General features: G+C 26.6%; 46 protein-coding genes (1 of these 46 only partly in view). 32 read left to right on the forward strand and 14 right to left on the reverse strand.

Going from position 1 to position 57,671, the window contains the following annotated elements; translation table 11 throughout:
* The 3 genes from BM020_RS01525 to mch all read left to right on the forward strand — a co-directional run.
* A protein-coding gene (locus BM020_RS01525) for a Coenzyme F420 hydrogenase/dehydrogenase, beta subunit C-terminal domain (protein ID WP_067147077.1) crosses the window boundary here: on the forward strand, positions 1-988 show its 3' portion. The gene continues 167 nt to the left of window position 1, outside the view; 988 of the gene's 1,155 nt are visible here — the last part of the coding sequence; its start codon lies beyond the left edge, outside the window; it ends in the stop codon at positions 986-988.
* A gap of 15 nt (positions 989-1,003) precedes the next feature.
* Complete coding sequence (locus BM020_RS01530; protein WP_067147075.1) at positions 1,004-1,405, forward strand: hydrogenase iron-sulfur subunit; 402 nt, start codon at positions 1,004-1,006, stop codon at positions 1,403-1,405.
* Positions 1,406-2,156: 751 nt separating this feature from the next.
* Complete coding sequence (mch, locus tag BM020_RS01535) at positions 2,157-3,122, forward strand: methenyltetrahydromethanopterin cyclohydrolase (RefSeq protein ID WP_067147073.1); 966 nt, start codon at positions 2,157-2,159, stop codon at positions 3,120-3,122.
* A 49-nt stretch (positions 3,123-3,171) separates the two neighbouring features.
* On the opposite strand, the gene BM020_RS01540 is transcribed toward mch, so the two are convergent.
* On the reverse strand, positions 3,172-3,633 hold the full coding sequence (locus BM020_RS01540) for a transposase (protein WP_074797984.1): 462 nt from the start codon (positions 3,631-3,633) through the stop codon (positions 3,172-3,174).
* Positions 3,634-3,753: 120 nt separating this feature from the next.
* Positions 3,754-4,080: a hypothetical protein gene (locus BM020_RS09385; RefSeq protein ID WP_143743930.1), complete on the reverse strand. Its 327-nt coding sequence runs from the start codon at positions 4,078-4,080 to the stop codon at positions 3,754-3,756.
* A gap of 610 nt (positions 4,081-4,690) precedes the next feature.
* Between BM020_RS09385 and BM020_RS01545 the strand changes: the two genes are divergently transcribed.
* Complete coding sequence (locus tag BM020_RS01545) at positions 4,691-6,187, forward strand: transposase (protein ID WP_074797987.1); 1,497 nt, start codon at positions 4,691-4,693, stop codon at positions 6,185-6,187.
* 169 nt (positions 6,188-6,356) lie between these two features.
* Here the strand turns inward: BM020_RS01545 and BM020_RS01550 are convergent, their stop codons facing one another.
* A complete protein-coding gene (locus BM020_RS01550; protein ID WP_067147070.1) occupies positions 6,357-6,917 on the reverse strand; it encodes a GNAT family N-acetyltransferase in 561 nt (186 codons plus the stop codon).
* 3,303 nt (positions 6,918-10,220) lie between these two features.
* On the opposite strand from BM020_RS01550, the gene BM020_RS01555 reads away from it, so the two are divergent.
* From BM020_RS01555 to BM020_RS01585, 8 genes are all read left to right on the forward strand, one after another.
* Positions 10,221-11,537 carry an ABC transporter substrate-binding protein gene (locus BM020_RS01555; protein WP_234970497.1) on the forward strand — a complete coding sequence of 439 codons (1,317 nt, stop codon included), beginning with the start codon at positions 10,221-10,223 and terminating at the stop codon, positions 11,535-11,537.
* A 33-nt stretch (positions 11,538-11,570) separates the two neighbouring features.
* Positions 11,571-11,852 (forward strand): hypothetical protein, encoded by a 282-nt coding sequence (locus tag BM020_RS09770; RefSeq protein WP_234970498.1) that lies wholly within the window; start codon positions 11,571-11,573, stop codon positions 11,850-11,852.
* 183 nt (positions 11,853-12,035) lie between these two features.
* Entirely contained in the window at positions 12,036-13,016 is a 981-nt protein-coding gene (locus BM020_RS01560; protein ID WP_067147066.1) for an ABC transporter permease, read from the forward strand.
* Entirely contained in the window at positions 13,016-13,876 is an 861-nt protein-coding gene (locus BM020_RS01565) for an ABC transporter permease (RefSeq protein ID WP_067149063.1), read from the forward strand. The genes BM020_RS01560 and BM020_RS01565 overlap by 1 nt, the downstream gene beginning before the upstream one ends.
* 8 nt (positions 13,877-13,884) lie before the next feature.
* Positions 13,885-14,835, forward strand: a complete 951-nt coding sequence (locus BM020_RS01570) for an ATP-binding cassette domain-containing protein (protein WP_067147064.1) — start codon at positions 13,885-13,887, stop codon at positions 14,833-14,835.
* Positions 14,825-15,436, forward strand: coding sequence for an ABC transporter ATP-binding protein (locus tag BM020_RS01575; protein ID WP_067149060.1), 612 nt, complete (start codon positions 14,825-14,827; stop codon positions 15,434-15,436). The genes BM020_RS01570 and BM020_RS01575 overlap by 11 nt, the downstream gene beginning before the upstream one ends.
* Before the next feature lie 1,484 nt (positions 15,437-16,920).
* On the forward strand, positions 16,921-17,682 hold the full coding sequence (locus BM020_RS01580) for an ATP-binding protein (protein WP_067147062.1): 762 nt from the start codon (positions 16,921-16,923) through the stop codon (positions 17,680-17,682).
* 94 nt (positions 17,683-17,776) lie between these two features.
* The gene (locus tag BM020_RS01585; protein ID WP_067147060.1) at positions 17,777-18,409 is read left to right on the forward strand and encodes a flavin reductase family protein; all 633 of its coding nucleotides are present in this window, start codon (positions 17,777-17,779) and stop codon (positions 18,407-18,409) included.
* A 253-nt stretch (positions 18,410-18,662) separates the two neighbouring features.
* Here the strand turns inward: BM020_RS01585 and BM020_RS01590 are convergent, their stop codons facing one another.
* Positions 18,663-19,949, reverse strand: coding sequence for a uracil-xanthine permease family protein (locus tag BM020_RS01590; RefSeq protein WP_074797989.1), 1,287 nt, complete (start codon positions 19,947-19,949; stop codon positions 18,663-18,665).
* A gap of 1,206 nt (positions 19,950-21,155) precedes the next feature.
* Between BM020_RS01590 and BM020_RS01595 the strand changes: the two genes are divergently transcribed.
* From BM020_RS01595 to BM020_RS01645, 11 genes are all read left to right on the forward strand, one after another.
* Positions 21,156-22,769: an ABC transporter substrate-binding protein gene (locus BM020_RS01595; RefSeq protein WP_074797990.1), complete on the forward strand. Its 1,614-nt coding sequence runs from the start codon at positions 21,156-21,158 to the stop codon at positions 22,767-22,769.
* Between the two features lie 392 nt (positions 22,770-23,161).
* Complete coding sequence (locus BM020_RS01600) at positions 23,162-24,154, forward strand: ABC transporter permease (RefSeq protein WP_067147054.1); 993 nt, start codon at positions 23,162-23,164, stop codon at positions 24,152-24,154.
* On the forward strand, positions 24,147-25,007 hold the full coding sequence (locus BM020_RS01605; protein WP_067147052.1) for an ABC transporter permease: 861 nt from the start codon (positions 24,147-24,149) through the stop codon (positions 25,005-25,007). The genes BM020_RS01600 and BM020_RS01605 overlap by 8 nt, the downstream gene beginning before the upstream one ends.
* An 8-nt stretch (positions 25,008-25,015) precedes the next feature.
* The gene (locus BM020_RS01610; protein WP_067147051.1) at positions 25,016-25,960 is read left to right on the forward strand and encodes an oligopeptide/dipeptide ABC transporter ATP-binding protein; all 945 of its coding nucleotides are present in this window, start codon (positions 25,016-25,018) and stop codon (positions 25,958-25,960) included.
* Between the two features lie 45 nt (positions 25,961-26,005).
* Positions 26,006-26,617, forward strand: a complete 612-nt coding sequence (locus BM020_RS01615) for an ABC transporter ATP-binding protein (RefSeq protein ID WP_074797991.1) — start codon at positions 26,006-26,008, stop codon at positions 26,615-26,617.
* 263 nt (positions 26,618-26,880) lie between these two features.
* Complete coding sequence (locus BM020_RS01620; protein WP_067147049.1) at positions 26,881-27,492, forward strand: flavodoxin family protein; 612 nt, start codon at positions 26,881-26,883, stop codon at positions 27,490-27,492.
* Positions 27,493-27,675: 183 nt separating this feature from the next.
* On the forward strand, positions 27,676-28,218 hold the full coding sequence (locus BM020_RS01625; protein ID WP_067147047.1) for a hypothetical protein: 543 nt from the start codon (positions 27,676-27,678) through the stop codon (positions 28,216-28,218).
* Positions 28,219-29,117: 899 nt separating this feature from the next.
* Positions 29,118-31,994, forward strand: coding sequence for a transglutaminase domain-containing protein (locus tag BM020_RS01630; protein ID WP_067147046.1), 2,877 nt, complete (start codon positions 29,118-29,120; stop codon positions 31,992-31,994).
* Positions 31,995-32,614: 620 nt separating this feature from the next.
* Positions 32,615-33,478, forward strand: coding sequence for an Mrp/NBP35 family ATP-binding protein (locus BM020_RS01635; protein WP_067147045.1), 864 nt, complete (start codon positions 32,615-32,617; stop codon positions 33,476-33,478).
* A gap of 391 nt (positions 33,479-33,869) precedes the next feature.
* The gene (locus BM020_RS01640; protein ID WP_067147043.1) at positions 33,870-34,397 is read left to right on the forward strand and encodes a beta-class carbonic anhydrase; all 528 of its coding nucleotides are present in this window, start codon (positions 33,870-33,872) and stop codon (positions 34,395-34,397) included.
* Between the two features lie 569 nt (positions 34,398-34,966).
* A complete protein-coding gene (locus BM020_RS01645) occupies positions 34,967-35,986 on the forward strand; it encodes a transcription initiation factor IIB (RefSeq protein ID WP_082762131.1) in 1,020 nt (339 codons plus the stop codon).
* Between the two features lie 164 nt (positions 35,987-36,150).
* On the opposite strand, the gene BM020_RS01650 is transcribed toward BM020_RS01645, so the two are convergent.
* Entirely contained in the window at positions 36,151-37,071 is a 921-nt protein-coding gene (locus BM020_RS01650; protein ID WP_067147041.1) for a DMT family transporter, read from the reverse strand.
* 218 nt (positions 37,072-37,289) lie between these two features.
* Between BM020_RS01650 and BM020_RS01655 the strand changes: the two genes are divergently transcribed.
* Both BM020_RS01655 and BM020_RS01660 read left to right on the forward strand, forming a co-directional pair.
* Positions 37,290-37,808, forward strand: a complete 519-nt coding sequence (locus BM020_RS01655) for a hypothetical protein (RefSeq protein WP_067147039.1) — start codon at positions 37,290-37,292, stop codon at positions 37,806-37,808.
* Positions 37,809-37,898: 90 nt separating this feature from the next.
* Entirely contained in the window at positions 37,899-38,138 is a 240-nt protein-coding gene (locus BM020_RS01660; protein ID WP_067147037.1) for a hypothetical protein, read from the forward strand.
* Between the two features lie 102 nt (positions 38,139-38,240).
* Here the strand turns inward: BM020_RS01660 and BM020_RS01665 are convergent, their stop codons facing one another.
* The 3 genes from BM020_RS01665 to BM020_RS01675 all read right to left on the reverse strand — a co-directional run bounded on the left by BM020_RS01665 (position 38,241) and on the right by BM020_RS01675 (position 40,158).
* Complete coding sequence (locus tag BM020_RS01665; protein WP_200781235.1) at positions 38,241-38,474, reverse strand: DUF1858 domain-containing protein; 234 nt, start codon at positions 38,472-38,474, stop codon at positions 38,241-38,243.
* A gap of 53 nt (positions 38,475-38,527) precedes the next feature.
* Complete coding sequence (locus BM020_RS01670; RefSeq protein WP_067147035.1) at positions 38,528-39,214, reverse strand: DUF2249 domain-containing protein; 687 nt, start codon at positions 39,212-39,214, stop codon at positions 38,528-38,530.
* A 143-nt stretch (positions 39,215-39,357) separates the two neighbouring features.
* Complete coding sequence (locus BM020_RS01675; RefSeq protein ID WP_067147033.1) at positions 39,358-40,158, reverse strand: class I SAM-dependent methyltransferase; 801 nt, start codon at positions 40,156-40,158, stop codon at positions 39,358-39,360.
* Between the two features lie 407 nt (positions 40,159-40,565).
* On the opposite strand from BM020_RS01675, the gene BM020_RS01680 reads away from it, so the two are divergent.
* Positions 40,566-40,994 carry a secondary thiamine-phosphate synthase enzyme YjbQ gene (locus BM020_RS01680; protein WP_067147031.1) on the forward strand — a complete coding sequence of 143 codons (429 nt, stop codon included), beginning with the start codon at positions 40,566-40,568 and terminating at the stop codon, positions 40,992-40,994.
* Between the two features lie 122 nt (positions 40,995-41,116).
* On the forward strand, positions 41,117-41,353 hold the full coding sequence (locus tag BM020_RS01685; protein ID WP_067147029.1) for a DUF3781 domain-containing protein: 237 nt from the start codon (positions 41,117-41,119) through the stop codon (positions 41,351-41,353).
* Between the two features lie 128 nt (positions 41,354-41,481).
* Here the strand turns inward: BM020_RS01685 and pheT are convergent, their stop codons facing one another.
* The 3 genes from pheT to BM020_RS09700 all read right to left on the reverse strand — a co-directional run bounded on the left by pheT (position 41,482) and on the right by BM020_RS09700 (position 44,060).
* Positions 41,482-43,137, reverse strand: a complete 1,656-nt coding sequence (gene pheT, locus BM020_RS01690) for a phenylalanine--tRNA ligase subunit beta (protein ID WP_067147028.1) — start codon at positions 43,135-43,137, stop codon at positions 41,482-41,484.
* 199 nt (positions 43,138-43,336) lie between these two features.
* On the reverse strand, positions 43,337-43,693 hold the full coding sequence (locus BM020_RS01695; protein WP_067147026.1) for a hypothetical protein: 357 nt from the start codon (positions 43,691-43,693) through the stop codon (positions 43,337-43,339).
* Positions 43,694-43,916: 223 nt separating this feature from the next.
* A complete protein-coding gene (locus BM020_RS09700) occupies positions 43,917-44,060 on the reverse strand; it encodes a hypothetical protein (RefSeq protein ID WP_200781236.1) in 144 nt (47 codons plus the stop codon).
* 890 nt (positions 44,061-44,950) lie between these two features.
* Between BM020_RS09700 and BM020_RS01700 the strand changes: the two genes are divergently transcribed.
* From BM020_RS01700 to BM020_RS01720, 5 genes are all read left to right on the forward strand, one after another.
* Positions 44,951-47,911 carry an SGNH/GDSL hydrolase family protein gene (locus tag BM020_RS01700; protein ID WP_143743931.1) on the forward strand — a complete coding sequence of 987 codons (2,961 nt, stop codon included), beginning with the start codon at positions 44,951-44,953 and terminating at the stop codon, positions 47,909-47,911.
* Positions 47,912-48,354: 443 nt separating this feature from the next.
* Positions 48,355-51,117 (forward strand): valine--tRNA ligase, encoded by a 2,763-nt coding sequence (locus BM020_RS01705; RefSeq protein WP_067147021.1) that lies wholly within the window; start codon positions 48,355-48,357, stop codon positions 51,115-51,117.
* A 160-nt stretch (positions 51,118-51,277) separates the two neighbouring features.
* Positions 51,278-52,063, forward strand: coding sequence for an ADP-ribosylglycohydrolase family protein (locus BM020_RS01710; protein WP_143743932.1), 786 nt, complete (start codon positions 51,278-51,280; stop codon positions 52,061-52,063).
* Between the two features lie 233 nt (positions 52,064-52,296).
* Complete coding sequence (gene aroA, locus BM020_RS01715; protein WP_067147019.1) at positions 52,297-53,652, forward strand: 3-phosphoshikimate 1-carboxyvinyltransferase; 1,356 nt, start codon at positions 52,297-52,299, stop codon at positions 53,650-53,652.
* A gap of 195 nt (positions 53,653-53,847) precedes the next feature.
* A complete protein-coding gene (locus tag BM020_RS01720) occupies positions 53,848-54,477 on the forward strand; it encodes an endonuclease III domain-containing protein (RefSeq protein WP_074797994.1) in 630 nt (209 codons plus the stop codon).
* Positions 54,478-54,487: 10 nt separating this feature from the next.
* Here the strand turns inward: BM020_RS01720 and BM020_RS01725 are convergent, their stop codons facing one another.
* The 3 genes from BM020_RS01725 to modA all read right to left on the reverse strand — a co-directional run bounded on the left by BM020_RS01725 (position 54,488) and on the right by modA (position 57,523).
* Positions 54,488-55,525, reverse strand: a complete 1,038-nt coding sequence (locus BM020_RS01725) for a sulfate/molybdate ABC transporter ATP-binding protein (protein WP_074797995.1) — start codon at positions 55,523-55,525, stop codon at positions 54,488-54,490.
* Between the two features lie 461 nt (positions 55,526-55,986).
* Entirely contained in the window at positions 55,987-56,661 is a 675-nt protein-coding gene (gene modB / locus BM020_RS01730) for a molybdate ABC transporter permease subunit (protein ID WP_082762129.1), read from the reverse strand.
* Between the two features lie 55 nt (positions 56,662-56,716).
* Positions 56,717-57,523 (reverse strand): molybdate ABC transporter substrate-binding protein, encoded by an 807-nt coding sequence (gene modA, locus BM020_RS01735; protein ID WP_067147013.1) that lies wholly within the window; start codon positions 57,521-57,523, stop codon positions 56,717-56,719.
* Positions 57,524-57,671: the final 148 nt, after the last annotated feature.

Genomic DNA, 57,671 nt, shown 5'->3' on the forward strand with positions numbered 1-57,671 from the left:
ACTTTTAACTAATCCAGCAGAAGTTATTGAAACCTGCGGTTCCCTACATTGTGCACCTACAATGGTTGGAGATTTAATTTCTGATTATTTAGCAGATGAAAAAATAGCAGTAGCAGTAAAACCTTGTGATGCAAAAGCTATTAATGAATTAGTGAAAAGACACAGAATAGATGCTGATAAAATTTTTACCATTGGCTTAAATTGTGGAGGCACAGTAATCCCTGAAGTAGCACAAGAGATGATAGAAAAATTTTATAATGTTGATCCATCTAAAGTTGTTAAAGAAGAAATCGACAAAGGTAAATTTATCATCGAACTTGATGATGGTGAAGAGATTGGAATCAAAATCGATGATCTGGAAGAAGAAGGCTATGGACGTCGTGCAAACTGTCAAAGATGTGAGCTCAAAGTACCTCGTAACGCAGACATTGCCTGTGGTAACTGGGGTTCAGAGCCTGGTTGGACATTTGTTGAAATCAACAGTGACAAAGGTAGAGAAATAATTGAAGGAGCTGTAAATGAAGGATTTATTGAAACAAAAGAACCTTCAGAAAAAGCTTTAGCAATTAGAGATAAAATTGAAAACATTATGATTAATATGGGTAAAAAATCTCAAGCTAAACAATTAGATGCTGATGCTTTAACCCTTGAAGAATGGGAAAATCAATGGAACAAATGTATTAAATGTTTTGCTTGTCATGATGTTTGTCCTATCTGTTGGTGTAATGAATGTGAACTTGAAAAGCCATACTTTGAAGATGATCAACAAGCACCTCCTGACCCATTAGGATTCCACGGTGTTAGATTGTCTCATATGAGTCCAAGCTGTGTAAACTGTGGTCAATGTGATGATGTTTGTCCAATGGAAATTCCAGTATCTAAATTATTCCATAAATTACAAAAGAAATACGAAGACCAAACTGGATATGTTGCTGGTATTGGTGATGAAAAACCTCCACTATACAGTCCACAAAAAGAAAACTTTTAATAGGAGTTGAATTTTATGGCAGAAGATGTTAAAATAGTAGGTTTTTGTTGTAATTGGTGTTGTTATGGTGGTGCAGATACAGCAGGTACTGCACGTATGCAATATCCCCCTAATGTAAGAATTATAAGAGTTATGTGTTCTGGAAGAATCAATCCTTCTATGGTTTTTAAAGCATTTAAAGAAGGTGCTGATGGAGTATTTGTAGGTGGTTGTCATATTGGTGATTGTCACTATGATGCTGGAAATTACAAATGGAATAGAAGGGCATTGATGACTAAGGATATCATAGAAGAATTTGGAATTGATAAAGATAGATTCAGATTTGAATGGATTTCTGCTTCTGAAGGAGAAAAATTCCAAAGAACTATGAAAGAGTTTTATAATACTATTAGTAAACTCGGACCAAGAAATAAATAATTAGACTGTTGAACAATAATAAATGAAAATTAATTAAATTTTTTTAAAAAAAAAGATTTTGTATTAAGTTATTATTTTAAGAAATTAAAGTAATTATCTATATATACTTCTAAAAGAAGTTTAATGTGCTTCTATAAGAAGTAAAACCATATTATTTTATCTAATTCCAAACAAACAAAACATTAAAAAAAGTTTTTATTCTCGAAATTCAGACAAAATAAGAAGATTTAATTATTCAAATCAAATCAACAAATTATTTAAATTAATTTTACAAATCAAATCAGTTTAATATTATTGGCCTAATAATATTTATTAAATTTAATTTAAATACATTAAATCTTCTTATATATCAATTAAAATTAATTTAGCTCATAATTAAATCTTTCATTTGAATTTATTCATTTATAGATTTAATTATTAATTTTAATTGATTTTTATTAAATAAAATTATTTAATAAAACTAATTTTTTTACCAAATTATTTTTGTATCTATATCTTTCTAATCTCTACTTATTAAGTTTTTCTTTATTTCACTGCTTTTAGTAATACTTTATTTGATATTTTTATTATTTTTATTAAAATTAGCTATTAAAGATATTTTATAAAATTTTAAATAGTTTAATAAGCAAAAATGATATTATAATATTTTATTCATTATTAATAAATAAATTCAATTTAAATCAATTTAATTATTTTTATTTGAATAAATTTAATTATAAATATTTTAAAATATTTTAATTGAGGTTAAAATATGGTTAGTGTCAATTTAGAAGCTAAAAAAACTGTAGATGTAATGATTGAAAAAGCTGATGATTTTAACATTGCTGTTTCCAAATTAAAAAACGGGGCAACTGTTATTGACTGTGGTGTAAATGTCGCTGGTAGTTTTAAGGCAGGTGAATTATATACTAAAGTATGTCTTGGAGGATTAGCTGATGTAGGTATTTCTATTCCTGGAGACTTATCTGAAAAATTCGCTTTACCTTCTGTAAAGATAAAAACTGATTTTCCGGCTATTTCTACTTTAGGTGCACAAAAAGCAGGATGGTCTGTTTCTGTAGGTGACTTTTTTGCATTAGGTTCTGGTCCAGCTAGAGCATTATCCTTAAAACCAGCTGAAACTTATGAAGAAATTGATTACAAAGATGAAGCAGATATTGCAATTTTAACTTTAGAAGCTGATGTATTACCTGGCGAAGATGTTGCAGAAGCTATTGCTAAAGACTGTGATGTAGCAGTTGAAAATGTATTCTTACTTGTAGCTCCTACTGCTTCCTTAGTTGGATCTATACAAATCGCAGGAAGAGTTGTTGAAAACGGTACTTACAAAATGTTAGAATTCCTTAAATTTGACGTTAAAAAGGTTAAACATGCAGCAGGTATTGCACCAATTGCTCCTATCGACCCAGATGGATTGAAAGCTATGGGTAAAACTAATGATGCAGTTCTCTTTGGTGGAAGAACTTACTACTATGTTGAATCTGAAGAAGGAGATGACATTGCAGCAATAGCGGCTCAATTACCATCTTCAGCAGCTGATGGATATGGTAAACCATTTTTCGATGTATTTAAAGATGCAGGATTTGATTTCTACCAAATCGACAAAGGAATGTTTGCACCAGCTGAAGTTGTTATCAACGATTTAAGCACTGGTAAGTTATACAAAGAGGGTTATGTAAACGCAGAATTACTTAAAAAATCCTTTGGTATAGAATAGCTTTAATATACTTTAATACTTAGTTTTTAAGTATTTTTAAATGGCTCTTTTAGCTATTTTCTTTTTCTTTTTTTATTTTTTTAGCCTTGTAGAAATCCTTTTTAAGTATTTGGTCAAAAGCTAAAGTTTCTTCATTAATACATTTTCTTATTTCTTCAGAGTCATAGGCTCTGTCTGCTAAGAAATAATGAGGTTGATATTTCTTTGTTTGCCTAATAGCTGCTAAAGCAAATTGAGTATCGTGTTTAGGGCCTTTAGAAACTCCGTAATTGAGAATCATTCGTGTGTCTACATTGATAGCAATATGATTTTTTGTATATCCTTTTCGCTTTTTAGCTCTTATTTGGGCGTAATATTTGTCAGCATAGTCACTTGTATGTCCAGTACCATCTAAAGCAATCAATTCGCTCTTTTTAGGATAATCTAATAATATGAAACCATTTAAATATCTTATTTGGGTGTCAGAGAGTCTTTCAAAGAATTTTTTTGGGATTGTTGTGTAATGTGGCAAGTTGGAAAGTCTTAAAAATTTAAGGAATGTAAAATTTTATAGGCTTAAATTTATTTTTAATTATTTTATTTATAAATAAATAATAAATTTTTATTTTTAAGCCTAAACTTTTTTACAACCTCAAAATTTAAGTATTTTGGTGCAGGGCTCCAAATAATCGATTATACCACGATAAGTAGCTTTTAAATATATTTTCGTAGCTAAGATAGTGAATAATGGAGGTTGTGTGTACAAATGGTTGCTGTAATCAGATGAATATTTACTAAAAACAATAATAGCACAGTTATATACTTTTTCAATGAAATTTAGGAACATGTTGTCATTTATACTGCTTATAAATTGTTTTTCATTTTGGGTTTTTCCATTGATCTTTAAGCCAAAATCAGAAAGAGTTAAATGTCTTGAATTCAAATAATAATATGAGGAATGAATTTTTTTACTAGTCATATTAATATTTATTCCCCTTTTTATTATAAATAACTTTTTATTTCTTTTTTTAAGTATTGAAAGGTATAATTTCAAGTGTAATAAATTTTAAGTGTTTTATGAGATTTATATTTGAAATGAAGGATTGTTAAATTTTTTTGCACAAAAGTAATTTTTCAACTGTAAAAATTTAACGATTATATGATCATTTTTTGTTAAATAAAGGCATTATAATCAGTATTTTATCAAAATAAGTGATTAAAATCGATAATTTATTATTTTTAATATGGTTTCTACAAGGTTGATAAAATTAATAAAAATAAATAAAAAAACCAACAAAGTTGAAAATAAAAATAGAACTAAAATTTATAAATAAAATTAATGAGTGTCCGCCAAAAATGGATTTTTTAAAAATTCTTAAAAATTTAAATCATTTAAATCAATTATTTTCCTAACATTCTAATGAAAAATTTATTATTTTTCTAAAATTTCGGTGTTCACACCCACAAAAAATTTTTAACCTATAAAAAATTCTTTAAATCAAAAATAAAGCAAGAATATTATAGTAAACTTTATATATTATTTTACACATAAATATAAATATCAATAAGTTAATATTTTGGTGCTATTTATGGTAAAAAGAATTCCTGACAAAGAACAAATAAAATTAGGTATCAAAAGCTTAGATTTCAACATTCCAAACAACCACATCTCCCGATTTCTTGTAGAATTCATTGATGAGTATTTTCCACTTTTGCAAATCAAAGAAAAGAAAAAGAAAAAAGGACGTGACAGCTTTCCAGTAAAAGAAATGCTAAAAATACTTATTTATGCTAAAATCGAACATATCGACAGCATGAGATTCCTAGCAGACATGGTAAAATTCCATGACATATATAAATTTGTAGGTTGTGGAATTCAACCTTCAGAACGATCATTACAACGTTATAGACAAGAATACGGAAAATACTTCAACGAAATCCTAAAAATGACCCTAAAAAAAGCTGTTGATGCTGGTTTCACTGAATTTAATAACGTTTCAATCGACGGAACTATCAAAAAAGCATATAATTCAAAAAACAAAATAATCACAGAAAAAGAAACCGAAATATTAACCCGTTACTTTGAAGGAGACAGTGTTAGTCAAGAAGAGCTTGATAAACTCCACAAACCAGCTCGCGAGATTCTTGAAAATGAAAAAATAAACATGCAAGAAAAATTGTACTTATTAGATGAGATTAAAACTCAATTCACACTCTCTGGTCAAAAATCTGTACCAATAACTGATATAAAATCCCGTTGGATTAAAAGTAAGAAAGGAAACTTACAAATAAGCTATAATATCCAATCAGCAGTCGATTACGATACAAAAATGATTTGTGCAATAAACGTTGTACAAGCTCCAACAGACCATTATCAATTGCCAAAAATAGTGGATAAAGCAATAAACAATACAAATGTGTTGCCAAGATTTGTATTGGCAGATACAATCTATTTAAACGAGATAAGCTTATCATATCTTGCAGATAAGCATATTGATGGAGTGATACCTGATAGAAAGCAATCTAATGAAAAAATAGGTAGATTAAACAAGAATCCATATCACAAGGATTATTTCAAATATTTGTCAGAAATTGATGCATTTGAATGTCCTGAAGGCCAGATAATGTATTTTTTCAACAAATATGTTGAAAAAACTGAAGATCCGGAGAAACAAGATAAAATTAAACGATTATACTGTAATTACAGTGCTTGTAAAGCTTGTAATTGTCGGGAAAACTGTCTTTCATCAACTCAAACTCACAAAACTATTACTGAATATGGAGGAAGTTTGAAGAAAGCCATGTGGGAGAAAATGGAATCTGATGAGTATAAGGAAGTTTATAGCAGAAGATCTTCCGTTGAAGGACCTTTTGGTATTTTAAAGGAACAATTCAATATTGAAAGTGAAGTGGTGATTGGAAAAAGAAAAACAGAAGAAAGGCTATTGTTAGATGCAGTGGCTTATAATTTAATACGTTTATATAACTTAAAACAAGAAAAAGGAAATGATAAAGAAGATATAGTTGATTTCTGTGAAAAAATTTCAGTTCAAGAGAAATTAGAACTCAGAGCAACTATATTTTAGGGGGTGCTGTCTTAAATTTTTATTTTTGGCGGACACCCTAATAAAATAAAAAAAATCCGAATATAAAAATAAATTAATAAAAATAAATTATAGTTGTTTACCAAACTTTTGTTAATTTGTTTTATAAATAATCTATAACAAAAATTAAGTAACTAATTATAAAAAAGGATTATACTGTTAATGGTGAAGATTTTTCATTAGCTAGTTTTATGCTGTTTTTATTTAGATTTTTAATCATATGTACAGTTTGTAACTTGTTATTGGTATCTATAGTTACATTAAAACCTACTTTCTTCCAAAATTTTAATCCAGCTTCTAAGTTTTTATGAGTGTGTAAATATATTTTATCATAGTTTTTTTCATAACAAAATTCTTCTACATATTTAAATAATTTTGTTGCTAGTCCACATCTCCTATAATCTTTATTAACAAATAATCTCCATATGCTTGCAGTAGATTTTTCATTATAAATTCCTTCAAATTCGTTAAAATTTTTATCATAAGCTCTTATAGCTATTGTACCTATTATTTCATCAGTATTGTTGTTTAAGATATAAAATAAATTGTTTCTTTCACAATTGATATAATATTTATTTAAGTTTACTATATCTTTGTGGTACTGAGGTATGTATCCATATCCATACTCTTCTTTTATTTGAGAAAATATAAAATTTCTAACTTTAATCTTTTCATTATTATCATTTGATAGTTTTTTTATTGAAATATTCATATTAATTCTACCTATAAAATTATTACTTTTTATAAAAATTTAAAGAATTATTAATACTTAATTTTACTTATATTAAAAGTATTACTTTTAATACTAAATTTAAATAATTAGTATTATTTATTTTTAATTATAATTGTTTTATTACTTTTTATATTAAATTTAAATAATTAGTATTATTTATTTTTTTTAATAATAACTTTGATATATATTAAACTATAAATTAGTATTTATAATTTGTTATTTAATTTTTTATTATAATCAATTTGTTAGCAATTATTTTTTAAATAATAAATTTTATAAAATTATTTTATGTGATAAAATAAGTTGTTATAAATACTGGGGAAAAATTGATGAAATTGCTAATAAACTTTCAAGTTATGGTGATTTAGATGATTTAGATCTTTTTATATTAGATGATGCAGATATTGATGAAATTACTAATATATTAGATGGAACTGAAATATTTGCACACGATAAAGAAATTGATTTTCACTCTGCTCAACATATTTTAGATGATGAATAAATGAATAGAGACTTGAAATTAATTCGTAAGTTCTATATGTATATTGGTGCAAAGTTAAAAAAGAAAATGCATTAAAAATATTAGAAGCAGATGATTCAAAAGCAGTTTTAGATTCCTTCCATTTTTATGATTGATATATTGGTCTTATTGAAAATGAAAGACAACTTGCTAAATTTGATGAAAATAAAATTTTCTTATTTTTAGGTAGTGAACCTTTACCTTTAATAATGTTTAATTTAGTAACTAAATGAATGTATAGTTATTGAACAAAATCCTGATTTAAATAATAGTATAATAATATAAATAAAAGTAATAAATATTATATTTATATAAATAAGTATTACTTTTTAGTTAAATAATTAAGATTTAATAATATTTGTTAATATTCCCTTTTTAATATCTATTTTATTACAATAAATTTTAAATTTTTTAGAAATCTTTTTTTATGTAATGGGGTTCGCCAAAAATGAAATTTTGGTGATTGTGTTATTTTTTTAGAATATTGTTGCTGTGAGTTGTTTTTGGTTTTTTTATGGATGTGCTTTCGCAGAAATCTTCTAAGTCTTCTGTTGTATTTTTTTTATTTCTTGTTTTATTTTGTGTAATCTGACTAAATTGTATGCTAGTGCATCAAGATTTATTCTTTTTTCTGTTTTTATCATTCCGATTACTATTTCTTTCTCTATGTTGAACTGTTATTTTAATATTCCAAATGGCCCCTCTACACTTGTTCTTTTTGCATATTCGTCTTTTATATTCTTGTTTTTTTCCATTTTTTGGGTTCATTGCTTTTTGCATTTCTGATCAGTATTCTGTGATTGTTTTATGTGTTTATGATGGTGTACAACATTTTTTCGTGCATTACAGTTTTTTACAAGCTTCATAATCGTTATATATTCTTTTTATTTTATCAATTTTATCCGAATCTTTCTGTGGTTCTGTATATTTACCATAAAAATGCAGATATTGGTTTTCTGGACATTTAAACGCATCCAATTTTGGAATATATTCGAAATGGTCTTTGTGGTATGGATTTTTATTTAATGTTCCTATTTTTTTGGATTGTGTTCTAGTTGGTATTTAATCCTTCTATTTTTTTCATCTGCCAAGTATGATAATGATATTTGGTTTAAGTATTATTGTATCTGCACTTATATATTTTGGTTTGGTATTTTATCTTATTTATTGCTTTTTTTGCGATTTCTAGAAGTTCATAATGGTCTGTGGGACTTTGTGTGACCTTTATTGCACGAATTTAATTTTGTATCATAATCGACTGCAGATTGGATTATTATATGCAAGCATGTAAGTTTTCCTTTCTTGCATTTTCATAAAATCTTGCTCCAATATCATTTGCAGTATATTCTATCTTGTCCTGTGAATGTAAAATTGTGTTTCTATACCATATAATAATTCTAATTTATTTTCAGTATACCATGTCCTTTTTGTCCATATATTCATTTAAGTAGGTTTATGTAGTTTTTCGAGGATTTCAGGACTTATTTGGTCGTATTTGTAGTAATCAATTAATATTTGTGTTTTTTTTTGTGATTGTGTTGTTGTTGGAATTGTATGCTTTTTTTGATGGTTCCATCAATAGCAACATGATTAAAATCCGTAAAACCTTCATCATAAGTTTTTTTTTAATGTCGAGTGTCCTCCAAGAGTACAAAAATTCTTTAAAAAGCTTGCAATCTCTTATATTCGTGGTTTAAATGAAGTCATTTATAAATAAATTCATCAATAAAATGTGAAATTATTGCTTTAGATGGTTCTGGATTTACTAATGAACTATTGTAGAGATAATATTATGAAATTATTCGCAAAAAAGAGCGAAAAAGCTACACAAAATGTAACATTGCAATCGATGTTGACACTCGATTAATATTATTTGTACAAGCTCAAAGAGGTCCCAAAACATGATGTATCTTTTACATATTTCGTGTTTACACTAATATAAAGCAGTATAAAACCCAATATTATATTGTTGCAGATAAAAGTATTATGATTTTTAAAAACATACAAATAGTTATTAATGAAGAAATAAATGCTTTTGACATAATATCTAGATAAAAAACGAAACTAAACAAGTTATTTCAGAAATAAAAGTCGTTATGTTTTTCACAAACCAAATACAAAAGACAAAACAACATTAAAAAGTATTTAATCTAATTAAAAGAACTTTCAGTGAAATTAATATAAGTAAAAGTACTGATTTATCAAATAAAGAAACTAGATTCAATGTTTGATGCATAACATCCATAGATCAATTCAATTAATTACGAGATAATGATTTCAACAAAGCCCTTTTTTTAGTAAATATAATTTATTATTTCTTATTTTTGACTTTTAAGTAGTGTTTCTAGTGTAATCTAATTTGAAGTATTTTTAGAGTTTTGTATTCAATTTTAATGAATTTGAAAATTTTTTGGCTGATGTGTAATTTCAAGTGAAAAAGGGTTTCAACAAAGCGAAAATTTAAATAATATCAATTGAATATATTCTATTGTATTAAGTATTAATGAATAAGTATTACTTTTTTAATTTAATTGGTTTATTAAAAAATTGGTAAAATTTATATATTGATTTACTTATATATCTATATATAAAATATATTTTATTTTTTATTAAGATAACTTGATATTTTATTAAGTTTTATAGAAATACTTAAAATAATTTTATATCTAAATAAAAGTAATTTAAATAAAAGTAATTGTTTAATATTACTTATTATTGTTATATTAATATAACTAGAAAATATTTAATGGAGTTTTGAAAATATGGATGCTAAAATTAAATATAGTATTATTACTGTAATTGTTATTGTAATGGCAATTGTTGTGGCTTCATCCATGTTAGGAACATCAAATGATGATGATCCTAGACATGTTGTTGTAACTGTTCCGGCACTGACTGGAGAACCAGAAACAGGTTTTAATCCATTAACTGGATGGGGTTGTGGACATATGAACTTTAATCCATTAGTTCAAAGTACACTATTTAAATCTGATAAAAATGGTAATTTTGTAAATGACTTGGCAACAGGGTATAATATAAGTTCTGATGGACTTAAATGGACAGTTGGAATAAGGGATGATGTTAAGTTTTCAAATAATGAAACTTTAACTGCAAATGATGTCGCTTTTACATTTAATGAGGCAAGAACTAGTAATTCTGAGTTAGATATGTCCAACTTAAAGGAAGCTAAAGCTATAAATAATCATACTGTGGAATTTACTCTAAAATCACCACAATCCACTTTTAATTATGATTTGAGGTATGTTGGTATTGTACCTGAAAAGGATTATAATAATGAAACTTATGGTGAAAATCCTATTGGTACTGGTCCTTATGTGTTAAAGCAATGGGATAAAGGTCAACAAGCTATTTTTGAAGTAAATGATAATTATTATGGTGATAAACCATACTTCACACAAATAACTATGTTATTCCCTAATGAAGATAGTGCTGCAATGCAAATTGCTAAATCTCATCAAGCAGATATTGTTCAAGTACCAATTTCAGGTTTAAATGAAACTATTGAAGGTTATGAGTTATTAGAATTTTACAGTCCTCGTGCACAAGGTATAACTTTCCCATATCAAAATGCTACTGGTGCAAAGACTACTGGTGGGGCTGATGTAGGAAACAATGTAACTGGGGATTCTGCTATAAGAAAAGCTTTAAATGTTGGAATTAATCGTGAAGAAATTGTTGATTCTGTTTATAAAGGACATGCTGTAGTTGAGTATAGTGGTGTAGATCATCAAAAATACGCTAATCCTAATGCAATTGTAAAGGATAATGATCAAGAAGCAGCTAAAAAAATATTAGATGATGCTGGATGGATCGATACTGATGGGGATGGAATAAGGGAGAAGAATGGTACTGTGGCGAACTTCACAGTGTTATACAGTTCTGATGATCAGGCAAGACAGGCTATTGCAACAGTTGTCTCTGAACAAGCTAAAGATTTAGGTATTAATATTGAATTAGAGGGAACTGATTGGGATACAATATATTCTAGAATGTATAAAGATTCTGCAGTATTCCAACAATCTTCTGATAATCCTTACAGAAATATCTACCAACAATAGGATAGTAAAGAAAATTATAGTGAAGATAACTATATGAATCCAAATGCATATGAAAATCCTGAAGTAGATGCTATTTTAGATTCAGCTTTACATGAAACTAATATTAATGCATCATATAAACTATGGCATGATGCTGCTAGTACTGGTTCTGGCTCTGGATTTGGACCAAATGCAGATGCTCCTTGGTTATGGGTTGCAGATTTCAATTACTGTTATTTTGTAAAGAATGATATTGATATGGGTCCAAAACCAGTCATGGGTCAAGATTATATGCAAAATATTTGTGAATGGAAACGTACTAATTCGACTGAATAATATTATATTTTTTTTATTTTTTTTTAAAGAGGTTGGTCACGAATATTTTATATTCGATAAAAAGTTCAAAAATCAATAATTTTTTAAATTTATAAAAATCTATTAAAATTAGACAAATTGAATTTAAAATTAGGACTCATCCTCTTTTAAATATATTTAATTGATTTTTTAAGAGTTGATATTATGGATCAGTATATGATGCGTTTTATTAGGAATAAACTTATTCACTTTATTGTTTTAATGGTTGTTGTTTCGATTTTTAGTTTTTTACTTTTGGATCTTTCACCAATTGATCCTGTTAACGCATATTTAAAACAAACTCCTGTAACTCCTGCTCAAAGAGCATTATTAGAACAATATTGGGGTGTAGGTCAACCTATAACAACTAAAATATTTAATTGGTTTAGTAATTTTATTCAAGGAAATCTTGGAAATTCATTAATTTTTAGAAAACCTGTAGCTGATGTTATATTTGAAAAATTCACTGCTTCTTTAATATTAATGTTTTTATCATGGATTGTTAGTGGAGTATTAGGTTTTATTTTAGGTGTTTTAGCTGGTAAAAATAAAGGGTCATGGATTGATAAATGTGTTAGGGTTTATTGTTATATTTTACAATCTGCACCTTCTTTTTGGATTGGATTACTTGTACTTGTTGTATTTTCGGTAGAATTAGGATGGTTCCCGGTTGGTTTAGGTGTTCCAATTGGTGTATCAAGTGATAATGTAACGATATGGCAATGGATGGCACGACTTGTATTACCAACTCTTACACTTAGTATGGTTGGTGTAGCATCAATTGCATTGTATACTCGTAATGAGTTATTAAATGTACTTTCGTCTGATTATGTTTTATTTGCTAGATCTAGAGGCGAAGATGGATGGGATTTAATTGAAAGACACGGTATAAGAAATATATTATTACCTGCATTAACGTTACAATTTTTGAATTTTAGTGAATTGTTTGGAGGTGCAGTTCTTGTAGAACAAGTATTTTTATATCCAGGTATTGGACAAACTGCCGTTGCTGCAGGGCTTCAAAGTGACGTGCCCTTATTGTTAGGAATTGTTGTAGTAAGTGCAGTATTTGTATTTGTTGGAAATTTAATTGCAGATATATTATACTACTTTGTTGATCCTCGTATTAAGGAGAATGAGATATGATGTTTAAAAGGAAAGTTGATGATAATAAGCCATGGTTTGTATATAATGCTAACTTAAGAACTAAAACATTAGTAATAATTGGAGTATCATCACTATTTTTATTAGCTATTTTAATAAGTAGCATGCTAATTGACACATCTGCTTTATCGACAGATTTTTCACAATTTAATCAGTTTCCTTCATTTGAACATATTTTTGGTACTGATTGGATGGGTCGTGATATGTTTACACGAACAGTTGCAGGGCTAGGATTAAGTATGGGTGTTGGTGCTTTTGCATCTATAATAAGTACCGCTGTAGCTATAATATTAGGTTTATTTTCTGGAGTTAATAGATTACTAGATGAGTTTGTAGCTGGAGTGATTGATCTATTTTCAGCTATTCCTCATATATTACTTATTATTCTTTTATCAATTTCTGTTGGTGGAGGATTTTATGGAGTAATTATAGGTGTTGGTTTAACTCATTGGACACCATTAGCACGTATTTTAAGGGCTGAAGTAAAACAAATACAAACAACTGAGTTTATTAAAATGGCTGAACAACAAGGTAAATCTAAATTATGGATTGCAACAAAACATATGTTTCCGTTGGTAGTTTCACAAATTATTGTTGGGGTTATATTGATGTTTCCTCATGCAATTATGCACGAGGCAGGTATCACTTTCCTTGGATTTGGTTTATCTCCACATGAACCTGCAATTGGTATTATTTTAGCTGAATCAATGCAGTACTTATCAAATGGGGCTTGGTGGCTTGCATTTTTCCCAGGCTTATCTTTATTAATCATTGTATTGTTATTTGATTTGATTGGAGAATATGTTCATATGTTATTAGATCCAGTTGAGGCACAAAAGTAGGTGACATTATGGTTGAATTATTAGATGTTTCAAATTTATCAATATCTTTTACTCAATATGTTCAAGGTTTGCAACAAAGAGAATTAAAAGTAATATCTGATTTATCATTAGATGTTAATGAAGGGGAAGTTGTAGCTATTCTTGGATCTAGTGGTTCGGGTAAAAGTTTACTTGCTCATGCTATATTAGGGATTCTTCCAGAGAATGCGGCATGTTCTGGTGATATTAGTTTTAAAGGAAAGGTTTTAACAGAGGAAGATAAAAAAGAAATTAGAGGTAAGAGTATCTGTCTGATTCCCCAATCTGTTAATTATTTAGATCCATTAATGAAGGTATCACAACAAGCAATTGGAAAAACAAAAGATGAAGAGGATTATAAACATAAAAAATCTCATCAAAGAGAAGTATTTTTAAAATATGGTTTAGATGAATCTGTGGATAATATGTATCCTTTTGAATTATCTGGGGGAATGGCAAGAAAGGTTTTACTTTCAACTGCGTTATTATCTAATCCAGAATTGTTGGTTGCTGATGAACCAACACCTGGATTAGATGATAAAAGTGTAGAAGAAACAATTAATGATATTAAAAAATTAGCAGAAGAAGGTAAAGGTGTGCTTCTTATTACACATGATATAGAAGTTGCTATAAGAACTGCGAATAGAATTGCAATATTTTACTCAGGATATGTAATTGAAATTAATCAAGCAGAAAATTTTAAAAATGCTGATACTTTAATGCACCCATATTCGAAGGCATTAATAGATTCTTTACCTGATAATGGTTTTAAATTAACTGAAGGTACTCAACCCTTAAATGATAATAAAGGTTGTATTTATTATAAAAATTGTTTATTGAGAAAGGATATATGTAAAGACACTAAACCATCATTACATAAAATTGGTGATAGTAAAGTCAGATGTCATTTATACAATGGAGGTTTAGATGATGAAACTTGAAGGGAGAAATATTTCATTTGCTTATAAAAAAGGTTTCCCTATTTTGAATGATATTTCTATAACTATTCCTAATGATAAAGTAATTGGTTTGATTGGAGATAGTGGTAGTGGTAAAAGTACTTTATGTAAAGTACTTTCTGCATACATTAAGAAATATGAAGGAAATGTTCTGATGGATAATAAAACTATAGATTCTAATGGTTATAATCCTGTACAATTGATATTTCAACATCCTGAAAAAACTATGAATCCTAAATGGAAAATGAAAAATATCTTAGAAGAATCATGGATTCCACCAAAAGAATTAAGAGATACATTTGGCATTTCTGATGATTGGTTAAAAAGATGGCCAAATGAATTATCAGGGGGAGAACTACAAAGATTTGCAATATTAAGATCTTTACATCCAAAAACAAGATTTATAATTGCTGATGAAATAAGTACTATGCTTGATGCAGTAACACAAGTTCAAATATGGGATGTTTTATTAGAATATGCTAAAAAACAAAATATTGGGATTTTAGCTGTAAGTCATGATAAAGCCTTACTTGATGTGGTATCTGATGATGTCTTCTATTTTAATGAACTAAATAATAAATAAATATTTTATTATCTAATTCTTAGAGTGACTCATAAATATTTTAAGATAAAATTTTATATATTTTATCTAAAAATAATTTATTTATAAATTATTTATAAATTGGGTTCAGTTGAAATCATTATTTTGTAATTAATTAAATTGATTTGTGGATGTCATACATCAAATATTTGAATTTAGTTTCTTTATTTGATAAATTAGTATTTATTTGTATTAGTTTAGTTTAATATTCTTTTAATTACACTAAACACGCTTTCAACATTGTTATGCCTTGTGTATATTGGGTTGTGGAAAACATAATGACTTTGAGTTCTGAAATAAGTAGTTTTGACTCGTTTTTTTTTATTTGGCTATAATGTCAAAAGCATTTTATTTTCTTCGTTGATTACTATTCTTATGTTTTCAAAAATCATATGCTTTATCTGCAATAATATAATATGGGTTTTTTTGCACTGCTTTATATTAGTGTAAAACATAAAATTATAAAATGATACATCATGTTTTTGAATCCTTTTTGAGGTTTTACAGACAATATTAATCAAGTTTCAACATCCGATTGCAATGTGACATTTTGTGTAGCTTTTTCGCTATTTTTTGCGAATGATTGCATAATATTTGTCTGCATAGTCATTAGTGAATCTAAAACCATCTAAAACAATAATTTCACATTTATTGACGAATTTATTTAAAATTACTTCATTTAAACTACGAATATAAGAGGTTGCAAGCTTTTTAAAGAATATTTTTGTAAAAGTTGACTAATGGGGAACTTTTCTGAATCCTTTAAAATTCTAGGGATTTCACTTGATAAGTTCAATTAGTTCACAAATTTCTCTGGTAAGTATAAAATTTAAATAAAACCTTTTTTATTGTATAATATTGTGAATTTAGCTGCATTTTTTGTAAGTGTGCTTGGAATACTTGCTCGAATAGTCTGGAAATACTATTTTTTAGCATTATTCAAAAGTGAGTAATATGATAAAACGCTCTAATTTTATTCTTCTTAATTTCATTTTCAGGGTCTCTGGTCATTCTTTCAATACAAGATTTTTACTGGATTTTTCTAATTTGAAATCCAAAAGATTTAACTGCAGTGAATGAGCAAAATGAGCTTGGAAATTTAATATTTAACTATACATAATAACATTTATTCCCCTTTTTAGTAAATATAGTTTTATTATTTCTTATTTTTTGACTTTGAAGTATTATTTCAAGTGTAACTAAATTTAAAGCATTTTAAAAGCTTTATATCTCAATTTAGAGCAACTTAAAAATTTTTTTTACTCGATATGCAATTTCAATTGAAAAAGAATTTCAACAAAGTGCTTTTTAAAACAAACAATAAAATTTAATTTTCAAATTATTACTTTTCTTCTTTTTTAATAGAAATAGTAATAAATATATTTAAATAATTATTACTTTATATAATAAATCAAGACATATCAACAGATTTATAGAAATATGTCACAAATTAAGAGGTTTATATAATGCCTAAAGTATTAATTAGCGGAAGAGGAGGTAGTGGCAAAAGTACCGTAGTTTCATTGCTTGCTCAAAGACTAAAACGCAATGGAAATAAGATTTTGGTTGTTGATTCTGATGAATCTAATTTGTGTTTAAATAAAATTTTAGGTATAAACAAATCAAAAGATACATTAATGGGTAATTTGGGAGGTAAAAAACTTATTAGGGATAAATTGATGGAAGTAGTTCAAAAAGGTGAAAGTAATCTTAATATTTTTGATGAAATGTCTTTAGATAATCTTTCTGAAGAATATGTTTCTTGGAATGATAATTTAGGATTTTTAGAAATTGGCAAAATTGAACATTCTATGGAAGGATGTGCATGTCCAATGGGGGCTTTAGCACGTGATTTCTTCAATCATATTAAAGTTAATAAAGATGAATGGATTTTAATTGATACTGAAGCAGGTATTGAACATTTTGGAAGAGGCCTTATAGAAGGTGTAGATTTTATAGTTACTATTGTTGATCCTTCTGAAGATGCAATATTATTAGCAAATAAAGCATTTGATTTATCTTTAGAAGATAATAAAACTTTTGGACTTATTTTAAATAAAGTGGATAGGGCTTCAGAAAAAATAATAAAAAATAAATTAAATCCAAATATTAGTATTATAGGTACTATCGATTATTCTCCTGATATAGCTATGTTGAATCTTAAAGGAGATTCAATAGATTCTATTCTTGTTAATGGATTAAATGATGTTATAAATTATATTAATTAATAGAAGGCAATTTTATATTATTATTTGTATGATAAAATACTTTTATATTATTGCTTATTATGATAAATTACGTTTATATTAAATGGATGAAATTATGAAATTAAAAAATTTTAAAAGAGAAAATATGATTCCTCTTCCTGTAACTTTAATTTCTACAGCTAATAAAGAGGGAATTAGAAATATTGCTCCTTATTCATGTGTAGTAACTATATTAAGACCTACAAATCTTGTCTGTATAGCTTCTGCAATGATGAGAGACACTTTTGTAAATATTGAGGAAACAGGTGAATTTGTTATTAATATGATATCAGTAGATATGCTTGATACTGTTATACCAACTTCATCCCATGTTGCCTTTGATGTAGATGAATATGATTTAGCAAATTTAGAAGCTACTGAATCAAAAGAGATCAATGCTCCAGGTATTAAAGGAGCTTATTCTAGGATGGAATGTAAACTAAAGAAAATTTATAAGGACGAAGATTCAATTGGAATTCCTTATTTATTAATAATCGGTGAAGTAGTTTATCTTGAAGTAGAAGATGACTGTTTAGATAAAGAATATGGAGTTTTAAATTTAAATAAAGTGAAACCTTTGATGATGCTTGAATCAGATAAGGGAATGCATTTCTGTACTATAGAAGACATTAATAAATTTGAAACATTTGGAGCAATGTTTCCAGATGGAAAAGACCCATTAGAATGGATGTATGAATCAGAGGATTAGCTTAAAATTTAAATATAGGTGATTTTTTTTAAAAATTATAATTCCTTGGATAAATGATTTAATTCTAATAGTTATATCTATTCAAATTTACTTATTAGTGGTAAAAAAATTAAAGAATTTTGTATTTTCATAATGTGGAAATACAATTTTGTTTATTTTAAAAATTAATTTAGATTGACATTTTTTTATAAACAAAACTAAGCTTTTTTTAAAATCTTTAAATATCAAACTTTAGTATTTATAAATATTAGAATTAAGATTCAGCATCGAGTTTAGGCTCTTTAAATATTAAATGTTCTAATATAAATACTGTGAGAACTCCCATTACAAAACCATTGGTTAATATTGGCCTGATCATTAATGGAAGCTGGTCTATTAAAGTTTGTGGTAAGAATACTATTAAAGTTGCTATTATTATTGGCAATCCCATAACTATTCCATGATCCATATTATTATAAGCCTTAGTTTCTATTCCTATATTTATACCTGCTCCAATTTGTGCTGTCATTATATATATCAAAACTGCTGCTATTACTGGTGATGGAATTGAACTTATAATACTCACTGTAAGTGGTGAAAAGGCAATAATTATCATTCCAATAGCTGTTATTACCAAAGGATATCTTGAAGCACATTTGGTTGTTGCTATGATACCTGGAGTCATTGAATAGTTAACCGGACCTACAAGACCTAAAATACCAGCTAAAATATTTGTTAGGCCTGTTACAACTATACCTTTCTTTATTCTTTTATCCATATCATTTAATTTAAGTAAATAACCAACACTTTGAATTGAACCTAAATCATTTATTGTAAGTGCTAAAAAACAGATTATAAATGCAAATATCATACCTATATCTGGTATTGCAAGAATAGGATTATTTATGCTTGGTAATGATAAAAATTGAAGATTTAAATCCTGAGAATATCCTTGATTAAAGATAAGATAAAATAATAAACTTCCAAATAACATAATCCAAAGGGGTAAAGTTGATCTCCAAAGTCCTTTAAGTCTTTTATGTGTAAATAATATTATTAAAATCAATCCTAATGAGAATAATAAGTTAGTAAATTTAACTACTCCATTAGTTTCTATCATTAATTTCAATATAGTAGGTGCCAAGGTGAAGGCTATTAAGAGAAGTATAACGATTATAACCCGTGGGGTAAATAATTTCTTAATATACTTTAAAAGTCCAGTAGCAGCTATTATAGTCAATATAGCTCCAGATATTATGATTGAAGAATTTATAGATCCAAATCCCTGATTTAATGTAGCTAAAATAGCTATAAGTAAGACAGTTGCAGGGCCAATAACCATAGGTAGTTTATGTCCAAATTTGACTTGTAGTAGGAGAGCTATTCCCATTAAAATAAGTAAAGTCTGAATATAACTAACTGTATTTCCATTAGTATAAACACTACCTACAATCTTTCCTATAATTAAGATTATAGGAATTGAAACTGCTAACCACTGAATACCAAATAACAGGTTCTCAATTTTCGGTGGCTTTTCATCTAAATTAAAATCCAAATCCATATTATCACATAAGCCATTAATTAAATATTATTCATCTAAATCAAATAATTTAAAGTCTACTATTTTTTAATATATTAATATATTCACAATACTTTTCTTTTAAAGCTATTTAAATGATAACGATACTGAATTGATAGAACATCTTTTTCTTTTATCTTCTAATTTTTTATATTATTTTTATTATTCTTTATTTTTATTATTCTTCTAAAAGAGTTTTAATATAAGCGTTTTGACTTATTATTTCATGGTATATGGATAGGTTTTTAATTGAATTCTAAATTTTATATCTTCCACCCATCCATTTTATCCTTCGTTTTATATGTATTTTATAATTTTTTCTGTTATACTAATAATAAAAAAATATGATTATATTATTATTAAATTTCAATATCCTGATTTATTTATAGTTAATACATTTAAACATGAATTATAAACTAAATTCAGATATTAAAAACCTATATTATACTTTATTAAATGAAATATTTAAAATTATTGATTTTAGGAATTTAAATTTTAAGACAATATTAATCGAGTGTCAACATCAATTGCAATGTGACATTTTGTGTAGCTTTTTTGCTTTTTTTGAGAATAATTGCATAATATTACTGTACTGATCTGAAAATATCATTTTTGCATATTCAAATGCCTAATTGATAAAATACTCTAATTTATTCTTGTTAAATTTACTTTCAGGGTCCTTTTATTATTCTTTCAATGCATGCTTCAACTAGATTTTCTAATTTAAAATCAAAAAGATTTAATTGTAATGGTTTTTATTTTTATACTTGTTTTATTAAAAAATTAGTAAGGTTTATATATTGCTTTACTTATATGTTTATATATAAAATACATTTTATTTTTTATTAAGCTAACTTGATATTTTATTAATTTTATCAAAATACTTAAAATAATTTTATATTTAAATAAAAGTAATTTAAATAAAAGCAATTTAAATAATATTTATTACTTATTTGTTTAACACAAGTTATTTGGTATTACTTTTTTTAGAAATGTTTTTATATAATCAATTAATAATTATTTAATATAAAGTATTAAAATAATAATTTATCCTTTATTAGTATTACTTAGGGGAATTATGTATTAGAAATGTTTTTTGTTATTAATAAACTCTTTTTGATATTTTTGATTAAATTTTATTTTAGTATTTTATTTTAATTTAAATCCTTTTTAAATTTGGTGTGAATTATGGATAAAAAATATATAATTGGTATAATTATTGCAATTATTGTTGTAATTATTGGTGCTGCTATTCTTATGGGTGGAGGTAGCACTGAAAGAGCAGACGGAGAAATTGTAGTTGCAGCTTATAGTCACGGAGGAGAACCAGAATCTGGTTTTGATCCTATTACAGGTTGGAACTATTATGCAGAGCCTTTGATTCAAAGTACCTTATTAAAAATGACTACTAATGGTACTTATAAAAATGATTTGGCTACAGATTATGAAATTAGTGATGATTATAAAACTTATACTGTAAATTTAAGAGATGATGTTAAATTTACTGATGGTACACCATTAACTGCTGAAGATGTGGCATTTACATTTAATGCAGCTAAAGAAACAGGTGCAAGTTTAGATTTATCTGCTTTAGATACTGCTGAAGCTACTGATAATTATACTGTTAAATTTAACTTAAATAAATCAGATTCTACTTTTTTAGATAAATTAGCTTATATTGGTATTGTTCCTTCTGATTCCTATGATAATGAAACTTATGGTGAGAATCCTATTGGTTCTGGACCATATAAATTTGTGCAATGGGATAAAGGTCAACAAGTTATCTTAGAGAAAAACCCTGATTATTATGGTGACATGCCAGAAATTGAAAAAATAACTATTCTCTTTGCTCAAAATGAAGCTGCATTTAACTTGGCTAAAAATGGAGAAGCTGATGTTGTAGCAGTACCTCTTGAATATGGTAGAGAAAAACTTGATGGTTACACAATGTATTTACAAGATACTATTGATGTTCGTGGTATTGCATTACCTAATGTACCAGATAATGGAGAAATTTCCCCAGAAGATAATTATACTATTGGTAATAATGTAACTTCAGATATTGCAATTAGAAAAGCATTGAACTATGGTGTTAACAGAACTGCTTTAACTGAAGGCGCATTAAATGGATTAGGTTATCCTAGCTACGATGGTATTGCACATCAATTACCTTGGGCTAACCCTGATGCAACAATTAAGGATGGAGATGTTGCATATGCTAACAAAACTTTAGAGGAAGCAGGTTGGGTTGACTCTGATGGAGACGGAATAAGAGAAAAAAATGGTCTTAAAGCATCATTCAAAGTATATTACTCTGCAAATGCACCTGAGAGACAAGCATTAGCTATAGGAGTATCTGAACAAGCTAAAGAATTTGGTATTGAAATTGAACCTGTTGGTGCTGAATGGGATGAAATTTATCCAAATAAATACTCTCAAGGAGTACTCTATGGATACGGTTCAACAGATCCTTCTGATATTGCTGGAAAATATTACAGTTCTTCTGATTCCAATGTTGTAAAAATAAATAATAGTGCTGTTGATGCTCACATAGATGCTGCATTTGCTGAATCTCGTGAAGCTTCCTACAAAGATTGGTCTGCAGTTTCCTGGGATGGTACCACTGGTATTTCCCCTAAAGGTGATGCACCATGGTTATGGTTAGGTGAAATTAAATATGGTTACTTTGTAAATGATAGGGTAGATATTTCTAATGATACTGCACTCTTACAACCTCACGGTGGGGATTTATTCAGTAACATATATGACTGGACTATTACTAACTCAACTTCAGAAAAATAAATTAAATAATAAAAGTAGGAATAAGCTTATTAAATAAGTTTTTTCTACTTTTATCTATTTTCTAATTTTTATTAGTTTTTTAAGTTTCAATAAAGGATTAGTTTTTTTTAATAAAGAATTATTTTTTTTGTTTTAATAAATTAGTTTCATTTGCTTTCAATAAAAATTAGTTTTATAGGTATATTTATATTTGGGTTGTAATTATTTAAAAATAATAAAACTCTTTAAATGTTTATTGGGAATGATTTAAATATATAAGAAGATTTTATTTAAAAAAGGGATTATCTAATTTTTTTTAATTCTTATGTTTTGAGTTTTATTATTAAATAATCTTACTGAATTTTATATATTTTTATTATATTCTAAATTTTTAAATTATAGGAGGTTATTTTTTGTTAGATAAACAGAAAATACTTAAATTTTTAGGTTATAAGATTGTTCGTTTTGCTATTTTATTAATAGTTGTAATATTATTAAGTTTTATATTAATTGATATGTCTCCTATTAATCCTGTAAATGCTTATATTTCTAATATGATGGTTAGCCCTGAACAAATTGCTAAATTAGAAGCGTATTGGGGAGTAAATCAACCAATCACTGAAAAATTATTAAATTGGTTAGGAAATATTATTACTGGTGATTTTGGTACTTCTTTAATATACAGAACTCCTGTTTTACATGTTATTTCTGAAAAGTTCACTGCATCTCTTATATTGATGTTAAGTTCTTGGTTAATTTCTGGAATATTAGGATTTGCTTTAGGTGTTCTTGCAGGATTTAAAAGAGACACTTGGATTGATAAAGCAGTAAAAGTCTATTGTTATGTATTACAGTCAGCACCTACATTTTGGATTGCTTTACTTATTGTAATGGTCTTTTCTATTTGGTTAGGTTGGTTCCCAGTAAGTGGTGGTGTTCCTATTGGTGCATTAAGTAATACGGTAACATTTTGGGATTGGTTAAAACATTTAATATTACCAGCATTTACATTGAGTATTTTAGGTGTTGCATCAATTGCATTATATACTCGTGATAAACTTATTGAAGTAATGTCAAGTGATTATTTTCTTTTTGCAAAAGCAAGAGGGGAATCTGGTTGGACTTTAATAAAAAGACATGGTATAAGGAATATCCTTTTACCAGCTATAACATTACAATTCTTAAGTTTTAGTGAATTATTCGGAGGAACAGTTCTTGTTGAACAAGTTTTCATGTATCCCGGTATTGGTCAAGCAGCAGTTTCTGCAGGTTTAAAAAGTGATGTTCCTTTGTTATTAGGTATTGTTATTTTTAGTGCAATATTTGTATATGTAGGTAATTTAATAGCAGATATACTTTATAACTTTGTAGATCCGAGAATTAGAGAAGGTGAGTATAATGGATAATTCAGCTAATAAAATAAATAAATTTGATATTTTAGGAAGTATGAATTTAAGGACTAAAACATTATTAGCAATAAGTTTATCTGCTTTCATATTAATTTTAGTTGTTATAATTAGTTTATTCATTGATTCTACAAGTATTTCTACTGATTGGAATATGATGAATCATCCACCTTCTTTTGAACATTTATTTGGAACTGATTGGTTAGGTAGAGATATGTTTACTCGTACACTTAAAGGATTAGGTTTAAGTGTTCAAATTGGTTTTTTTGCTTCAGTTTTAAGTAGTCTTATCGCTGTTGCTTTAGCATTTTTATCAAGCTTTAATAAATATTTGGACAGTTTTGTTTCATGGTTAATAGATGTATTTTTATCTATTCCACATATTCTGCTTATTGTTCTTATTTCTATTGCTTTAGGAGGAGGTGCTTTCGGAGTATTAGTTGGTGTAGCATTTACTCATTGGACATCTCTTGCAAGAGTACTTAGAGCAGAAATAAAAAGGATAAAAACTTCAGAATTTGTAACAATTTCAGAAAAATTAGGACAATCTAAATTTTGGATTGCAAGAAAGCAAATTTTACCATTAGTATTTAGTCAAATTATTGTAGGTACCATATTAATTTTCCCTCATGCAATTATGCATGAAGCAAGTGTAACCTTTTTAGGTTTTGGTTTATCTCCTCATGAGCCAGCTATTGGGATTATATTATCTGAATCTATGAAATATCTTGCAACTGGTGATTGGTGGTTAGCTTTATTCCCTGGTTTAGCATTGTTGATTATTGTATTATTATTTGATATTGCAGGAGAAAATATTAAAAAAATCTTAGATCCAGCAAGTGCAAATGATTAGGTGATTGTATGAATGATTTAATTAATGTTTCAAATATTTCTATTTCATTTACTCAATATGTAAAAGGTTTAAATCAGAGAGAATTGGAAGTTATCACTGATTTGACTTTAGATATTAAAGAAGGGGAAATCGTAGCGATTTTAGGCTCAAGTGGATCTGGAAAGAGTTTACTTGCACATGCAATACTTGGTATTTTACCACACAACGCTAATTTGTCTGGTACTATGATATATAAAGGAGAAGTTTTAACAGAAGAATTAAAAGAAAAGTTACGTGGAGATGAAATTTCATTAATTCCACAATCTGTTAATTTTTTAGATCCTTTAATGAAAGTTTCTAATCAGGTTATTATGGAATCTAAAGATGAAGCTGAAGAAAAAGAGAAAAGAGCGAAACAAAGAGCTATTTTTGAAAAATATGGATTATCTGAAGAAGTAGATAATATGTATCCTTTCCAATTATCTGGAGGTATGGCAAGAAGAGTTCTTGTATCAACAGCTCTACTTTCAAATCCTAAACTTGTTATTGCAGATGAACCTACTCCGGGTTTAGATGAAAAATCCGTAGAAGAAACTTTAAACCATTTAAGACAGATGGCTGCAGATAATGTAGGAGTTTTACTTATTACTCATGATATTGTTGCTGCTTTAAAAGTTGCTAATAGAATAGCAATTTTTTATTCAGGTTATGTAATTGAAATTGCTAATGTGGATGATTTTAGTGGTGAAGGAGAGAATTTACTCCATCCGTATACTAAATCTCTTTTTAAAGCATTACCTCATAATGGTTTTAACTTAACAAAAGGACATCAACCATTACATGGTGAGATTCCAGTAGGGTGTCCATATTATGACCGTTGTAATCATAAGTTAGAAAATTGTGATAAGATTAGGCCTAATTTAATCAGTATTGATGAAAATAAAATGGTTAGATGTTTTAAATATGAGGGGTAGATTTTATGCATAATTTTTATTTATTTAAAATAGAGGGGGAGTTCTATGGAATTAACTGGTAAAAATATCTCTTTTAAATATAGCTCTCAATCTAAACAAATCTTAAAGGATGTTAATATAACTATTGATAATAAAAAGATTTTAGGTTTATTTGGAGATAGTGGAAGTGGTAAATCCAGTTTATGTAAAATTCTTGCAGGACATATTAAAAGATATGAAGGTGAGGTAAAATGTGGGGGTAATAAGATTCCTAATGGTTTCGATCCTGTTCAATTAATTTATCAACATCCTGAAAAAGTAATGAATCCTAAATGGAAAATGCATGAAGTTTTAGGGGAATCTTGGGATGTTCCTGATGATTTATTAGAAGACTTTGGGATTCAAAAATCTTGGTTAAATAGATGGCCTGCTGAACTTTCTGGTGGAGAATTACAAAGATTTTCAGTTTTAAGAGCTTTAAATCCTAAAACTAAATTTTTAATAGCTGATGAAATGACTACTATGCTAGATGCGATAACTCAAGTTCAAATATTTGATTCAGTTTTAAAAATTGTTAAAGAAAGAAATATGGGTTTATTAGTTGTTAGCCACGATAAAGATTTAATGGATATTATTTGTGATGAAGTTGTATATATTGATGATATTAATCATGTTTAGTTGTGGTTTTATATCTTTAGGATATTAAATTTAATATCTATTTATATTTTTATTATTTTTTACTTATTTTTATTTATTTAACTTTTACTTTTAGCTATTTTGAACTATTTAAGTTTTTTTCAATCTTCATATTTTACAAAAATTTTTTATTAGCTTTATATATGTCCTAAAATTATAAAACTAATAAATTAAATAATATGTATTTAAATATATTATTAGTAATTTTTAATGATATTATATTAAATTTATTTTGGAGAGATATGATGAAAGTTTTACTTATAAATGGAAGTCCACATAAAGAAGGTTGTACTTTTACAGCATTAACTGAAATTAAAAATCAATTAGAAAAAGAGGGAGTTAATAGTGAAATTTTTTGGATTGGAAATAAACCAGTTAGAGGTTGTATAGCTTGTTTGAAATGTGGCCATAGCAATGGAAAATGTGCCTTTGATGATGATCCAGCTAATGAAATAATCGATAAAATTATAGGATCTGATGCTGTGATTGTAGGGTCTCCTGTTTATTATTCTGGACCTAATGGTGCATTATGTGCTATTTTAGATAGAGTTTTCTATGCATCAGGTGCTAACTTTGCTTTTAAACCTGCAGCTTCAATTGTAAGCTGTCGTAGAGGTGGAGCAAGTGCAAGTTTTGATAGATTAAATAAATATTTCACTATTTCAAACATGCCTGTGGTATCTTCTCAATATTGGAATATGGTTCATGGTAACACTCCTGAAGAGGTAAAACAAGATTTAGAAGGTCTTCAGATTATGAGAACTTTAGCAAGAAATATGGCATGGATTTTAAATTCAATTGAAAATAATGATTTACCTAATCAAGAAGAAAAAGTAAAAACTAATTTTATAGGGTAATTTTTAAGATTTAACTTTTAAATTTTATTAATTTGGGATTATCAATAAAAATTTTTAGTTTAGCTTAGAATTTTTTTTAATAAATAAACTAATTGGATAATAATATTTATATCTATTAAAAAAGAAATATTATATTATTAAAATTATTTAAACCGTTTATTTAAAAATTTTAGGAGTAATTTTATGGATACAGGAAATAAAATAATTATTATTCTACTTATTTTAATTGCAATTGCTGCACTTGTTTCTGGTTTCCTTTTCATATTTAATAATATAGGAGACACAGATGATGTAAGTTTACAAGAAAATAATACTACTAATGTTACTAATTTAACAATTAATGAAACAGAGAATTTAACAAATCTTACTGCAGATGAAGATTCTAGTTTAGATTCTAGCTCTAGTTATCCTACTAGTTCTAGTGGTACTCGCCATAGTTCTAGTTCATCTAGTGGTACTCGCCATAGTTCTAGTTCATCTAGTGGTTCTGGCTCACATAATGGCTCTAGTTCTTCAGGTACTGGTGATTCTGGTTCATCTAATGGTTCTAGTTCTTCAGGTACTGGTGATTCTGGTTCATCTAATGGTTCTAGTGGCTCTGGTTCATCTAGTGGATCTAGCGGCTCTGGTTCATCTAGTGGATCTAGCGGCTCTGGTTCCTCTGGTAGTGGTTCTGGTTCCTCTGGTGGTGGTTCATCTACTGGCGCTACTGAAACTACTGGCTAATTTTTTTATTTTTCTATATTTTTAACATTTTTTTAATTTTTTATTTTTCTATTTTTCTATATTTTTAACATTTTTTTAATTTTTTATTTTTCTATTTTTCTATATTTTGCAGTAATTTTTTTCTTATTATTAGATTAATTTTAAACTTAATTAGCCTAGTCTATTGATTTTTTTATTCCTATTTAAAATACTTTATTTCTTATTTAACTCTTATTCATTCCTTTATTTTTAATATAAGTTGTTATTATTAATTTAAAAAATCTATCTTTAATTATATATTATCAATATAAATTATATAGAACTTTACTTTTTTATTTTTTAATTTGAAAAGCTTTATTTATGGATTTTTTAATCAGATTCCTTTAATCTAGTTTATATTTCATTTGTTTAGATATTATATTGTTATATTTTAATAAAATACATATGTATAGTTATTTATTTATCTAATAAAGCATTATCTGATTGTTTTTAATATTATTTATTAAAAATGATTATTTTTTAATTCATATGCTTATATTCACTTATTTTTTTAAAATATTAAAAATAGATATCTTCTTAATTAATTTAATTAATTTAATTCTTTTATATATGTTTTTAAACTAAGATATTCCTCATTTTTTATTTTTTTTAAGAGAAAGATTTATATTATATTAAATAATAATCTTTAACTAATATTAAAAAAGAATTATTTTAGTTTAGATAAAATTAAGTTCTAAAATTCTTTAATTATTATAAAAAAATATATTATATAAAAAAATTTTTTTAAAATAATAATTAGTATTCTTTTTTATTATGTTAATTCCACTTTTTTAATCTATTGGGGAATTTATTGAGGTGAAAAAATTTCGAATAAAATGATAACATTGCTTTTGTTGATTCTGTCATTGATTATTATCACAATGGCTTCAGTATCAGCAAGTGATGTAAGTGACATAAATGATAATCAAAATTATCTTTCAACAGATGAGGGTTCAGCTAATGAAGATATGATAAGCCAAGATCTAGATTTATCTAGTGCTAAGTCAGATTCAAATAGTAATTCAGAGTTAATTACTAGTTCAAATGAAGAATCTGATAATTCAAAACTTGAATCTTCAAATACTGTATCTGATCTATTGTCTAATTCTAACAGTACAACAGATTCAAATACAACTACTAAGAATTCTACAACTATTGTAAGTTCTAGCTCAACAGTGGTTAATGGAAATGATTATTCTGTCACTTTAAAAGATAATAATGGGAATGTTTTATCTGGTAAGAAGTTAATTTTTACATTTAATGGAAATAACTATACTGAAACTACTAATTCTCAAGGAATTGCTAGTTTAACTATTAATGCAAAAGCAACTAATTATATTATTAATGTTGCTTTTCTTGGTGATGGATTATATGAAAGTTCATCTATTTCAAATAAATTAACTGTTAGTAAAACTCCAACAACTATTAAAAGTTCTACTACCTCAGCAATAAAAGGAAAATCTTATTCAGTTGTTTTAAAGGATAAAAATGGAAAACTTTTATCTTCTAAGACAGTAACTCTTAAGTTTAATGCTAAGACTTATAAGAGAACTACTAATTCTAAGGGTATTGTTAGCTTTAAAATTAGTGGTACAGTAGCAAAAACTTATAAATTGAATTATAAATTTGCTGGTGATGATTATTATGCACCTAGCTCTGGTTCAGTAAGTCTTAAAGTTAAAATGCCTACAAAGTTAACTGGATCTAATGCCCATATTGTTAAAGGTAGTAAATATAACGTTACTTTAAAAGATGCCAATGGTAGAGTTTTATCTAAAAAGGCTGTGACTTTCAATATTAATGGTAAGACCTATAAGAGAACCACTAACTCAAAGGGAGTTGCTAATTTAAAAATTAATCTTGCAGATGGAAAATCCTATGATTTTAAATATACATATGCAGGTAGCTCTTATTATGGAGCATCATCTAAAAAATTATCTTTATATGTTAAAACTCCCACTAAATTAACAAACTCTGGTAGTTCAGTAGCTAAAGGAAAGTATTATTATATTACTTTAAAGGATTTTAGAGGTAAAGTTTTACCTAAACAGACTGTTACCATTAAATACAGAGGGAAAACTTATAAGAGAACTACTAACTCAAAAGGAGTAGCTAGCTTAAAAATAAACTCAGCTATTGGTTACTCTTATAAACTCACTTATAAATTTGCTGGAAATAGTTATTATGGACCTAGCTCAGGTTCTCTAAATCTTAGAACTAAAATGGCTACAAGCTTAACTAAGTCTTCTTCAACTATCCTTAAAGGAACTGCTTATAAAGTTACTTTAAAAGATGGTAATGGTAAAGCTTTGTCTAAAAAGACTGTGACTTTTACTTTTAATGGTAAGACTTATAAGAGAACTACCAATTCTAAAGGTCGTGTTAGTTTAACTATTAATGCTGCAGCAGGTAAAACTTATAAATTTTCTTATAAATATGCTGGAGACTCCTACTATAATAGATCCTCTTCTGGAACTATTAATTTATTTGTAAAAATTAAAAGTACTTTTTCCAATTCTGGTAGTTCCATAATGAATAATAGTTCTTATGTTGTCAGTTTAAAAGATGGTGATGGTAAAGCTTTATCTGGTAAGACTGTAAGTTTTACCTTCGATGGAAATAGTTTTAAAAACACTACTGACTCAAATGGCCTTGCTCATTTATTTATTGTAGAAAGTTCTCCTATAACATCTACTTTATCTTATAAGTTTGAGGGAGATAATGTATATACCGCTTCATCTGGTTCTGTAAGTTTAAATGTTAAATCTGATAAAGTTTTTACATTTAATCAGATTGTTACAGCTGCTAAGTCTTTAAGGGATTATGTTGATAAAAATGCTAAAATCCCAGCAACTGTTTCAGTAAATGGTATTAATGTAAATACTAGTAGCTTTGCTTATTTGATGGCTAAATCTGTAGTTAATATTAACAACGGTAAAAAATATAATGTTGATGTTATCAACATTAGTTCTAATTATTCTAATGGCGGTAATTCTTCAATTAATGCAGATTTAGATAAATCAGCTTATATTGCATTATCTAATAATTTAATTAACTATGCTCAATCTAATGAGAGGCTTCCAAACTATATTAGCACTAATGTAGGATTAATATCTCCAGATTTATACATATTTGGCCTTTCAAAAGCTTTGGATTTCTATTCTAATATGGGAAGGTTGCCAAAGTATATAACCTTAGATACTGATGATGTTGATGGTAAAGTTAATCAAATAGTCATTAAAAAGGGTAATCTTTCCCAGTATAAAAAGGGTTTAAATGAAGTACAATCTCTTAGTTCTTCTGAGATTGCTAAATACTTAAAATCTTCTGGAAATGATGCACTTAATGATGCAATTAGGAATTTGGCAAATTCATTAACTTCAGGAAAAACTAGTGTTTGGGATAAAGCTAATGCAATTTTTAGGTATGTTAGAGATAATATAAGCTATGAATTTTATTCAAATACTAAGTATAAAGCAACAGGTACTTTGAGTAAGAAAAAAGGTAATTGTTGTGATCATGCAAACTTAATAGTAGCTCTCTGTAGAGCAGCTGATATACCAGCTAGATACTCACATGCTAAAGGATGTACTTTCACTAGTGGTTTAGTAACTGGACATGTATGGGCGCAAATCTATGTAGATGGTGTTTGGTACTCTGCAGATGCAACAAGTAGCAGAAATGAATTAGGTAATATTCGTAATTGGAAGACAAATTCATTTAATAATTTAAAACAATATGATCATTTACCTTTCTAACAAGCTTTTTGGCCTTTGGCCAAAAACCTTGACCAAAACTTTCTCACTATTGGGGAGTAATTAATTTTTAACTTTTTTCTTTTTTTAATTTCTATTTTATTTCTATTTTATTTCTATTTTATTTCTATTTTATTTCTATTTTATTTCTTTTTTTTTTTTATTGGATTGATAAATTTTTAATTTTTAATTTTTATTCTATTTTCCAAATATTTTATTCTTCATTTATTTTAATTTTAGCTATCATAATAGTAATGGTCATTATCAATACAGTTTGTTTAATTAAATACATTTTTATTTATTTTAAGGGCTATTCATATTTTAATAATTTTTCATTAATTATCTACATATCCTAATTATTATTTTATATTTTTTTAATTTTTCAAAACTTTTATCATAATAAAAATTAGTTTTATATACTATTATGAATATATATTCATAACATATATTCAGAATCTAAAGATTTAGATTTTATTAAAAATTATTAAATATTATTTAATTTGGTTAATTTGATTTAAATTTATTAAAAAAAATGACATTTAAATAACTATTAAAAAAATAATATTTAAATAACTGAACTATTATATATTATACTGTTTAAATAAATTTATATGAGGAATAAAATGGTAAATAATGGACATGGACATCATGGAGCTAGTAATTTAAGTCCTGAACAACAAAAACAAATGATTGAACAGGAATTAAAGCTATTTGAACATATGAAAAATATAAAATATAAAATAGCTGTTATGAGTGGAAAAGGTGGAGTAGGTAAATCTACAGTAGCTGCTAACTTAGCAGAGGCTTTCCAGAAAAAAGGATTGTTAACAGGTATTCTTGATGCTGATATTCATGGACCTAATATTCCTAAAATGTTAGGAGTAGAGGGAAAGGATGTAATGATTGAAAATGGTGAAATGATTCCTGTAATAAGTAATAATGGAATTAAAGTAATGTCAATAGGTTTTTTAATTGATTCTCAAGACACTCCAATTATTTGGAGAGGACCTCAAAAATCAGGTTCTATTAAACAATTTATGGCAGATACTGCTTGGGGAGACCTTGATGTTTTAATTATTGATAACCCTCCTGGAACTGGAGATGAGCCATTAACTGTACTTCAATCATTACCTAATGTTGATGCAGTTATTATGGTAACTACACCAAATAGTTTATCTCAAGAAGATGTTTTGAAATGTGTAGGTATGGTTAAAATGTTAAATATTGAGGATATTGGACTTATTGAAAATATGTCTTATTATGTTTGCCCTCATTGTGGTGAGAAAACTAATATATTTGGTGAGTCTCAAGGAGAAAAATTTGCAAATGAAATGGGGGTTGTTTATTTAGGAAATCTACCTTTAACTGAACAAGTTCCTGAATCTGCAAATCAAGATAGTACTATGGTAAATAGTTATGTAGACTCTGAAGTTACAAATAAGTTTTCTGAAATAATTGATAATATAAAACTGGCATTTTTAGATTAATTATATTCTAAATCTTATTTTTTTAATTATTTAATTTATCTTAATTATTTCAATTATTTAATTTATTTTAATTACTTAGTTTATTTTAATTATTTAACTTATTTTAATTAATTAGTTTATTTTAATTACTTAATTTATTTTTATTCTTTTTTTAACTTTTTATCTATTTTTTTAACTCTTTTAAACATTATTTAAATTTTTAACTATTTTTAAAAGGATTGGAAATAGAAATAATCTTTTTTAAAAACAAATTAAGATAGTTTTATATAGTTTAGATAACATATCAAAATGTATAATAGTATAATTCACGGAATTTTACTTAAAAATCTAATTTTTAAAGACTATTAATATGAATTTTCTTTTTAGTCTTAAAGTATTTAGAGGTGTTTATATGAGTATATTAGATGGTATTTTGGAAGATAATAAGAAATTTGTCGAAAACTTTGAAGGAGAAGAAATGTCTCACCATGCACAAAAGAAAATAGCTATTTTAACTTGTATGGATTGTAGATTAATTGACTTCTTTGAACCAGCTTTAGGACTTAAAAGAGGAGATGCAAAAATAGTTAGAAATGCAGGAAACTCTATTGTAGGGGAAGATGCAATTAGATCCATTGCTGCTGCATTATACAACTTAGGTGCTGAAGAAGTATTGGTTGTTGGCCATAGTGAATGTGGTATGGCTGGTGCTGATGTAGATGCATTAAAAGAAAAAATGCTTGCAAGAGGTATAAAAGAAGAAGACATTGCTAAATATGATTTAGTAGAATGGGTTGGTGGATTTGAAGATGAGGAAGAAAATGTGCTTAATGTAGTAGAAAAAATCAAAAACCATCCATTAATTCCTGATGTTCCAGTTCATGGCCTTATTATTGACATTGTAACTGGTGAGTTAAAAGTTTTAAAAGAAGATTACTAATTCAAAGTTTTAAAAAAGTTTGATTAAATTTTTTCTAATTCTCTTTAGGATAAAGTTTGATTAAATTTTTTTCTAATTCTCTTTAGGATAAAGTTTGATTAAATTTATTATTTAAATCTTTTTATTTTTATTTAAACCACCATATTTTAATTTATTTAACTAAATTAGCTTAATTTATTATATATAACTAAAAATAATAATTTTTGCAAAGCTTATTTTTTATTATTATAACTGTAGTAACTTTACTATTAGTAATGGGACTAGTGAAGTTCCCAAATATACATATATCACGACTTGGATTCGTGCTAAGTTATGCCAATGCTTAGCTTTCAATTAATAACCAGTTAATTGAAAATTGTTGAAATTTATTAAATTAAAATTGTATTTCTTATAGAACATTTTCTTTTTTTAGTTCTAATATTTAATTGTAATAGTATTGATTTAATTACTATTTGTTGTCAACTTTGTTATCTACCACTTTATTGAATAAAACCATACTTTCCCTATTTACTCAAAAGTTTTGATAATGAGGTAGTAATCTGAATTCTTTATTTATTAAAAGGTTAAATATGAGCTTTAGTGAAACAATAATTAAAAACAATGTATTAGGCAGTAAAATTTATTTTAATGAGGAACTTAGGGAAAAAGAATATTCATCTATCTTAAAACATAAATCTAGAAATAAGAAATCTTCTAAATCTGATAAAAATGAAACTGATGCATTCACATGCCCTGTATGTGGATCTAATAAAGTTTTCTTTGACCGTGTTCGCTTTGAAAAATTATGTAGGGATTGTGGCTTAGTTCTTGAGGAGAACATTATTGATTCTACAATCAGAGGAACCTCTAGAGACAATGAAGGTAATTCCTACAGTCAAAATGGAGCACCTAGTGATATAGCCATTCATGATGGCGGATTATCTACAAGTTTTGATGTTCATAAAGGAAACTTAAAAAATAGACATAGATGGTATCGCTTAAGAAAAGTACATAATCAATCTCGTGTAAGGGGGTCTCGTGAAAGAAATTTATCTAGAGCATTTAGTGAATTGTCTTTATTGATTTCTAATTTATCCCTTTCTAGAGCTGTGAAAAATGAATCTGCATCTATTTATAGAAAAGCATTAGATAAAGATTTAGTTAGAGGTAGAAGTATTAATAAACTTATGATTGCTACAGTTTACATTGCATGTAGACAGTGTAGAGTGCCACGTACTTTAGATGAAATGGCTGAAGTTACTAGTGTTGATAAAAAGACTATTGGTAAAAATTACAGATTCTTATTAAGAGAATTAGGATTAAAATTACCTATTGTTTCTCCAACTGATTACATTCCAAGATTTGCAAGTAAATTAGCTTTATCTTCAAATGTTGAAGTTAAATCAATTGAAATTATTAATCAAGCAAAAGGTTTAGGATTAAGTTCAGGTAAAGACCCAGCAAGTATTGCAGCTACAGTATTATATGGGTCTGCTATCTTACTTGGAGAACGTAAAACCCAAACTGAAGTAGCAAGCACTCTTGGTGTAACTGAAGTTACAATTAGAAATAGATTAAAAGAATTAAATGCTGAATTAGACTTTATATAAGTTTAATTTAGTTTAATATTTAATTCTTTTTTATTATTTATTTTCTATGCCATTTTTAGACTATTTTTTTTAAATCTTATTTTTTATTATTTTTTATTATTTTTTTATTATTTTTTATTATTATTTATTTTTTACACCATTTTCTTAGATTTTTTTATTATTTTTTATTTACTTTCTATTTGAGTTTCTATTTGAGTCTCTGATTTATTTGATGAGCTTCTACTTAAAATTATTAATGCAGCTATTGTGATAATTACTCCACAAGTCATTAATAATGTAGGTATTTCTAAATAGAATATTGTTCCAAATACAAGAGCTGCTATTGGTTCTCCTGAGGATAAAATAACAGCTGTTCCTGCATCTAAATGATTTAAAGATATTGTTATAAGTATGTAAGGAAGAGCAAATGAAATTAATGAATGTAATAGTAAGTATAAAATATTGGGAATTGTATTTAAGGAAATGAAGTTATTAATTTGAGTGAAATTGGTAAATGGGATTGTTACTATTGTAATTATAATCAATGAATAAAATAATATAGTAAATGTATGTTTGCCTATATCAATTGATTTTCTTGATGAAACTGAATACATTGCCCAAAATATTGCAGCTCCAATTCCTGTAATGACTCCAATTAATGAAATATCAATGGAATTTTCTTCAATGAATCCAGTAACTAATGTGCAACCAATTAATACAAGGATTACAGATAATACTTTAACTGAACTTATCTTTTCACCAAATAAAAAATATTCAAATACTAATACAAATACTGGAGCAGTACTTAATAGGATAGCTGCAAGGGATAATGGAACTGTGTTAATAGATTGGTTATAACATAGATTTAATCCAAGAATAGATAATCCACAGATTATAAATAAAGAAATATCATGTTTATTTATTTTTAAGAAAGTTTTATCAGCTATTAAAATAGCTATTAAAAGGTAAATAATAGCTATTGAAAATCTTAAGAATAACAATGTGGTGGAATCTATTCCATTTTCAGTTAATGTTCGAACAAATATTCCAGTTGATCCAAACATTATTCCTGCAATTATTGGGAAAACTAAGTATATTTTCTTCATTATTTCACTTATTTTACTTTGAGCTCATTATATATTTCTATCTTATTTTATTAAATTTTATTCTTTATTTACTTAATTCTTATTAATTTTTCATTTTTCATTGTTTTTAAAATGAATGCATTTATATATTTTGTATGACAATTTAATAGTGTACAAAAGTAATTTGTGTATTACATCATTGTATTAATAATCTATTAAATTATATTGTAGGGATAAAGATGTCTAAAAAGATGGATAATAAAGAAAATGATGAACAAAAAAGCAATAATTATGAATTTGACAAATCTGGATTTAAATCTAATGATTATGAAGATGTAGAAGAGTTTAATATTTGGGATTTAGAACAGATTTTTAAAGATAGGGTAAAAGCATTACAAGATTTAAATAATGAATTTTGGGGAGCTTATGAAGAATCCAAAACAAGAGCTTCTGGAAGAAGAGCAGATAAAAAAGAAAGATTACAACCTTTAAGTGTTAGGGTAAAACCACATACTAAACGATTTTTAAAGGAAGAATCTCTACTTTCAGCAAGAGAAATCTTAGAAATTTATGAAGAATTTAATAATGCTAGTGAAGATTATATTAATTCATTAAAAAGAGATGAAATATTATTAAAAGAAGAGCTTGCTGAGATAGAGTTAAAATTACAAAATGCTAAAGAGTTTACAGAGAGATTAAATCATATTAAAGAGGCAAAAGAAAAAAGAAATGAAAAAATCAAGATAGATATTGAATAAATATTTGGATTGATTTTTTAAATAAATGTTTTATATATCTCTTTAATTTTATGTTATTTTATTTTTAGAATTAAATTTAGATGGTTAGTTATGATTATAGAAAAAGTTTCTAAAAATGATGAATGGGAAGATTATTATATAAAAAGTAAATCTTCTAATAAACATTATATAATCACTTTTGATATTTTAGAGGATACAGTTAGTTGTGATTGTGAAGATTTCAGATATCGTAAAGAAAACTTAAAGTTTGGCGGAGTTAAACTAAAAGATAGGGAAAGTCACTGTAAACACATAAAAAAGATTTTAAGAATAAGAAATGAGTTAATCTAAATAAGATTTTAAGAATAAGAACTGAATTAAGATAAAAAAGGATTAATAAGCAGTTTATTATTTTTTAATAGTTTTTAAATTTAGTTAATACTTTTATTATTTTTAATTCTCATTGTTATGAGATTCAATAAGTTCATTTAATTTTGTAATGATAGTATTTACGTCTATTTCTGATATTTTACTCATTTTAGAGATATCTACTTTTCTCATCATTACTTTTGCTATTGGTGTTTTTAGCATTTTAAATTTAGGACTTATTTTCACTAGTTCATCCTTAAGCCAAGGATATTCTTTTAAAATATCTGATAATTTAGTTTCTGATGTGATTTTTATCATTTAAATCATATTTATATTTTTAGAATTTATTCTTTTCTTATTCTTTTTTTATTCTACATTACTTTAACATCAGGATTTTTTTCTCCAAACTCTTCTTTTAATTTTTTACAAATTTCTTCACGTGGTTTAGATTGCTTTTCCATTTTTTTAATAGTTTTATATGCTTTAAATAATGTTGATGGTCCAATTTCAGAACTGAAATATCCTATTCCTTGATTCCATGCAAGTAATTCAAATACATCATCAAGAGCTGCAGAATTAAGTCCATTAATATATGCCTTAACAAGTTCTCTTGTTGCTTGACGCATTCTTCCGGCACCTACAGCATTTGTTAAAGATAAAAGAAGTCTAGTTTCATAAGATAGATATCTATTTTTATCACTCCAAGTTAAATCCCAGAATTGTACAGCTATTTCTCCTAAACTTTCATCAATAAGAGGCATATTTGTTAAAGCTACAGGTCTCATTGGAATATTTTTATCTTCTTTTTTTACTTCAATTCTATAAAAATATGCATGATATTCATGTTCATCTAATTTTTCTGTGTGATGTTCAAAACCAAAATCTTCCATTAGTTCATAAAGAGGTATTGGTTCAAAACTTTGTATTACTTCAAGTCCTTCCCCTTTAGATAATTGTTGGGATTGTTTTTTAAGACCTGGTAAAATGTTAGCTGATATTCCTCTAAGATCCATGGTTTTAAATTCATTTATTTTATCTTTCCAGTCTTCGTAAGCCATTTTTTAACCTTCTGAATATTTCATTAATTTTCATAATTTAATATTTGTTAATTTAATTCTTAGTAATTTAATATTTTAATAATTTAATTGAATGATTTATAATTAATAATTCTTTTTTATCTTAATTACAATAATTTAAATGTTTATTCTAATTTTAAATGAATGATTCTAGTTGTATTTAGTAAATCACCACTCCACATTAATATTTTAGTCATGAATTCTATTTTTTTAGATAGAATCTTACGAGCATCTATGAAAAATGGTCTCTGTTCAATAAGTGTACTATTAGTTTTTTTAGCAAATTCCTTTCCATCATTTACATAAAAATACATAATAGCAGATTCATTTCCTGTTTTTTGAACATATCTATTAGCAAACTTTAAACCATTTCTATTAGTAGCATCAAATATAATTTCTGCATTGTCAAAGTTTTCTTGTATAAGTTTTATTATTTTAATAATTTCTTCTTCATGGAAATATTGAAAAACACCAGAAGCAATTATTAAAGTAGGTTTAAATTTATCAATTCTTTCCATCCAACCTATTTTAAAGAGGTCTCCAGATATTAAAAATTCATTTTCATTTTCTCCAATTAAATCTCTTCTAAGCTTAATAACTTCAGGTAAATCAACTTCATAAAAAATAGAATCTTTCCTATCTAATCTAAAATAAGAAGTTTCAAGTCCAACTCCAAGATTAATTATATTAGATTCAGTATTTTTATTTATAAATTTTTGAGTAATTTCATCAAAATTGTAATATCTTGCAACAGATGCTAATAGGTGATATTCACTAGATTTTTCTTCAATTAATTTATTAGCTACTATATTTTCAAGTTTTAATGCTTCTTCATCATAAAAATATTCTGGAAACTTTTTTGAGATATTTATTCGTGCAGTTAATGGGATAAATAATGTATCTTCCACACCTTCATAATCCACCATATTTTCACCAAACATTTATTATTTTCTAAAAATTATCTAATAGTTAAAAATCATCTACATTTATTATAGGAACCCAATTTCCATAATCTACTTTATTGTTTTTATTTTTCATATTATCACAAAAATTTAACTAAAATTTAGGAATACCTAAAAATATATACTATATGATAATATGATATTTAAATATTTAAACTTTACTTAAATTTAAAAATTCAACTGGTTTTATAAAAACCTAATGAAATTTTATAATTGATTTTAAAAAAGGATTATAATTTAATTTTAATTTTCAAATTGTATGTGAAGTAAAAAAATAAAAAAATATAAAGTATATAAATACTCTATTCTTAATTTAAATAATTAAATTTATATTAATATTAGATTAAATATTTAATTTAATAGGTGCTTAAATGATAATGAATGAGTCTATAAAATTAAATTCAAGTTCTAATTTTCAAATAATAGATATTACAACTGATATTAGTCAGATTTTAAATCAAATAAATAAAGATAATCATAATAAAATAGATAATGGTATTGTAAATATCTTTACAAAACATTCTACAAGTGCTATTCTTGTAAATGAAAATGAAAAAGGGCTTTTAACTGATTTTGAAAAAGTTTTAAAAGATTTGGTTAAAGAAAAAAATAACTATAAACATGATTTTATGGATAATAATGCAGCATCTCATATAAGAGCATTTTTACTTAAATCATCTGAAACTATTCCAATAGTTGAGGGTAGATTAGATTTAGGGACTTGGCAATCAATATTCTTTATAGAATTAGATGGTCCTAGAACTAATAGAACAATTGATTTAACTTTCATAGGAGAATAATTAATTCTTTTTTATAATAATTATTTAATAATTATTTAATAATTATTTAATAATTTATTTAATTATTGAATTTAATTTATTTAATTAATTTATTTAGTTATTTAATATAACTTGGTGTTAAAATGGAACTTTTAAACAATCTTAATAAAGTACACACTACTGAAATGGGTGTAGGTAGAATTAAAAGAAATATTGGTGTAGAAGTAGAGGATATTGTAAAGTATTGTGTAGATAAGATAAAGCAAGATAATGCAGTTATAAAAAGAAAAGGTAAAAATTATTATGTAGGTGTTGATGGGATTATAATTACTGTAAATGCTTCAAGTTATACAATTATAACTGCTCATAAAGAAAAATAGTTTAAATTAGTAAATAATTAAAAATAGTTGAGATTATAAAGATTAAAAATAGTTAAAATAGAAAAAATAAGAAATAAATTATGGAAATTTAAAATAAAAAATAAAAAAGAAAAATTTCAAACTTTTTATTAAAGTTTGAATTCAATTTCAAATGCAATAACCGGATATTCTAATTCAAAGTTTTTAATAACTTCAGGAGCTATTTCACCAAAGAATCCAGTTATTTTACCATTTTTAGACTCACCAATAAAATCAGCTACTCTACCTGGGATAAAACTAGTATTAGTTGAATCGGATATTTTCATATTGTATCCTAAATTGGAAACAACACTTGATACAGTTGATTTTATTTCAGTAAAGTTAGCAGTAGAGTGACAAATCATACCAGCTAATTTTTTAACTTGCTTGGTTTTATTAAATGAATTATCATCCATGTATAAAACATCACCAATTTCAAAGATTTTTTGTGGAAGATCCTCATGTTTATTGTCTTCTAAAAATTCCATTAGGCTATTAAGTAAACTTGTTCTAATCATGGTTCCACTAATAGTAATTGGCTTTGCAACTTGAACATGATCAATTTCTTTTTGGTTCATCTTTTTATATTGGCCCATCTCACTTGTTAACATTAGGCTCATTACTTCTTGAAAGCCTAATCCAATCATAAGTTCTCTAATGACCTTTTCACCTTTAAACCAATTATTTTCACTTGCCACAGTTACAATATCTGGTAATTTTGCTTCAACTGCATTAATATGATATTGGATAGTAATATTTTCAATAATATCTACTTCGTGTAAGATATCAACTCTATAAGGTGGAATAATTACTTCTAATTCTTTTTCATTAAGTATATTAGCATCAAATCTTGCTTTTTCAAGTAATTCTTTAATATCTTCAGAACTTAAATTAGTGCCGCCAATTAATTCATTAGTTAAATCAACATGAACATTTCTGACTTTTGGAGTAAAATCAGGAGTGGTTATGGTTTCATTTTCATATTCAAGTTCCATAGATTTGATTTTTCCTCCAACTTCAGCAAAGGATGCACATATTATGTTCAATGATTGTTCAACTGCTTTCTCATCAGTTCCAGTTACATCTACAATGATATTTACAGTATCTTCTTTAAGTTTAGTTAATTCTCCGTTGATGATTGGAGGCATGGATAAAACTTGGTTATCCTTATCAATGATAAGGGGGTACTTATCGAATTTGTCAATCAAATGAGCATATTTTTCTCCAGTTTTATGATTGCTTAATATTTCTTCTGGAGTCATTTCTTCATCAGATTCAAGAGGAAGAAAGGATGGTTCATCCTTTGGAGTTGCAATGTATTTGTATGGTCCACTTATAACATCTGCATTATGAACACCAATAGCTACTTTTTTACGATTTCTTCCAATTACCCAATGTAAGTTTTCTTGAAAGTCCATAATGTATTTAATTTTATCTCCTGTGAAGTCTACACCTTCAATTTTTGCAAATTTAATGTAGGGGCGAATTTCTGCAAGTTCTGGACTTACATAAACCTTCTCACCAGATGGTTCAATTTCATATTTTGGAAGTCCAGTTTCTAATCCTAAAAATCCCTTAAATGATCTTGCTACTCCTTCAACAGATAAATTATCTGGACGATTAGGGAAGAATTCTACTTTAATTTCTTCATCATCATAATCTTCAATATCACTTGCCATCATAGGTAAGGTATTAATAAGTTCATCTTTTTCCATATCAATACCTAAATCTTTTAAATCTTTGTATTTAAATGTAATTACAGGCATTTATTATCTCCTAATACAGTTTAATAATTTTATAAGTTTTATTTTTTAATTTTAGTTTATTGTTAATTTTAGTTAAAATTTAAATTAATTTAAATTAATTTAATTAATTTAATTAGTTTTTATCAATTATTTAATATTTTTAATTAACATAGAGTAATATATTTAAAATGATTAATTAAAAAAATAAGTAAATTATTCTCTATAAGCCAAATACAGCCATAAAGAATAAACATTCAATAACAAAGTGTAATGCTCTATGAGGTAACCATGGTATATGTCTTATAACAATTGAATGGCTTACATCTAATAGGAAATGTATTAAAGCTGCCAAAAATCCTACTTTAAATGAAAAGAATACACATGATACAAAAATAAAATGGAAAAGTGCTTCTAAAGCTTCATGAACAATCCAAGTTTCCATTACAGAATCTAATGCACTACTAATAAGACCTCCAAGTATTATGTAAAAGTCTCTAACATAATCCCAAACTATTCTGCTATGAACTTCATCACTTATAGCAAGTACAATAGCTACATAAAACCATAATAGTTGCATTTTGTCACCTCGTAAAAGTTAATTTTAAATTTTTTATAGTTTTATTCTAGTTAAAATCTAGTTTTAAATTTTTTATAGTTTTATTCTAGTTAAAATCTAGTTTTAAATTTTTTATAGTTTAATTCTAGTTAAAATCTAGTTTTAAATTTTTTATATTTTAAATTTAGAATAATAAAATTTAATTATATACTATGTTTGCTTTTGTTTATTATTTATTATATAATTATTGTTTTTTTATAAGTTTGACTCTTTCAAAAACTTTGTTGATGAACTTGGTTAAATTTTCATTACAAATCAAATCTCTGTGATAGATTCTCTTTAAAACACCACGAATAGTCTTAAAAGTTCTTTTTCTTGATTTGGGCATAGTTTCTCTGAAAGGCATTTTCGAGTTTTTAGTTCTAATCTCAATTTTCTTATCTTAAATGATAAATAAAGCTTTTATAACTAGGAACAATAGATTTTCTTATAAATTTCATAAAATAAGATTTATGAAATTCATTTTTTTACGATAAATTAAACCTTGTAATTCTCTTTCAGATTCATAATAATACATTTAAATCAAACAAACCTTTAATCATTTTATCCTAAGAATATTTTTATTCAAGAGAATTTTTTATTTTTTTATTTAAAAAGCTTTAATAATTGTTTTTTTTAATTAGATTGGCTTATTCTACTTTATATTTTATTTATTTGATTTAAATTTTATCATATTTTGATAAAATAATTATAAATTATTCTTTATTGGTATAATAAAGAGTTATTTGATGGTTTAAATTATTATTATTCAAATAAAGGTATTTTTAGATTTAACTCAATATTTTTGATTATTTTCATTTAAACATTATATTTACTTATTTTTTTATTAATTGGATTATTGTAATGTTATATATTCACCTATAAAAGATTTTTATCCATTTTATATAAATTTTTTTAAAGGAAAGATTTATATTAAATAATTTAGTTAAGATTATATAACATTAAAAAGAATTTTTTAGTTTAGATGAGTTATTTAGTTTAATGGAATAAATAAGTTATAAGTTCTAAACTTATTTCATTCTTAATAAATTCATCATAAATTTATAAATTAAATTTGTTTATAAATTATAATCATTTAATTAATTAATATTATTTATTAAAAAATTTAGTTAAGATAATATTGTAATATTAATTTATTTTTTTTTAATGTATTGAGGAATGTATTGAGGTGAAAATATTTCGAAGAAAAATAAAACATTAGTTCTATTGATTTTTTCATTGTTTATTATTACAATGGCATCAGTATCTGCAAGTGATGTTAGTGATATTTCAAATAATCAAACAGATATTTATTCAAGTCATGATTTATCTAATTCTATAAATTCTGATGATTCTGCTTCTAGCATGGAAAAGTCTGATTTGGATAATATTATCAGTAGTACTGAGAATTCTATAAATTCTGATGATTCTGATTCTGAACTAAGTTCTTCTAGTGAAGATAGTATTAGTAATAAAGATTCTAATTCCAAAATTAGTTCTAGTTCTGAAAATATCATTGTAAGTTCTTCTGATAAAGAAATTTTATCAAATTCAAGTAATTCTGGTGATAATTCAGCTAGTCTTTATGCAGAAGTATATGAAACTACTAAAGCAGAATATAAGGCTGTTACAAAGGAATATACAGCTGGAAATATAATTTATGAAGTTAAAGCATATGATATAGTCAACTATAATGGAACAAAATATAAATCTCCTTTGTATAATCAAAAAATTAATTTAAGAGTTTATACTGGTACTAGTTATAAAAATTATCATGCTTATGTTGATAATGATGGTGTAGCTTCATTCAAAATACCTAAACTAGCTCGTGGTAGTCATAAAGTTGAAATTTATATTTCTTCTAAAAAGAGAGGCACATCCTATATTAAAGTTATTAAAGCAAGTACTAAAGTAACTGCTCCATCTAAAACAGTTAAACTTAAAAGAAATAGTTATTTTTATGTAACTGTTAAGGATAGTTCTAATAATGCTATAAAAAGTCTTAAACTTAAAGCTAAGGTTTACACAGGTAAAAAATATAAGGCTTATACTATTAAAACTAATTCAACAGGGGTGGCTAAACTTGAAACTAAAGATTTTGGCTTAGGTACTCATAAAGTGATTATTGGTTCCGGAAATAACAATTATACTGTTAAAGAAAATTCTAAGATTATAGTTAAAAGATCTGTTCCTATAAATAATAAACTTAAAGTTTCTTCACCAAATAAATCTGTAATTTATAAGAAAGGTCATTATTTTTATGTAACTGTTAAAAAAAGTACTAAAGCCGTTAAAAGTCTTAAACTTAAAGTTAAGGTTTATACAGGTAAGAAATATAAGACTTATACTATTAAAACTAATTCTAAAGGTCAAGCTAAGTTAAAGACAAATCAATTTGCTTTAGGTACTCATAAAGTAGTTATTCAATCAACTAAAAAAGGTTACAAATTTACTAAAAATTCTAAAATCATAGTTAAAAAAGATACCGTCTCTAATTCAACAAAACCAGCAACTTTAGTATCTCTACATCATTATGAGAGGAATAATGGGACTTATTATGCATTATTGCGTTGGAATTCTAAAAAGGGTGTTAATTATCAAGTTTTAAGAAATGATGCAAATGGTTTTGAAGTAATTTCTGTGGTTAAAGCGAATTCTACAAAAACATCATTTTCTCAAAAAGTTGATAAAGGTAAGTTATATACCTATTCCGTTAGAGAGATAATAGAAAAAGGTAGTAAAGAAAAAATATATGGGCCTTATGATCGAGTTGGTTTGAAGCTACTTACTAATCCTAAGGTTAATGTTGATTTTCAGAATTTAAAAGCTAATGTTGGTTGGACTAAAGTTCCTAATGCAACAAAATACAGAGTATTTAGAAAAATTGGCAGAGGTGGAGAATACAAATGCATTGCTATTGTTGATGGAAAAAAGTCAAATTACACTGATCATTATTATAAATCTAAAGGAGAATTAGTATCATTAATGAGTAATACATTTATTGATTCCAGTTATAATGATTTGTTTTATACTGTTCGTGCATGTAATGTTAAAACAGCAAATGGTGTTAAAAAAACTAGTTTTGGTTTGTATTTATTAGATGGGGATTTCCATCTAGAGGCTCCTTCAATAGTTTCTCTTCAGAATAATGAAATCAAATGGGGTAAAGTACCAAATGCTGATGGTTATTTAATACTTAAAAGAAATAGTTCTGAAAATGAATGGGAGAAAATTGCACAAGCTAAATCAACAGGAACAATGGTTCAATCTTTAGATATAGGTGAAATTGATAATTCTTCATATTATACTGTACAAGCATATGCTCTTAAAAATGGACTAACTGTTTACAGTAAATATGATGAGGGTTTCACTCGTATAAACTTCAAAGAAGAACATGCATTACAAAAAATATTATTCATTGGAGATAGTATTACCTATGGTTCACCTTATAAAGATGTTTTAACTAGACATATTTTTTCTATTCCTAATAGAGTAGCACAATTACTGGGATGTAATTTTTACAATCCATCTATTCCAGGTTCAACTTACCATGATTTAGGTCAGTATGAAAATGGATCAAATATTGAAAATACTAACTATTATAGATATCGTATTACTAGAGAAGTTGTAGATCCAATATCTGTAGGAGAACTTCCAGCTAATTGGGAGGATCTTGATACTGCAAAAAATAGTGAAGGTGTAACAAATACTTCTATTGAAGATTATAATATTGTTGTATTAGCAGCTGGAACCAATGATTATCTTGATAATAGTGTATTAGGATCCAAGGATAGTAATGACACTTTTACTTTCAATGGTGCATTAAATCATATTTTAGGAAAAATAGAAGAAGCTAGTATTAAACGTATTGGTGAAGGAAAAGAAGCTATTAAAGTAATATTTGTTGATTTGTATTATTCTGATCGTACTTATGTTCTTAAAGAAATACATAATAGGGATACAACTCCAAATAAAATTGGTTTGTTATTAACTGATTATCAAAAGGCATTAGATGGACAACTTGAAAAATGGAATAGTAGTGAATATTTATCTTTCTATAATTTTAAGACAAGAGACTACAACATTGTTAATTCAGATAATTGTCCATATGTTTCATCAGATAATTTACATTTCACAAAATTCACTTATGGTCAGTATGGTAATGTTTTTGCACAATTCCTTGTAGATAAGGTTTTCTAGAATAGCTTAGTAAAATTTAATTGATATATTTTGAGGATGTAGAAATACTAGATCTTTATTTTTTATTTTTATTTTTTATTTTTATTTTTTCAATTTATTTTTTTAGTTCTTTTTTAGTATTTTTTTATTCTATTTTTTGTTGTTTATTATTATTTTTTCAATTTATTTTTTTTAGTATTTTTTTATTCTATTTTTGTTGTTTATTATTATTTTTTCAGTAATTTTTTCTATCTTTTTTTCTAATTTATTTAATTTTATAATAATATTTAATAAATACTTTATATAAATATTAAACTAGGATGTTTTATTTATTGAAATTATTTAATTTTATTAGATTTTTAATATGATGTTAAATTTGCTTTTAATTAATAATTAATTTTTAATTTTCAATAAATACATTTTTAATAATTATTTTTATTATTCATTATATTTGGAGGAATATTTTGACAAATAAGGAAATTCCTAAAGATTATGACCATAAAAACGAAGAAAAATGGCAGGAAAAATGGGAAGAAGATGAAATTTATAAATTTATAGGTGATGGAACAAAACCAAGATATATTATAGATACTCCACCACCTTATCCAACTGGATTACTTCATATGGGTCACATTTTAAACTGGGCTTATATGGATTTTAATGCAAGATACAGAAGAGAAAAAGGTATGGATGTATTATTCCCACAGGGATGGGATTGTCATGGCCTTCCCACTGAAGTAAAAGTAGAAGAAACTCATAATATCAAGAAAAATGATGTTACAAGGGCGGAATTCAGAGATATGTGTACTGATTTGACATCACATAATATTGAAGTTATGAGGGGACAAATGAGAGCTGTTGGCTTTTCACAAGATTGGAGTAGGGAATATATCACTATGACTCCAGAGTATAGAAGAAGAACCCAGTTATCCTTTTTAAAAATGTATAATCAAGGGTTAATTTACCAAGGTATTCACCCTGTAAACTGGTGTCCTAGATGTGAAACAGCTATTGCTTTTGCTGAAGTAGAATATAGCAACAACAACACTTTCTTAAATTATGTAAACTTTCCACCTGCAGATGTTCCAGAGGAAGTGCTTGTGAATGTGGATGGTAATTCTTATGTAAGATATGATGATTATTCAGACAAAGCAGATGCTTCTGTACCTGGTGTATTAATTGCTACCACTCGTCCTGAACTTATGTCTGCTTGTGTAGCAGTGGTAGTTCACCCTGATGATGAAAGGTATAACTCTCTTTTAGGTAAATATGTAGAAGTACCTTTATCTGGTCAAAAAGTTAAAATTATTGCTGATGAAGAAGTAGATATGGAATATGGTACTGGTGCAGTAATGATTTGTACTTTTGGAGATAAAACCGATGTTGCTTGGGTAAATAAACATGATTTGGATGTTATTGAAGCCATATCTGAAGAAGGTATCTTAACTGAAGCTGCAGGTAGATATGAAGGTATGGAGTTACAGGATGCAAAAAAACAAACCATAGAAGATTTAAAATCTGAAGGTTACTTAACTAAGCAAGAAGAAGTAGATCAAAATCTAGGGCAATGTTGGAGATGTAAAACTCCTATTGAAATTTTAGTTAAAAAACAATGGTTTGTAGCTGTAACTAAAATGATTGATGAAAGTAAAAAAGCTTCAAATGAAATGCACTGGGTTCCAGAACACATGGAAAGCCGTTTATTAAACTGGGCAGATTCTATGGAATGGGATTGGTGTATTTCAAGACAAAGATTATTTGCAACTCCCATACCTGTTTGGTATTGTAAAGACTGTGGTAAAGTTATTTTGCCAAAAGAAGAACAATTACCAATTGATCCTACTGTAGATAAACCACTTGAACCTTGTGAATGTGGTTGCAGTGAATTTATTGGTGAAGAGGATGTATTAGATACTTGGATGGATAGTTCTATTTCTCCACTATCTGTTGCAGACTGGCCAAATCCTGGTTGGGAGAATATTTTCCCATCAAATATTCGTCCACAAGGGCATGACATTATTAGGACTTGGGCATTTTATACAACCCTTAGATGTTTAGCTTTAACTGGCCTAAAACCATTTGATGAGATTGTAATTAATGGTATGGTCTTTGGTGAAGATGGTTACAAAATGAGTAAATCTCGTGGAAATGTAACTGGCCCTGAAGAAGTTATTGCTGAATATGGTGCTGACTCATTAAGATTATGGGCTGCAAACAGTGTTCCTGGTTCTGATGTAGCATTTGATTGGAAAAATATCAAACATGGTTACAAATTTATTAGAAAATTCTGGAATGCATTTAGATTTATTAGTATGCACATCTTTGATGATGAATCTGAAGAAGCTTTAAAAGGAGATATTGATGCAATTAAAGCTAATTTAAACCCAATGGATACTTGGATTTTTGCAAAATTAAATAAAGTTAATAAAATTGTAGATCAAGCATTCTTTGATTATAATTATGCTACTGTAATTAATACTATTGAACAATTTATTTGGCATGATTTCTGTGATGAATATATTGAAGCAGTAAAATACAGGTTATACAATGATGATATTGAGGATACATCAAGAATTGCAGCAAAATATACTTTAAGAACTGTGATTGAAGACTCTTTAAAATTGCTTGCTCCAATTGCACCTTTCTTTGCTGAAGAAGTTTATCAATACTTTGCTAATGAGGACAGTATTCACAATGCCCTTTGGCCTGAAATTGACCCTAACTTAGATTCTACTAAAGTAGAAGAAGATGGTGATTTAGTTATTGAATTAATTGGTGAAGTTAGAAGATTTAAATCTGCTTCTAAAATCCCATTAAATGTACCAGTAGCTAATGTGAATGTTTATCTGAATGAAAAAACTCAAGACTTAAAAGATGTATTTGAGTTTTATGCAGATGATATTAAAAGTACTTTAAAAATCCAAGATTTCCAAATAGATAGTGGTAAACCTGAAGTTTATGAGAAAGTTATTGAAATTGAACCAGACATGAGTAAAATTGGGCCAAGCTTTAAAAAGAATGCAGGCCAAGTTATAGAATTTATTAAGTCAACTAATTGTGATGATATAGCTAGACAATTAGAAGAAAAAGGGGAAATAGCTATTGCTGATGGGGTAATTACTGAAGATTTCTTAAATATGAAAAAAGAAATCGTAGGTGCAAGTGGTAAGAAAGTTGATATTTTACAATCTGAAAAACTTGGTATAATTGTAGAAGTAATTAGATAAATTAATTTCATGAAAAGTTTTATACTTTTCATTAACTATTTTTTTAATATCTTTTTAACATCATTTTAATATCTTTTTTAATATTTTTTTTAATATCTTTTTAATATTTTTTTATTTTTTATTTATTTTTACTTTATTATAAAATGATTAGGGGTAAAATATGAAAGGAATTATTGGTGCGATTGCAGGGGATATCATTGGATCTACTTATGAGTTTCATCCAATTAAAACTAAAGAATTTCCTCTTTTTAATAAAAAATCTACATTTACAGATGACACTATTATGACACTTGCTGTAGCTAAATGGTTAATTAATGATAAAAGTTCTAAAAATGAGTTAATTAAACAATTACAATACTTTGGAAATAAATATCCTCATGGTAGCTATGGAAGAATGTTTAAACAATGGTTAAAAACTGAAAGTCCTTTAGCTTATGGAAGTTGGGGAAATGGTTCTGCTATGAGAGTATCTCCAGTTGGATGGGCTGGAGAAAGTTTAGAAGAAGTTCAAGATTTAGCAAGAATTTCAGCTGAAGTAAGTCATAATCATCCAGAAGGAATTAAAGGAGCATTAGCTACTGCAGATGCGGTTTATTTAGCAAGACTTGCTAGTTCAAAAGAAGAAATTAGAAATCATATTGAGATAAGATATGAATATGATTTGTCTAGAACTTTAGATGAAATTAGGCCAATCTATAAGTTTGATGTTTCTTGTGCAGGTTGTGTACCTGAGGCTATTATTTGTTTTTTAGAAGCTAAAGATTATGAGGACACAATTAGAAATACAGTTTCTTTAGGTGGAGATGCAGATACTCAAGCAGCTATTGCAGGAGCTATTGCCGCTGCATACTGGGAAGTTCCAAGAGACATCCATTATAAAGCAATTAATAGATTGGATTATAGGCTTTTAAAAGTTTTAATTGAATTTGAAGATAAATTTTTATAAATAACTTTCTTATTTCCTTTTTAATTTTTTATTTCTTATCTTATTTTTTTACTTATATTATTTCTTTAGTTATATTATTCCATTACTTATATTATTTCTTTACTTATATTTCTTTAAACTATTTTATTTATTTTAGATAAGTTTATTATTTATTTTAATCATATAATTCTATAAGAAATATTTAGTAAATTAATGATTAATATTATTGTTAATTAATCAAAGGATTGTAATAAATGAATCTTAAAATAAAAAACTTTAAAGAGATTAAAGGAACTGTTAAAGCTCCTTCTTCTAAAAGTTATAGTCATAGAGCAGTTATTCTTGCATCTCTTTCTGAAGGAAAATCTAAGTTATTTGATGTTTTATATTCAGAAGATGTTTTATCAACTATAAGAGCATGTCAAGCTCTTGGTGCTAAAATAGATAAAAAGAAAGAAATTATCTTAAAAGGAGATAAAAGTCAAACTATGAGCTATTTAGAACTAGAGGGCACTGGTGGAAAATTACATAACACTAGTCAAGATATGATTGATCTTAGAAACTCTGGAACTACACTAAGAATTATGACAAGTCTAGCAGCATTATCTGATAATGAAGTAATTTTTACAGGTGATGATTCACTTAAAACAAGACCTATGGGTGCTCTTTTAGATGCTTTAGAATCTTTAGGTGTTAAAATAGAATCTTTAAATGATAATAATAAAGCTCCACTTAAGATTTATCCAGGATATGCTGGTGGTGAGGCAGATATTTTAGGAAGTATTAGTTCTCAATTTATATCCTCTATTCTTATTTCAGCTCCTTTATCTGAAAAAGGTGTAGAACTTGAAGTTTATCCAGAATTTGTATCAAAACCTTATGTTGATATGACTATTTCTATTTTAGAAAAATTTGGAATAGCTATTGAAGAAGAGAGATATCAATTTCATGAAACTTGTAAAAAAGAACATACTGAATGTTTAGGAGTTAAATTTAATATAAAGCCACAAAAATACATTGCTTCTGATTATATTGTTGAAGGAGATTATTCCTCAGCTTCTTACTTACTTGCAGCTGTAGCTATTGCTGGTGGTGAGCTAAGAGTTCAAAATTTATTCAGTGATTCTAAACAAGGTGATAAATTTATTCTTGATATTTTAGATGAGATGGGTGCAGATATTATTACATTTGATGATTACCTTACAATTAAATCAGATGGTAAATTAAAAGGAATTGATGTTAATTTAGCAAATGCTCCAGACTTATTAGTTACTGTAGCTATTTTAGGGGCAGTTGCAGAAGGTAAAACAACTATAACTGGTGTAAAACATGGTAGATTAAAAGAAACTGATAGAATTGATACTACCTGTAGAGAACTAGAAAAATTAGATTGTAAACTTGAAGAATTTGAAGATGGAATGACAATTTATGGTCAAACTATTTCAGATGGTATAGTAGAGTCTCACGGTGACCATAGATTAGCTATGGCATTTTCATTACTTGGATTAAAACATGATGTTGAAGTAGAAAATGGAGAATGCTTTGATGTATCATTCCCTAATTTCATTGAACTTATGGATGAAATTGGTATAGAATTAGAGCTTAAATAATTTTTATGATATTTTCTTATTAATATTATTGTTTTATAATAATTATTTTATATGATTATTTTATAATTATTTTATATTATTATTTTATAATTATTTTATATTATTATTCTATAATTATTTTATATTATTATTCTATAATTATTTTATATTGCTATTGTAAATTTATTATAATCATTATACTTGGAGATTGTAAAAATGAATGATGAAGAAAGAATTAGAGAGATTTTTAAAAGATTAAATGAGATTTACACTATCCGTACTTTTCATGACAATGATCCTTATAAAGTATTAATTAGAACAATTTTATCTCAAAGAACAAGGGATGAAAATACAGATCAAGCTGCAAATGCTTTATTTGACAAGTATCCGGATATTTATGCAGTAGCTGATGCTCCAGTTGAACATGTACAAGAATTAATAAGGCCTGCAGGATTTTATAGAGTTAAGGCAGCACGTATTTTAGAAGTTTCAAGAATATTAATAGACCAATATGGTGGAGAAGTTCCAAGAGAAATAGATGAAATGCTTAAACTTCCAGGTGTAGGTAGGAAAACAGCTAATTGTGTAATTGTATTTGCGTTCCAAGATGCAGCTATTCCAGTAGATACTCATGTCCATAGAATATCTAATAGGTGGGGAATTGCTGATACAAAAGAACCTGAAGAAACTGAAGTAGTTTTAACTGAAAAAGTACCTAAAGAGCTTTGGGTAGATTTAAATGATTTGATGGTTCAGTTTGGCCAGACTATTTGTCGTCCAATAGGCCCCCAATGTGATAAATGCCCACTTACAGACCTTTGTGATTATCTAAGTAAGTTAGAATAAATACATTAAACTACTCTTCCAATAAGATTATATTTTTAGGATCTATTTTTAAATACTTGGGAATCACAAATTCATGCTCATGAATCTGTTTGTCAATTTTCCACCATAAACCATTTGCTAAGGTTATTTCCCATTCAAAAGGCATTTCTAATTTTGTTGAATTTTCAGTATCAATCGCATTAACATCATCTTTTTCAGCAGGAGAAAAATCATGTGCTCTTATTCCAATATGAGTAATATTAGGTGAAATCTTTTCAGATACTTCGAATATAAGTCCCCAATCTAAAGATTTAAGGTGATGCTCATCTATAACTTCGATTTTAGAAATATTTTTACATCCTGTAAGTCTAGCAACTTGAACTTTTTTTGGATTCTCAAATACTTCATGAGTATCTCCTTTTGCAATGATTTTACCTTTATCTAATATTAAAAGTTCATCACAAAACTGGAATGCTTCGTCACGATCATGGGTAACCAGGATAGAAAATCCATCGAAATCTTTCAGTGAATTAACGAGTTCAATACGTAATTGTTCTTTTAAGAAAGCATCCATAGCACTAAAGGGTTCATCTAACAATATAACATCAGGGCCATAAGCTAAGATACGAGCTAAGGCTACTCTTTGCTGCTGACCTCCAGACAATTGTCGAGGATATCTTTTTTCTAAGCCATCTAAATGAAAACGTTTAATCATCTCAGATAGACTTTTCTCATTATAATCTTTAGACAAACCAATAGCAATATTTTCTTCAACAGTCATATTAGGAAATAAAGCATAATTCTGAAATAAGTAACCTACATTTCTACTTTGAGGTTTTAAATTAATTTTTTTATTAGAATCGAAATAAATAGTTTCTTCCTTAGTAATTAAACTTATAGCACCATTATCTGGAGTTACAATACCTGTAATCGATTTCAATGTCATACTTTTACCACAACCGGAAGGACCGAGAATTCCCAAACGCCCTTTTTTCAATTTAAAATCAATATCCAAGTCAAATTCTTTAAGCTTCTTTTGGATATTTATTTTTAACAATTTATCACTCATAATCCTCCCTCTTAACATATAAAAATAACAATTTATTGAAATCCTTTTTTACTTAAAATTGCACACTGGCCAAAATTTTTAAATTACTCTAAATTAAATATAAAATTCTAAAAATACTTTAAATTTAGTTTAACTTAAAATATTATTTTAAAATTAAAAAATAAGAAACATTAAACTATATCTATTAAAAATAGAAATAAATATTATTATAAAATTTAAAATATTAATTTCCCAATCTTATTTTGCTCATCCATTACAATTAAATCTTTCGGATTTTAAATTAGAAAATCCGGAAAATCTTGCATTGAAAAATAATCAAAGGTCCAAAAATGAATTTAACAAGAATAAATTAGAATTTTTTATAAACTAAATTCACAATATTGTCTAAAAACTTATTTAAATCTAAAATAGAATAACCAATAAAATAAAAAAATATATTTCTATTATCATCATATAGTAAATTATTTCCATTGTTTTTCTTTACGTATAGAAACAAAATCCATAATAAAAATAGCTATAAATGATATGATAACAATGACTATTACATAATTAAAAGCATCTCCCATATTACCAGCAGCTACTTCAGAGTAAACAGCCATAGGGAGAGTTCTGGTTTCTCCGGCAATATTACCTGCAAGCATAGCTGTAGCACCAAATTCACCTAAACCACGGGCATAAGCAAGAATTCCACCACTAATAATTCCAGGTAATGCATTTGCAAATAAAACTTTCCAGAAAATTTTCCACTCTGACATACCTAATGTACGGCCAGCATCTAATAGGTTAGAGTCAACTTGTTCAAATGCACCTCTAGCAGAACGATACATTAAAGGAAAAGACATGACTACTGCAGCAATAACAGTTGCAGGCCATGAAAAAGCTATTTTCACAGTAAAAAAGTCTATAAAAAACTTACCTATTGGTCCTCTAACACCAAAAATATACAATAAGAAGAATCCTACTACTGTAGGAGGTAATACAATTGGAAGTGTAAAAATACCATCAAGTACAATTTTTGTTGTGTCATTTTTAATCTTAACAATACCCCAAGCAACAATCAAACCTAAGAAAAAGGTTATAAAAATTGACAAACTTGCAGTTTTCATTGAGATTAAAATAGGGGACCAATCCATCATGTCTTTATCTCCTTTAACATTATTAACTATTCACATGAATAATACAATATTAAATCTATTCATGAATAGTAAAACCATATTTAACAAATATATCTTTAGCTTCTTTAGTTTGTAAGAATTCAACGAATGCTTTTGCAGCATCTGGATCTTTTGAATCTTTAAGTACAGCTACAGGATAAATGACAGGGGTTTTTAAAGCATCCTCAGGAGCTTCACAAACTACTTTAACCTCATCAGTAGATTTAGCATCAGTAGAGTATACAATACCACATTCAGCAGATCCTTGAGCTACTTGGTTTAATACAGCAGTTACATCAGTACCTAAAGATAATTTAGGTTTAACATCATCCCAGATACCAAGGTTGGTTAATGCTTCTTTAGCATATTGTCCTGCAGGTACAGATTCAGGGTCACCAATAGCAATGTGGCCCTTTACATTTTTTAAATCATTGAATGAAGATATATTAGAACTTGAGTCCTTAGGTACAATTAAAACAACTTTATTTTCTAAAAATTGCACATTGGTACTATTATCAATTAAACCTTCATCAGCTAAAGCGTCCATCTGTTTATTAGCAGCAGACATGAATACATCTGCTTCTAAACCATTTTCAATTTGAGATTGCAAATCCCCACTTGAAGCATAAGTAGGAGTAACTTTTACACCGGGATATTTTTCTTCAAACATAGGAATTAAATCATTATCATAAGCATTTTTTAAACTAGCTGCTGCAGCTAAATTAATTTCTTGTCCATCTAAGTTAGTGCTGGTAGTTTCTAATGAACCAGTAGCCCATAAACCTACACCAACAACCACTAATATAGCTATAGCAGCAATAATTATCTTTTTATTAGATTTCATAGTTATCCTCCTTTTTGAATAATTTATATAAAAAAACACTATCAGATATCAAATATAATAATCAAAGATTAATAAAAAGGCAATTACGAATAAGTTTATTCTGCACATCAACTGACTAGAGATGTTTCATCAATATTTTAAGCTAGAT

The sequence above is a fragment of the Methanobrevibacter olleyae genome (genome assembly GCF_900114585.1).
Lineage (GTDB): Archaea > Methanobacteriota > Methanobacteria > Methanobacteriales > Methanobacteriaceae > Methanobrevibacter > Methanobrevibacter olleyae.

What these genes read in the sequence shown, in the direction of transcription:
- BM020_RS01570 (WP_067147064.1), top strand. Translation starts at nt 13,885, where the DNA reads ATGGTTGAATTATTAGATGTTTCAAATTTATCAATATCTTTTACTCAA.
- BM020_RS01650 (WP_067147041.1), bottom strand. Translation starts at nt 37,071, where the DNA reads ATGAAGAAAATATACTTAGTTTTCCCAATAATTGCAGGAATAATGTTT.
- BM020_RS01655 (WP_067147039.1), top strand. Translation starts at nt 37,290, where the DNA reads ATGTCTAAAAAGATGGATAATAAAGAAAATGATGAACAAAAAAGCAAT.
- BM020_RS01725 (WP_074797995.1), bottom strand. Translation starts at nt 55,525, where the DNA reads ATGAGTGATAAATTGTTAAAAATAAATATCCAAAAGAAGCTTAAAGAA.
- BM020_RS01590 (WP_074797989.1), bottom strand. Translation starts at nt 19,949, where the DNA reads ATGGATTTGGATTTTAATTTAGATGAAAAGCCACCGAAAATTGAGAAC.
- BM020_RS01605 (WP_067147052.1), top strand. Translation starts at nt 24,147, where the DNA reads ATGGATAATTCAGCTAATAAAATAAATAAATTTGATATTTTAGGAAGT.
- mch (WP_067147073.1), top strand. Translation starts at nt 2,157, where the DNA reads ATGGTTAGTGTCAATTTAGAAGCTAAAAAAACTGTAGATGTAATGATT.
- BM020_RS01670 (WP_067147035.1), bottom strand. Translation starts at nt 39,214, where the DNA reads ATGGCTTACGAAGACTGGAAAGATAAAATAAATGAATTTAAAACCATG.
- BM020_RS01695 (WP_067147026.1), bottom strand. Translation starts at nt 43,693, where the DNA reads ATGCAACTATTATGGTTTTATGTAGCTATTGTACTTGCTATAAGTGAT.
- BM020_RS01710 (WP_143743932.1), top strand. Translation starts at nt 51,278, where the DNA reads ATGAAAGGAATTATTGGTGCGATTGCAGGGGATATCATTGGATCTACT.
- BM020_RS09700 (WP_200781236.1), bottom strand. Translation starts at nt 44,060, where the DNA reads ATGCCCAAATCAAGAAAAAGAACTTTTAAGACTATTCGTGGTGTTTTA.
- BM020_RS01640 (WP_067147043.1), top strand. Translation starts at nt 33,870, where the DNA reads ATGAGTATATTAGATGGTATTTTGGAAGATAATAAGAAATTTGTCGAA.
- modB (WP_082762129.1), bottom strand. Translation starts at nt 56,661, where the DNA reads ATGATGGATTGGTCCCCTATTTTAATCTCAATGAAAACTGCAAGTTTG.
- pheT (WP_067147028.1), bottom strand. Translation starts at nt 43,137, where the DNA reads ATGCCTGTAATTACATTTAAATACAAAGATTTAAAAGATTTAGGTATT.
- BM020_RS01675 (WP_067147033.1), bottom strand. Translation starts at nt 40,158, where the DNA reads ATGGTGGATTATGAAGGTGTGGAAGATACATTATTTATCCCATTAACT.
- BM020_RS01615 (WP_074797991.1), top strand. Translation starts at nt 26,006, where the DNA reads ATGGAATTAACTGGTAAAAATATCTCTTTTAAATATAGCTCTCAATCT.
- BM020_RS01645 (WP_082762131.1), top strand. Translation starts at nt 34,967, where the DNA reads ATGAGCTTTAGTGAAACAATAATTAAAAACAATGTATTAGGCAGTAAA.
- aroA (WP_067147019.1), top strand. Translation starts at nt 52,297, where the DNA reads ATGAATCTTAAAATAAAAAACTTTAAAGAGATTAAAGGAACTGTTAAA.
- BM020_RS01550 (WP_067147070.1), bottom strand. Translation starts at nt 6,917, where the DNA reads ATGAATATTTCAATAAAAAAACTATCAAATGATAATAATGAAAAGATT.
- BM020_RS01565 (WP_067149063.1), top strand. Translation starts at nt 13,016, where the DNA reads ATGTTTAAAAGGAAAGTTGATGATAATAAGCCATGGTTTGTATATAAT.
- BM020_RS09770 (WP_234970498.1), top strand. Translation starts at nt 11,571, where the DNA reads ATGAATCCAAATGCATATGAAAATCCTGAAGTAGATGCTATTTTAGAT.
- BM020_RS01685 (WP_067147029.1), top strand. Translation starts at nt 41,117, where the DNA reads ATGGAACTTTTAAACAATCTTAATAAAGTACACACTACTGAAATGGGT.
- BM020_RS01580 (WP_067147062.1), top strand. Translation starts at nt 16,921, where the DNA reads ATGCCTAAAGTATTAATTAGCGGAAGAGGAGGTAGTGGCAAAAGTACC.
- BM020_RS01630 (WP_067147046.1), top strand. Translation starts at nt 29,118, where the DNA reads ATGGCTTCAGTATCAGCAAGTGATGTAAGTGACATAAATGATAATCAA.
- BM020_RS01555 (WP_234970497.1), top strand. Translation starts at nt 10,221, where the DNA reads ATGGATGCTAAAATTAAATATAGTATTATTACTGTAATTGTTATTGTA.
- BM020_RS01720 (WP_074797994.1), top strand. Translation starts at nt 53,848, where the DNA reads ATGAATGATGAAGAAAGAATTAGAGAGATTTTTAAAAGATTAAATGAG.
- BM020_RS01660 (WP_067147037.1), top strand. Translation starts at nt 37,899, where the DNA reads ATGATTATAGAAAAAGTTTCTAAAAATGATGAATGGGAAGATTATTAT.
- BM020_RS09385 (WP_143743930.1), bottom strand. Translation starts at nt 4,080, where the DNA reads ATGACTAGTAAAAAAATTCATTCCTCATATTATTATTTGAATTCAAGA.
- modA (WP_067147013.1), bottom strand. Translation starts at nt 57,523, where the DNA reads ATGAAATCTAATAAAAAGATAATTATTGCTGCTATAGCTATATTAGTG.
- BM020_RS01665 (WP_200781235.1), bottom strand. Translation starts at nt 38,474, where the DNA reads ATGATAAAAATCACATCAGAAACTAAATTATCAGATATTTTAAAAGAA.
- BM020_RS01595 (WP_074797990.1), top strand. Translation starts at nt 21,156, where the DNA reads ATGGATAAAAAATATATAATTGGTATAATTATTGCAATTATTGTTGTA.
- BM020_RS01680 (WP_067147031.1), top strand. Translation starts at nt 40,566, where the DNA reads ATGATAATGAATGAGTCTATAAAATTAAATTCAAGTTCTAATTTTCAA.
- BM020_RS01545 (WP_074797987.1), top strand. Translation starts at nt 4,691, where the DNA reads ATGGTAAAAAGAATTCCTGACAAAGAACAAATAAAATTAGGTATCAAA.
- BM020_RS01625 (WP_067147047.1), top strand. Translation starts at nt 27,676, where the DNA reads ATGGATACAGGAAATAAAATAATTATTATTCTACTTATTTTAATTGCA.
- BM020_RS01610 (WP_067147051.1), top strand. Translation starts at nt 25,016, where the DNA reads ATGAATGATTTAATTAATGTTTCAAATATTTCTATTTCATTTACTCAA.
- BM020_RS01585 (WP_067147060.1), top strand. Translation starts at nt 17,777, where the DNA reads ATGAAATTAAAAAATTTTAAAAGAGAAAATATGATTCCTCTTCCTGTA.
- BM020_RS01530 (WP_067147075.1), top strand. Translation starts at nt 1,004, where the DNA reads ATGGCAGAAGATGTTAAAATAGTAGGTTTTTGTTGTAATTGGTGTTGT.
- BM020_RS01635 (WP_067147045.1), top strand. Translation starts at nt 32,615, where the DNA reads ATGGTAAATAATGGACATGGACATCATGGAGCTAGTAATTTAAGTCCT.
- BM020_RS01575 (WP_067149060.1), top strand. Translation starts at nt 14,825, where the DNA reads ATGAAACTTGAAGGGAGAAATATTTCATTTGCTTATAAAAAAGGTTTC.
- BM020_RS01560 (WP_067147066.1), top strand. Translation starts at nt 12,036, where the DNA reads ATGGATCAGTATATGATGCGTTTTATTAGGAATAAACTTATTCACTTT.
- BM020_RS01620 (WP_067147049.1), top strand. Translation starts at nt 26,881, where the DNA reads ATGAAAGTTTTACTTATAAATGGAAGTCCACATAAAGAAGGTTGTACT.